This window comes from Bradyrhizobium sp. CSA207 (assembly GCF_029051685.1).
Lineage (GTDB): Bacteria > Pseudomonadota > Alphaproteobacteria > Rhizobiales > Xanthobacteraceae > Bradyrhizobium.
This window is the reverse complement of the sequence record NZ_JAACFT010000006.1, coordinates 1-54815: the sequence shown is the minus strand read 5'-3', so window position 1 is coordinate 54815 and position 54815 is coordinate 1. Positions and strand designations below refer to the sequence as shown.

The window sequence follows — 54815 nt, the reverse complement described above, 5'->3', positions numbered from 1 at the left end:
CCTTGGCGATCAGCGCATCGGCCGCATTCACGAGCGTGCCGCCTGAGTCCACGATATCGTCGACCAGGATGCAGGTGTAGCCGGAGACGTCGCCGATTACATTCATGACCTCGGATTCGCCGGCCCGCTCACGGCGCTTGTCGACGATCGCGAGCGGGGTGTTGATGCGCTTGGCGAGCCCGCGCGCGCGGGCCACGCCGCCGACGTCGGGCGAGATCACCATCACCTTGGAGAGGTCGAACTTATCCTTGATGTCGCGCACCATCAGCGGCGCTGCGTAGAGATTGTCGGTCGGGATATCGAAGAAGCCCTGGATCTGGCCGGCATGCAGGTCGAGCGTCATGACGCGGTCGACGCCGGCCTGGGTGATCAAATTGGCGACCAGCTTGGCCGAGATCGGCGTGCGCGAACCCGATTTGCGGTCCTGCCGCGCATAGCCGAAATAAGGCAGCACCGCGGTGATGCGGCGCGCCGACGACCGGCGCAGCGCGTCGGTGATGATCAGCAATTCCATCAGATGGTCGTTGGCCGGGAACGAGGTCGACTGGATGACGAAGGCATCCGAGCCGCGGACGTTCTCCTGGATCTCGACGAAGATCTCCATGTCGGCGAAGCGCCGCACCACCGCTTTGGTCAGCGGCAGGTCCAGGCCCTGGGCGATGGCTTGTGCGAGCGCCGGATTGGAGTTGCCGGCGACGAGCTTGATAGAGCCGTTTTTGGCCGACATCGACGCTTCCTCCCGCGCTTTGCTGGATACGACGTTCAACATCACAGATACCCACTGGAAGCACGGTTACGACGGGCGAGCAAATATCAGGCCGAGGGCCGCGCTGGCAACCCGGGATGCTACGTTTCCCCTGCGAAAATCCCGAGTCTGACCAACGGTTTGGCAGGAGTCCTGAAAATACCTGAGGCCGTGGTTTAGCGGTGGTTATCGCTCGGCATAGCCGAGCGCCGTGGCCGGCATGTCCGGTGCGGGTGCCGAGGGCATCACGCTCGCCACCGCTGGTCCCCGCAGGCCCGGAACGGGGCCCGGCGCATCCGGCGCTCCATTGATCATGTTGGAAAGTCCGCTGAATCCGGCCTGGGCGATCTTCCGCAGCACCAGATCGTCGGCGGCCGACCAAGGATCTCGAGCAGCGTCGCGGCCGCCCTTGCCGGAGGTCGGTTCCTCGCCGGAGAGCCGCAGCGCCCGCTGCTGGTTGGCGTCGTAGACGTCCCAGACCCAGGCGATCACGGTCTTGCCGCGCACGATTTGGGCGGAGAGGTAGCTGCGCACACGGTAGGCAGCCGCACCTTCGCGGGAGACGACGGACAGGCTGCGCAGCTTGGATTCGCTGTCGAGCACGCCGACCATGCGGTCGAATACCTGCGGCGGCGGCCCGTCGATCGACTCGAAGGCAACCGTCGCCCCGCTGCCGGCGCTCGGCGCCATCGCATAGGAGTTGGTCGCAGTGCCCCCGCCGGCGCAGCCGCCGAGCGCGGTCGCCGCCGCCAGCAGCATGACCGCCAGCCCACGCGAGCCCGCGCGGCGCAAGAATGATGACGCATCCCTCATTATGGAGGGCAGCGATATCGTTAAAACCGATTAACGTCTAGGGCAGGGGCGACACAAACCCCCGTGTCATTCCGGGGCGCGCCGCCCTTTGGCGCGAGCCCGGAATCCATTTCACCGCGGGACCGCTGCACGATGGATTCCGGGCTCGATGCTTCGCATCGCCCCGGAATGACGACGTGTTGCTCTTGTGTTCACCCCTCCAGCGCGATCGTGTGGATGTGGCGGCCGTAATCCGGCTCCTTGCGATGCACCGAGCGGCGGTAGCTGAAGAAGCGCTCGTCGGCGTAGGTGTCGAGGCCGAGATCGTCGATCATCAAAATGCCGGCGGTCTCCAGCCGCATGCGGATGAAGCCTGCGAGATCGAACATTGCGTGGCCTTCGCGCACCGAAGGGATGAAGAACACGGCATTCTCTGCGTCCGCCTCGATGAAGCGCGCCACGAACTCGTTGCCGACCTCGTAGCTGTCCTGGCGGATCAAGGGACCGATCGCCGCGATGATGCCACTGCGCGAGGCGCCGAGCTTCTCCATCGCCGCGATTGTCGCCTCCAGCACGCCGGTGAGCGCGCCCTTCCAGCCGGCATGGGCGCCGCCGATGACCCGCGCCTCGGGGTCGACGAACAGCACCGGACCGCAATCGGCGGTGGAGACGCCGAGCGCGATACCGGGGCTCCTGGTGACCAGCGCATCGCCCTTCGGCCGCGGTCCGCCAGGCCAAGGCGCTTCGGCGATGAGGACGTCGGGCGAATGAATCTGGTGCAGGCTGAGGAAGCGCTCCGGTGCGACGCCGACATGCTCCGCCATGCGGCGGCGGTTCTCCGCGACATGGGCCGGATCGTCGTTGGAGCCGAGCCCGCCGTTCAGCGCTGAATAGACGCCATTGGAGACGCCGCCCTCGCGGGTGAAAAAGGCATGGCGCAAACCGGGCACCGCCGACAGCAGTGACGACGCAAGGGTCATGAGCTCTCTCCAGCCTGTTCGAGATCGCTGAGGCCCGCAATTGCGGTCAGCCGCGGCTCGGAGATGCCGAGCACCTTGAACATCGAGCCCATGCCGCTGCGCCCCGTATCGGTCAGGCGCTTCAGTGCCACAGAGATGTCGGTGGCGATATCCGGCGTCGCCTTCTGCATCAGGGCGGCGGCGCGGGTGTCGATGCCGATGCGCTTGAGGAAATCGCCCTGCGTCACCGGACCGTGCACGCGGGCGCCGACATCCTCGGCCGCGCGCGACAGCGCCTGGAAGTCGACATGGGCGGTGACGTCGGCCTGGCCCGGCGCCTTCAGGGGATCGGTGAAGCTGTGCCGCGCGATCGCTTGGAACGTATCGCCGGCATCGCTGCGCAGATGGCCGTAATCGATGACCAGCGCCGCGCCGTCCTGGTCGCGGACCCTTGTGGCAAGCTTCATGATCTCGGCGTCGGGCCGCCATTCGAACACGGCGCCGATGGGCGCCGCGCGCACCAAAGGCGGCAGTAATATTTCGAAGCGCGGCGTCGGCTCGGCCGCCGCGCCGAACTCAAGCTTGCCGTTGCCGTCGACCTCGATCACGCGCTCGTGCCAGCCGTTCTCGTGCCTGACCATCTGGTGGACCGGGAGAACGTCGAAATATTCGTTGGCGAGGATGATGCTCGGGCCGTCGGGCACGTCGTCGATGCTGCCGTGCCAGGTGATGTTGCGCACGCCCGACAGCGTCGCCATCTGCCGCTCGCGCAGCACCGGGTTGACCTCGATCATGTGGATGTGAAGCGACTGGTACAGCGGCGGCAGCACGCGGAGTGCGCGCAGCGCATCCGCCATCATGGTGCCGCGGCCGGGGCCGAGCTCGATCAGCCGCAGGAACTGCGGCGAGCCCATCTGCTTCCATACCGACGCACTCCACAGGCCGAGGAGTTCGCCGAACATCTGGCTGACTTCGGGCGCGGTGGTGAAGTCGCCTTCGCGCCCGAGCGGATCGCGCGAGACGTAATAGCCATAGCGCGGATGCATCAGGCACAGTTCCATGTACCGCCAGACCGGCATGGGGCCCGAGGATTTGATCAGCGCCTTGATCTCGTTGAGTAGCGGCGAGTCGGTCACGGCCTGCTTTCCCAGAAGGAATTAACGAATAGCCTCGACAGGCTTCGGCGCACCGCGCCGCACTGCCAATACAATAAGTATGCCGCCGACAATAAGCATCGGAATCGACAACAGCATGCCCATGGTTAATCCGCCCCAGAGGTAGCCGAGCTGGACGTCCGGCTCGCGGAAATGTTCGCCGGCAATCCGGGTCAGGCCATAGATCAGGATGAAGGCCCCGAGGATCATGCCCGGCCGCTTCAGGGCGCCGAAGCGGATCATCACTGCGAGGACCGTAAACAGCAGGATGCCTTCCATGCCGGCCTCGTAGAGCTGGCTGGGATGGCGCGGCAGCTGCGTTGGATCGTTGGGGAAGATCATTGCCCAGGGCAGGTCCGGGTCGGTGGCGCGGCCCCACAATTCGCCATTGATGAAATTGGCGATCCGCCCGAGCAGCAGCCCGACCGGGGCGACTGCCGTGGTGATGTCGCCGAGCGACAGGATCGGGATGCTGTTGCGGTAGGCAAACCACATCACCGCGACGACGCATCCGAGGAAGCCGCCATGGAACGACATGCCGCCCTCCCACAATTTGAAGATCGCGGCGGGATGCTCGATGAAGAAGGGTAAATTGTAGAACAGCACGTAGCCGGTGCGGCCGCCCAGAATGATGCCGAGCGTGACCCAGAGGATGAAGTCGTCGATCTGGAGCAGCGAGATCGGTGCAGGTCCGCCCCACAGGCGCTGGTTCTTCAACAGCGAGCGAGCATAGAGCCAGCCGAAGACGATGCCGCTGATATAGGCCAGCGCATACCAGCGGATCGCGAACGGGCCGATCTCGATTGCGATCGGCTTGAAGGCGGGAAAGTCGATGAGCAGAAAGGGCATCGCGCCTTCTATGTCTGGACGAGATTGCGGCGATAGAGCGCGAGCAGGCGCCTTGTGATTCTTGTTATGCAGGGACGTTGAATACGATTGCAAGGAAACCGGGACATGACAAGGATACCGCCGATCGGCCCTTGAACCGCGCTGTTCGGATTGCCATTGTGTTTTGGAGAGTTCGCGCAAAAGTGTTTCGGAGGCCGCCATGACCCAGACCAGCAACCGGTTTTTCGACGAGATCGGCCGCCTGATGAACGACGCCGCCGGCGCTGCCCAGGGCGTCAAGCGCGAGTTCGACACCGTGTTGCGCACCCAGGCCGAGAAATTCCTGCGCGACATGGACCTGGTCAAGCGCGAGGAGTTCGAGGCGGTCAAGGATATGGCGCGCCTCGCCCGTGAGGAGAACGAGGCACTGAAGGCGCGCATCGCGGCGCTGGAGGCCAAGCTCGGCGGGACGCCAACCACCTGACACGGCCGTAGCCCGGATGGAGCGCACAGCGCAATCCGGGACCAGTCTCGCCCGTTGCACGAGTTCCCCGGATTACGCTTTCGCTCCATCCGGGCTACTCTTGGGGCCGCCCTGCGGCCAATCTTCTTGTCATTTCCGCCTCTTCCGGTTAAAAGCCCGCCACGTCCGCGGCCCCCGCACCCCTGGAGGCTTGCTGTGGACGGCACCATGGGCCGCCTTGCGGCCCATTAACTTTTGCAAAAACAAGGACTTAACGTTATGGCGACCGTCAAGGAATTGAAGGCGACCGCACGTCCGAAGAGCGGCAAGGGGGCCGCCCGGGCTGAGCGTCGCGCCGGCAGAGTGCCCGGAGTGATCTATGGCAACAACCAGCCCCCGCTCACGATCTCGATTGCAGATCGTGAACTGCGCCAGCGCATCCTCGCCGGCCGGTTCCTGACCACGCTGGTCGACATCGACCTCGAGGGCAAGAAGCATCGCGTGATTCCGCGCGACTTCCACCTCGATCCCGTCAAGGATTTTCCGATCCATGTCGACTTCATGCGGCTCGGCGAAGGCGCCACCATCCGCATCAGCGTGCCCTTGCACGTGGTGAAGGCGGAAGGCTCGCCCGGCGTGAAGCGCGGCGGCACTGTCAACATCGTCGCCCACGCGATCGAGCTCGAATGCGGCGTGGAGAACATTCCGCAGTTCATCGAAGTCGACGTCGGCTCGCTCGAAATCGGTCACTCGCTGCATCTGTCGGACGTCAAGCTGCCGACCGGCGTGAAGACGCTGGCGCGCGAGGACGCCACGCTCGTTACCATCGTGCCGCCGTCCGGCTATGCCGAAGAGCAGAAGGCGGCGGCTGCGGCTGCGGCCGGTGGTGCGGCTCCGGGTGCTGCGGCTGCTCCGGCGGCTGGCGCGGCTGCGCCGGCTGCGGGTGCTGCGGCTCCGGCCGCGGCTGCCAAGGCTCCCGCCGGCGGCGACAAGAAGAAGTAATCTCTCAAAGCTGGCGCGCGGTCTCTGATCGCGCGCCGAGCGAGGGGCGCGCCGCGTCATGCGACTGTTTGTTGGGCTCGGCAATCCCGGCGCGAAATACGCACGAAACCGGCACAATATCGGCTTCATGGCCGTCGACGAGATTGCGCGGCGTCATGGTTTCTCGCCATGGCGCCGCCGCTTTCAGGGCGAGACCTCGGAAGGCACGCTCGGACCTGAGCGCGTGATCCTGCTCAAGCCCACGACCTACATGAACGAGTCGGGCCGCAGCGTTCAGGAGGCGGCCAGCTTCTTCAAGATCGCACCGGGCGACGTCACCGTGTTCCATGACGAGATCGAGCTGCCGCCAGGCAAGGTGCGGGTGAAAATCGGCGGAGGCATCGCCGGCCACAACGGCCTGCGCTCGATCTCTGCGCATATCGGCAACGAGTACCGCCGGGTGCGGCTCGGCATCGGTCATCCCGGCGTCAAGGAATTGGTGCACGGCCACGTGCTGTCGGACTTCGCCAAGGCCGACAACGAATGGGTGGCGACGCTCTGCGACGCGGTTGCCGAGCACGCCGCGCTGGTCGCCAAGGGCACCGACGCGACCTTCGCCAACAGGGTGCATCTTGCCATGCAGGCGAAGGGCTTTTTGACCAAGGACGACAACGGCAAGGAATAACGCTCGTCATCGCGGCCTGCGCGAGATGAGCGGTGATGTGTAGGGTGGGTTAGCCCCGCGGCTGCGCGAAGCGCAGTCCGCTTGGCGTAACCCACCGTGTCGCGGCAAAGGGATTGGTGGGTTACGCTTCGCTAACCCACCCTACGGACCGTCTTAGAGGATACGATGGGATTCAAATGCGGGATTGTCGGGTTGCCCAATGTCGGCAAGTCGACCTTGTTCAATGCGCTGACCGAGACGGCGGCGGCGCAGGCCGCGAACTATCCGTTCTGCACCATCGAGCCGAATGTCGGTGAGGTCGCCGTGCCCGATCCGCGGCTCGACAAGCTCGCGGCCGCCGCCAAATCGGCGCAGATCATCCCGACCCGGCTGACCTTCGTCGACATCGCCGGCCTCGTCCGCGGCGCCTCCAAGGGCGAAGGCCTCGGCAACCAGTTCCTCGCCAACATCCGCGAGGTCGACGCCATCGCGCATGTCGTGCGCTGCTTTGAAGACTCCGACATCACCCATGTCGAGGGCAAGATCGCGCCGCTCGCCGACATCGAGACCATCGAGACCGAGCTGATGCTTGCCGATCTCGACAGCCTCGAGAAGCGCGTCGACAACCTCTCCAAGAAGGCCAAGGGCAACGACAAGGAGGCCAAAGAGCAGCTCGACCTCGTCAACCGCACCCTGGTGCTGCTCCGCGAAGGCAAGCCCGCGCGCCTGGTCGAGCGCAAGGCCGAGGAGGAGCGCGCCTTCTCGATGCTCGGCCTGCTGTCGTCAAAGCCCGTGCTCTATGTCTGCAACGTCGAGGAAGGATCGGCTGCGACCGGCAATGCTTTCTCCAAGGCGGTCGAGGAGCAGGCGGCAAAGGAAGGCGCAATTGCCGTCGTCATCTCCGCCAAGATCGAATCCGAGATCGCGACGATCTCGCGCGAAGAGCGCGCCGATTTCCTGGAGACGCTGGGCCTGGAGGAGGCCGGCCTCGATCGCCTGATCCGCGCAGGCTACCAGCTGCTCGAGCTCATCACCTATTTCACGGTGGGACCGAAGGAGACGCGCGCCTGGACCATCCATCGCGGCACCAAGGCGCCGGGGGCGGCTGGCGTGATCCACACCGATTTCGAAAAAGGCTTCATCCGCGCCGAGACCATCGCCTACGACGATTACGTCGCGCTGGGCGGCGAAGCCGGCGCCCGCGATGCCGGCAAGCTGCGGCTCGAAGGCAAGGAATATGTCGTCGCCGATGGCGACGTGATGCATTTCCGATTCAATACGTAAGCTGAGACTGTCGTTCCGGAGCGCCTAAGAGGCGAGCCCGGAATCCATCGGGCCCCGGAACGAATGGATGAATGGATTCCGGGCTCGCGCGGAGCCTGTCATCGCTTTGCGCGGACCCGGTGGCGCGCCCCGGAATGACGAGCTACCGCACTCCGCTGCCCTGGTCCCTGATGGCGCCGAGGTGCTCGTTGATGCGGAAGATGATCAGGATCAGTTCCGCCGCAATACGCGAGAATATGATGCCGACGACCACGCCCGCGATCGATTCCAGCACCATCAGGAAGCCGGCGAACGGGCTGATCGCCATCGCCGTCAACCCTGCAAAGATGCCGGACAGTCCGAACAGGCAGATCACCGCGATCACCAGCCAGTAGAAGGTCTTGATGATCGTCGGCGTGATGAAGCGGTCCCATTGAAACAGATCGCTGAATGAAAACATCTCTTTCCCCCGGGCAAATCGCGCCTCCGGCTGCGTCAACCGATTCGAGGCAGGTCTGGCCCGACTCGTCGAATGTAGCACGAGCCATGCGGGCCAGCGGGTTGAGATTGCCGGAAAGTGCGGCCACAATCTGACCCTCCCGCAAAGCTTTCCCAAGATGACCCTGACCTTCGAAGATTTCCCACCCGGCCGGTTTGGAACGTTCGGCCCGCGGCATGTCAGCCGCGACGAGATCCTGGCCTTTGCCGCCGAGTTCGATCCGCAGCCGATGCACCTGGACGAGGAGGCGGCGGCCAAGAGCATGCTGCGCGGCCTGTCGGGCTCGGGCTGGCACCTCTGCGCGCTGATGATGCGGATGATGGCCGACGGCTTCATCACCCGCGCCGCTTCGCTCGGCTCGCCCGGCGTTGACGAGGTGCGCTGGCTTGCTCCCTTGCGGCCCGGCGACGACCTCACGCTCGACGTCGACATCGTGGAGGCGCGCTCCTCGAAGAGCCGGCCCGAGCTCGGCATCGTCAAGTTCAAATGCACCGCGCGCAACGCCCAAGGCGAGGCGCTGTGCGAGATGACCTCGCCGATCCTGATCGCGCGGCGCGAGGGAGCGGTCTGATGGGGTTCTTCGAGGATATCGAGATCGGCCATCGCCGCGAGATCGGGGCCTACACGTTCACCGCGAATTCCATCAAGACATTCGCCGCAAAATTCGATCCGCAGCGCTTCCACCTCGACGAGGCGGAAGGCAAGGACTCGCTGTTCGGCGGGCTCGCCGCGTCGGGCTGGCATGTCGGCTCGGCCTGCATGAGCCTTCTGGTCGCGGACGGCCAGCGCCAGGCGAAGGAGGCTGCCGCGCGCGGTGAGGAGGTGGCGGTGTGGGGCCCGTCGCCGGGCTTTCGCGATTTGCGCTGGCTGAGGCCGGTGCTTGCCGGCGACACCGTCAGCTTCGTCAACGAGGTCGTCGACAAGCGCGGCTCCGGTTCGCGTCCCGGCTGGGGCATTTTGACGGCCCGCACCTCCGGCACCAACCAGCGCGGCGAACAAGTCTATTCCATCACCGCCACCGCCTTCGTGCCGATGCGTGGCAAGGGCAGTTAGACCCGTTCCAAGATGAACAGCCGAAATGAGCGCGCGAGTGTTGCCCGCGCGCTATGGACGCGATTCCGGGTGGCTGCCATAAGCCAGCGCGAGATGGTTACCTGCGTAGCAGTTCGCGGAACCATCGAGTTGCTAACCAATTATGAACCTGTCGCTGTCTATTTGAATGAACTGGGCAGAGGACAGGGGGACGAGGACCATGGCAGACCGCGGCGCACTCAAGCTGGTCGGATTTATCTTCGCGACCGCCACGCTCGCCGTGATGCTGGTCGCCGGCATGGTGGTGAAGGGCTATGCCGATGGCGGCTACACCCTGGAAGCCTCGACGGTCGACGCGAGCCGTTAAGAGTTCGTTAACTCCTTGAGGCCGGCGTCCGGTCTCCACTCAGCGGCTGTAGACGAACGCCAGCACTGCGATCGCAATCGCCAACAATCCGACAAAGCGCAGCATGATCGTGCCGAACTGGTTCGGCGCTGGCTGCAACGGAATGGGGTCCGTGTTGTCGGGCCGAATGCTTTGCATCTGAAATGTCCCCTCGGGCCGGTCGCAACATAGACCGGCGCTGGGCATTGGTCGGCGCGGGGGCGCGGAAAGTTCAAAGCGGGCCACATCCTCCGCCGTCGTGCCCCGGCTTTGACCGGGGCATCCAGTACGCCGCGGCATCTCGGCTCAAGCCTCACCGTCTCTGGAATACTGGATCACCCGCTCCAGTGCGCAATTGCGCACAAGGCGGGTGATGACGCCTGTCTTGGGAAGACGGCGTGCGACACCACGTGCGCACTTGCACTACAATCAAAACCGCCGCGCCCCTTTTGGGAACGCGGCGGCCGGTGATGCCTGTATTTGCGATCAGCTGTTGCGCAGGCCGTCGGCGGCGCGCTTCCACTGGGCGACGTTGTCGGAGATCATGCGGGTCGACTTCATCGCGGCCTGGCTGAGCTGGGCGTAGCCGGAGATCTCACGCTGGACGCGCTGGCCTTCGGCATGGAGCAGGTCGCGCAGGCTCTCGAGCTCGGAGATCAGGTTCTCGATCTCGGCAAGCGAGGTGCCGGCGACGCGCTGGATCAGCGAGTTGACGTTGGTGACGGTGGCTTCCGCGCTCGGGTCGAGCGCCGGCTCGGCGCTGCCCGCCGCCGGGCGGCGCAGATAGGCGATGTCGTTGCGGACGAAATCGCGGATGCCGGCTTCGACCTCGGTCACCGCGGCAAGATTGTTGTCGACGGTTTCGGTCTCAGTTGATTCGATCTTTTCCGGACGAATGGCGTTCATCGTTGTTCCCCTGATCGCGTTGAGCGCAGCGCGAGTGTCCCCCGCACGACGACGTCTGTAAGGCTTCTGCATCAGGACGTCCGATTTTGACGGCAAATAGGCCGAGATGCGGCAAGGGCGGACCATTCGGGGGCTTTGCCGTGGCGTTTGGTTACAAATGTCTGAATGCCGCCGCGCGACGAATCCATCCCCTCACGGTGAGGAGCGCGCCCTTCGCGCGCGTCTCGAACCATGCAGGGCCGGCTCTCGCGGTCAGGCCCCTTGATCCTTCGAGACGCGCGTTCCGCGCTCCTCACAGGATGAGGGGAGAGCGGAGGCGAAGAGGCAAAGAACTCACCAGCTCTTCTTGAAGCCGGCCGTGAGGCTCTTGTTGATCGCGCCCTGTGAGGTCTCGCCGACGGAGCCGGAGACGGTGACGTTGTCGAACAGTTTTTGCTCGGCGCCGAACTTGCGCAGCCATTTGTCGTCGGTGGTCGACAGCGTCTGGCCGGCGATGATGCTGGTGCCGGTGTCGGTGAGGGTGACCTTGGCAGACTGGTCCGTCGCGTAGTTGCGGATGATGTGCCCGCCGACGCCGGGGAGAGCGGTGGTGCCCTGCTGGTTGACGCTGTAGCCGTTCTGGAGCGTCAGCGAGGTGTCGCTCGACAGCGGCACCGATTTAGTCAGCGAGGCGCCGATCTTGCTCTGCTCGGCGCCGGGATCGACGCGGGCTTCCACCGCGGTCTTGTCCCAGATCGAGGCCGCGCCCGGCGCGGTCGCGGCTGCCCAGGCGCTGCCGGAGGATTGCGGCAGGTTGCCGCCATTGGTGGCCTTCTGCGCCAAAAGCTCGGACATCGTCCGCGGCTCGCTGGTCACCGTCATGTCGGCACCGATCCGGGCGTCCCAGAACGACGATACCGACTGTTTCACCGTCACCGCCGAGGAGCCGTTCGCGTTGGCGTTCGACGACCAGTTGAGGCCGTCCTTGGCGGCGGCCTGCGCGCGCTTCTTGGCGGCGGTGATGTCGTTGAGCGTGCCGGCGTCGATCGCGAGCTGGCTCCAATCGAGCTTGTCGACGTCGATGCCTTTGAGCACGTCGGGGTCGTTGACGTCGGGGGCCTCCGCGGCCTCGGCCTCCTCGTCAGGCGCTGCCGCGGCTGGCGGGATGATCTGCGCCCATGCCGTCGGCACGGAGGCGAATATGAACGCGGCCACCAGCATTGGCAGCCTGGTCCAGCCCAAACCTGTCGAGAATTCCATCGTCCTGCCCGCGAGCCCAGTTCGCGCGGAGGATGCGGAACTATCGTTGCGAAATTGTGGCGCTGGCCTCATTTCAAAAAACGACCACTCAAAAAACGAACCAACGGGCCGCGCGAAAGGCGCGCGCCCGATGACGAGCTTCTCCACGACGGCATCCGGCGGGGCTGGAGGCCAGGACGCGTCGCAGGGAGCATCAGCCATCGGTCCCGAAACCGGGGCCCGTTGGTGTCTCCCTCAGCCGACGCTGGTCACCTTCGGCAGATGAATGGCGCGGCCAAGTGCCTGCTCGACCAGATCAAAGGTGTCGATCAGCACCCGCATGTTGATGAGCCTGCCCGCCCTAAACTGGGCGAACTGCGCCACCCGCAGCGAGATCGGCTTGTCGGAATCCAGTGCGGTCAGCGAATAGCGCAGCATCGAGGCGGCCGAATCCATCCCGAGCATGATGCTTTCGCGGTCGAAACGGCGGACCTGGAAATTGTCGGCGAGCTGGCGGATCACGTCGAGCACTGCCGCCTTGCCCTGGCGCGCGCCGAGGAACGGGAACATGTCGATCGGGCCGTAAAGCGCCCAGTCGACGTCCTCGTCGATCAGGGTCTCGATATCCTCGAAATGCCGGTCGTTGATCGCGCGGTGCAACGCGCGCGAGAAACGCCAGAGGCTGTGCTCTGTCATTTTGGGGCGTCCTGAAACTGGCTTTGCAAAAAACGAAAAACAACCCCATGCACCGTAAGGCGCCGCGGGTCGCTCAATTCATTAGTGTACGAACAAAATACCGGATTCTGGTCAAAACGCAATTCACGTTTTCGCAATGCACAATTGAGCGCGCTTTGTGAACTTTACCAATAGATGCCCGTCCGGTTTCTCCTGAAACCGGGGGGCACCCGCCGCAGTGCGCGCCTTGTGCACAAGGCGTGGCGATTGCTGAGAAGACGGCATAACCCCTCAGCCCGGCCTTTGTGATGCCTCTGGTCTGGTTGGTGCCGGGCCTGACCGGCCTGTTGCCGAGACCGCACAGGTCCCGGGTTTCGCTTCCCCGCTCGGTTGCCAACCAACCACCGTTCACCCACACTTCCGCCCTGACTCGACATTTGGGGGGATCGATGCCGGCGTTCCGCTTTGAGAAGTTCTTGGCTGCTGCGATCTTCGGGATTGCGTTTGCCGTCCTACTCCAGCCTCGCGCTGGCTTTGCCTACACGCAGGAGGAGCAGCAGGCCTGCACGCCCGACGCGATGCGGCTGTGCGGCGAGTTCGTTCCGAACGTCGATGCCATTACCGCCTGCATGATCCAGAAGAAGGCGCAGCTCTCGCCGCAGTGCCGGCCGTTCTTTCGGCAGGGACCGGAGCCAGGCGAGGTCCGCGCCGGCAAGCCAACCAACATTGCGCCTAAAACCGCCAGGAAGAGCACCAAACCGCCGAAGGCGACCAAGAAGAAAAAGCCCATCGAGGGCTGAGCGCTTCCTGGCACGTTCCTGTCGCGAAACTGCGTCATGCCCGGGCAAAGCGCGACCTCCCGGGCATTCACGTTTGCGGTGCGTGGTTTCGCAGCCGGTTGAGTCAAAACCACCGAGGCATCAGCCCCGCGACAGCTACCGGGCTCCTTTTGTTCGCCGGCTCGCGCGCATGCTTGTGCCAATTGCGATCGCCGTCGATTGAAAGAAGAGCCGCGATACGACTTGCTCGGCACGGTTGCATTCCGTTTTTCCCGCAGCGCTGCTCAAGAAACGCACGATTGCCGGGTGCGAAAGGCGCTGCGTGACAATTTGTGTCTATCGTCGCGCCAAGCAGTGTGACTCAAAAGCCAACACGTCTTGTTATTTCGTGGCTTGGGCGCAACTCCCGGTAAATTTTTCTTTCGCGAATCAGCGTGGTGATTCATTTTCGCAATCTAGGGTCAATCTGGAGGCCAAGGTATGAACGTTATTGTTTTTGCATCGCGTAAAGGCGGCTCGGGCAAGAGTACCCTGGCCGCACATCTCGCCGCGCAGATCAAGGCGACTAAGCCTATCCTGCTCGTCGATGCAGATCCGCAAGGATCGCTCACGCTGTGGCACAAGCTGCGTGGCACCAACGAGCCGCCGATCAAGTCGGCGGTGAACTCGGTCAGCGGCATCGTCTCCGCCGCCAAGCGCGACGGATATGAATGGGTGTTGATCGACACGCCGCCGAACCTGTCGGCCGTCGTCGACGATGCGATCAGGAACGCCACGATGGTGGTGATCCCGGCGCGTCCCGGCGTGTTCGACGTCAACGCGGTGCAGGAAACCATTCAGATGTGCCGCGCGGCGCGCAAGCCCTATGCGGTCGTGCTCAACGGCGCGCCGGCCCGCCGCGACGAGTCCGAAAGCCCGATCGTCACGATCGCCCGCGAAGCGCTGGCAAAGTTCCGCGCTCCCGTGTGGGGCGGCCAGATCACCAACCGTTCCGATCTTCTGATGGCGCTGAGCCATGGCGAAGGCGCGCGGGAATATCAGGCCGAGAGCCGTGCGGCTCATGAAATCGCGAGGCTGTGGGCGGCGATCGAGCGTTCAGTTAAGGCTATTCGCGGCACGGCGTCGGCATCCGGCGCAATGCACAAGCAGGCGGCATAATTTCATCATTCATTTCCCTGGGACGAAAAACGCGCGGATGTCCGCGCGTTTTGCGTTTTCTGGAACTGAATGTGGAGCACGATCCGGAAAAGTGTGCAGCGGTTTTCCGAAGAGATCGTGCTCAAACCTTAAGCCACCATCAGCATGTAGAAGACGATGACCGGCGACAGCGTCAGGATCACCGACCAGATGCCGACGGCCCAGAGAACGTCTTCGGTGCTGAAGTTCTGCTGTCCGGCGTCGTAATGCGACGCCATATCATTCTGACTATTCATAAACGCCCCCGCGATTTCTTCGCTTATGGGCGTCAACGATAGGCGCGATGTTTTAAAATTCCGGATCGCAGTATCGCGCGTATTCGAACACAGGTGCTACCACGGATTAACCATCCGTGGGCGAGCCGTGTCAGGCCAGCCAGACGCGAAACACCAGTACCGGCATCAGGCCGAGCATCACGGCCCAGAACCCAAACGACGACACCACCAGGATTCCCTGCAAGAGATCGGCAGGCGCGAAATTTTCCGCGGCCGTCGGCCGGATACGATGTCCCATGATTTTCCCCTCTAAAGGACATTGGAGGAAACGATAGGCACCCTCGCGTAAACGAGACGTGGATGCACCATGCGGCGCCTGCGAAGGCCGTTCGCGCACGGTTAACCACGCCGGCTTTCCCTCCCCCCTTGTAGGGGAGGGTGGCTCGCCGCGTAGCGGCGAGACGGGTGAGGGGTCTGCCGCGGGGTGACTCTCTCACTATCGAGTTCGCGGACAGATACCCCTCATCCGGCGCTTCGCGCCACCTTCTCCCACAAGGGGAGAAGGGGACGGCAGCGTGCACGCGGCGAGATTGCGCCTCAGCTAAAACCACCCGCTGTGCCTGCGTTTGATCTCGTCGATCCGGTCCAGCTCCCACCCCATCACGTCTTCGGTCAACCCGATATCGCGGCGCAGCCAGTCGAAGGCCGGATATGTCTCGACCCGTTTGTACCGGTACGTGCGTGACAGGCGCTGCCATGCGGCCCCGAGCGCGCGGGTCCACCAGCGGAGCCCAAGACTGCTGGCCTGAAGGCTGCTGGCCTGAAGACTGCGGGCGCGAACGCCGGCTGCCTCGTTCGAGGAGTCGCAAGCTGGGCGAGATGACGAGGACATTGTCTAGGCCGCAACTCTCATCCGCCGTTCGATCTCGCGATCGAGCGTGGCGGCGAGCTCGCTGCTGATCTCCACCATCGGCAGGCGCACCTCGGGGCTGTCGATGAGGCCGCTTCGCCACAGCCAGTACTTTGCAGGTGCGGGGCTGGGTTCGGCGAACAGCAGGCGCGTCAGCTCCGCGACCTCCTGCCAGCGCGCCAGCGCCGCGTCGTGATTGCCGCGCTTGAGCTCGGCATAGACGGCGGCGAAGGTCGCGGTCTCGACATGTGCTGACAGCACGATGCCGCCGTCGGCGCCATCGCAGAGCGCTTCGTGATAATTTGCGTCCTCGCCGGTGAGCACGCGAAAGCCCTGCGGCCGGTCGCGCAGCAGCGCGATGGATTGCTCGCGGCTCGCGCCGCAATCCTTCAGCCCGACGATGTTTGGATGCTCGGCGAGCCGCAGCAGAGTCTGGTTGGTGATGTTGACTGAGGTGCGATACGGAATGTTGTAGAGCGCAAGCGGCCAGGCGGCGTGATCGGCGAGCGCCTCGAAATGCGCCAGCAGTCCGCGTTGCGACGGTCGCACATAATGGGGACTGGCGATCAAATAGCCGTCGATCGGCCAGTCCGCGGTCTCATCGAGGCGGTCCTTCAGTCGCGACGTGTCGGCGCCGGAGAGTCCGAGGCAGATCGGCACCGAGCGGCGACCGGCCGCCATCTCGTCGCGCACGACGGCGACGAGGCGATCGAGCTCGGCGTCCCGCAGCGTCATGCCTTCACCGGAGGTCGCCCCCAGGATGAAGCCGTCAACGGCTTGTCCGCTGTAATGCCGCGTCAGCCGCCGCAGCGACGTCTCATCGAGACGACCGTCACGAAACGGCGTCACCAGCGGCAGCCAGAGCCCGTGCAAATGACTTGGTAGGTCGGTCATGTTCCATCTCCTTCTCGGACAGGACCTGAGACGGAGGCACATGAAAAAACCCCGTCCAGGCGGCGGGGTTTTCGAAGATTGCGACGATGACGAAGTCAGCCTAGCGCGCGCAAATATCCGAGGTCCCCGAATGGGGGCCTTTTTTCGAGACGACTGCCTCGAACGAGATTGCGCACGACTTCGTGATCATTCGCAAATGATGCGGGGTATACGTGGAACTGTCAATACACGTGGAAAGCGAGAGTAAAAATATTCCAAAAAAAGGCCGGGCTCGAACGAGCCCGGCTTAAGGTATTGGCCACGTGAGGCCGACACAATCACCTTCCAAGAGGGATTACTGAACTCCCGCGCCACTGGAGGAGGGGGACAAATGCGCAACGCGAAGGCTCAGCGTGCACACAGTATGATCTTGCCTAATGCCATGCAGCAACCGTCGAGGTCGCATGTCTGACATGCGGAAATCAGGACGGCCAGCGCTGCGCCTTGCTCACCACGAAGTCGCGGAACACCTGCACGCGCGCGACCGTCTTCAACTCCTCGGGATAGACGAAATACGTGTCGAGCTGGATCGAGTCGGACTCGCCGAACAACTGCACCAGGCGGCTCTGCTCTTCGATCAGGTAGTCCGGCAGCGCGGCAATGCCGAGGCCCTGCTGACAGGCGCGCACGAGGCCGAGGATGTTGTTCACCCTGAAATAGGCCTCGCGCGGACCGCTGCCGTTGCGGCCGGCTTCGACCAGCCAGTTGCGGTTCTGCAGATGCGGCGCGAAATTGCCGTCGGAGAGCGTGATGATGCGGTGGGAGTCGAGCTCCTCCAGCGTCCGCGGCGTGCCGAAGCGCTTGATGTAGTCCGGCGAGCAATAGGCGTGGAAGCCCATCGCGAACAGCTTGCGCTGGATCAGATCCGGCTGCGTCGGCTTGCGGGTTCGGATCGCGACGTCGGCCTCGCGCATCGACAGGTCGAGCTCTTCGTCGGTGACGATCAGCGAGATCCGGATCTCCGGATAGAGCGCGGTGAATTCGCCGAGCCGCGGGATCAGCCAGTTGATGCCGACGCCGGGCGTGGTCGTGATCTTGAGATCGCCGCTCGGCCGCTCGCGGCTGTCGGTCAGTTTCGCGCGCGCCGCCTGAAGCTGCATGAACACGTCATGCGCGGTGCGGAACAGGAGGTCGCCCTGCTCGGTGAGGATCAGGCCGCGGGCGTGGCGGTGGAACAGCGAGACCGAGAGCTCTTGCTCCAGCGCCGAGACCTGGCGTGACACCGCCGATTGCGACAGGCCGAGCTGTTCGCCCGCATGCGTGAAGCTGCCCGCTTCCGCCGCCGCGTGAAACACCTTCAGCTTGTCCCAGTCCATATCCGTAAATCCGTCGCGTGTTCTAGCCATGATCGTTATTCCGCTGCCGCGCGCTCGCTGGCGCGCAGGGCCAAGAATCGTTCGGCTTCGAGCGCTGCCATGCAGCCGAGGCCTGCGGCCGTGACGGCCTGGCGATAAGTCTCGTCGGCGACGTCGCCGGCGGCGAACAGGCCGGGCACCGAGGTGGCGGTCGAGTTCGGGGCGACTTCGACATAGCCCGACGGTTTGAGCTTGACCTGGTCCTTCACGAGTTCGGTCGCCGGCGCATGCCCGATGGCGATGAAGACACCGTCGGCCTTCAGCTCGGTGAGCGCGCCGCTCTTGACGTTCTTGAGGCGGACGTGGGTGACCTTGCCAGGATTGGTCTCGCCGCAGATCTCGTCGATGGCGCTGTCCCAGACCACCTTGATCTTGGGGTGCTTGAACAGGCGGTCCTGAAGGATGCGCTCGGCGCGAAAATGGTCGCGGCGGTGGACCACCGTCACCTGCGAGGCGAAATTGGTCAGGAATAGCGCCTCCTCGACTGCGGTGTTGCCGCCGCCGACCACGATCACGTCCTTGCCGCGATAGAAGAAGCCGTCGCAGGTGGCGCAGGCCGAGACGCCAAAACCCTTGAAGGTCTCCTCGGAAGAGATCCCCAGCCAGCGCGCCTGAGCGCCGGTGGCGAGGACGACGGTCTCGGCGAGATAGACGTCGCCGGAATCGCAGATGAGGCGAAACGGCCGCCGGGAAGTGTCCAGCCTGGTCACCAGGTCGGTCTTGATCTGGGTTCCCACATGCAGCGCCTGCTTCTCCATCTGCTCCATCAGCCAGGGGCCCTGGATCACGTCGGCGAAACCCGGATAATTCTCGACGTCGGTGGTGATGGTGAGCTGGCCGCCCGGCTGGATGCCCTGGATCAAGATCGGCTCGAGCATCGCACGCGCGGCATAGATCGCCGCTGTGTACCCGGCAGGACCAGAGCCGATGATGACGACCTTTGCATGGACAGGGGCGGACATGGTGACGGACGCCTTTCACGGGGGATTGCAGCGCGGAGCGGAACGTGCCGGGAGGCCTCGCGGAGACGCTGAAATATCAGAGCTAATCTAAGCCTTCTGGTGAGCCATGCAAGAATTGCATTCCCAATCGGCGGATTTTTCCAACAGGGAACAAAAGTCGATTGCGCTGCACGCGCAATAAAATTGCTCATTCCGCCGAGACTGGGCTATGAGGTTGCGACAAACCCACCCGATACCGCCATAAAGGCCAGGAGTTCCATTCACGTGTCGCGGAACCTAGACGAGATCGACCTCAAAATTCTCGCCGAGATCCAGGCCGACGGACGAATCACCAATGTCGAGCTGGCCAAGCGCGTCGGAATTTCGCCGCCGCCCTGCCTGCGCCGCGTCCGCGCGCTGGAGGAAGAAGGCTACATCCATGGCTACCGTGGCCTGCTGGATGCGCGGAAACTCGGATTCGACGTCACGGTGTTCGCCGCCGTGCATCTCTCCAGCCAGGCCGAGGCGGATTTGCGCGCCTTCGAGGACTTCGTCCGCGCCGAGCCCTTGGTGCGGGAGTGCTGGATGCTGTCCGGCGAGGTCGACTTCATCCTGAAATGCGTCGCGCCCGACATGGCCACTTTCCAGGATTTCGTCACGCACCTGACCGCGGCCCCCCATGTCCGCAACGTGCGGACCTCGCTGGTCCTGCACAATTCGAAATACGAGGCCGCCGTGCCGCTCGACGTGAAGGGACGGAGATAGCGTCTCCTCCGTCATTGCGAGCCAGAGTCTTTCCGCGGGGGGAGTCTGGATTTCGTGGAGAGAGCGCGAATTCATCTCTGGCGTCAAGCAACGCGGAGAAACAAAAAAAGCCGCGCTTAGCGCGGCTTTTTCAAACGTCGGCGCGTGCAACGGCAAATCCTTACCGCCACTCCACCTTGGTGATTTCATACGCCTTGGCGCCGCCGGGTGCGTTGACCTCGACGGTTGAACCTTTCTTCTTGCCGATCAGCGCGCGCGCGAGCGGCGAGGTGATGGAGATGCGGCCCTTCTTGGCGTCGGCCTCGACCTCGCCGACAATCTGCCACACCGCCTTCTTTTCGGTGTCCTCGTCGACCAGCGTCACGGTGGCGCCGAACTTGATGGTGTCGCCGGACAACTTCGAGATGTCGATGATGTCGGCGCGCGCGAGCTTGTCCTCGAGCTCGGCGATGCGGCCTTCATTGTGGGACTGCTCTTCCTTCGCGGCGTGATATTCCGCGTTTTCAGACAGGTCGCCGTGCGAGCGCGCCTCCGCGATATGCTCGATGATGCGCGGACGGTCCTCCGACTGCCGCTTCTTCAATTCTTCCCCGAGCGCGGCAAACCCGCCCGCTGTCATCGGAACCTTTTCCATCTTCTCTCTCGTCCTTCGATCGTGCGCCGCAAAACCCGGATGGGCGCCCGCAACCTTGATTCGTCGGTATTCCGGGGCCCAAGACAGGGCCGTCGGACGTTGACAGATAGGGGCTTGGCGACGGAACAGAACTGCCACATGACCGGACGGTTCCTCCGGCCATTGTGGCTTCAGTGCCAATCATTTAGCGGAGGCTTTGCCCCGCCAGTGATCAGGTTTCCGAAAAATAGCTCTGCAGGGTACGAACCTCAAGGTCCCCACCCAGATAGGCCCGGATGCCCTGCGCGGCCGCCACGGCCCCGGAAAGAGTGGTGTAATACGGCACTTTATGCAAGAGGGCCGCGCGCCGCAGCGAGCGGCTGTCGGCGAGCGCCTGCGGGCCTTCGGTGGTGTTGAAGACGAGCTGGATATCGCCGTTGGTGATGGCGTCGACGATGTGCGGTCGCCCCTCCAGCACCTTGTTCACCTTCTCGGTCGGAATGCCCTGATCGGTGAGGAAGCGCTGCGTGCCCGATGTCGCCAGCACCTTGAAGCCGAGCGAATGCAGTTCGCGAACGGCCTCGGCGATGCGTGTCTTGTCGCTCTCACGCACCGAGACAAACACCGTCCCCTTGCGCGGCACTCGCGTACCGCCGCCGAGCTGGCTCTTGGCAAACGCTACCGCGAAAGAGCTATCGATGCCCATGACCTCGCCGGTCGAGCGCATCTCCGGGCCGAGCACCGTGTCGACGCCCGGGAATCGCGCGAACGGAAACACCGATTCCTTCACGCCGACATGCTTGAAGTCCGCCTTCTTCAGCTTGAAGTCGGCGAGCTTTTCGCCGGCCATGATTCGGGCGGCGATTTTTGCGACCGGCGTGCCGACCACCTTGGCGACGAACGGTACGGTGCGCGAGGCGCGCGGGTTGACTTCGAGCACGTAGATATCGTCGTCCTTGATCGCGTACTGCACGTTCATCAGGCCGACGACGTCAAGACCGAGCGCCAGCTCACGCGTTTGCCGCTCCAACTCCCCGATCATCCTGGCATTGAGGGAGTGCGGCGGCAGCGAGCAGGCGGAATCGCCGGAATGGATGCCCGCTTCCTCGATGTGCTCCATGATGCCGACAATGAAGGTGTCCTTGCCATCGCACAGACAATCGACGTCGATCTCGGTGGCGTCGGACAGATAGCGGTCGAACAGCAGCGGATTCTTGCCAAGCACGGTGTTGATCTGTCCGGTCTTGTCGTTCGGGTAGCGCGCCTTGACGTCGGCGGGCACCAGCTCCGGCAGCGTGCCGAGCAGGTAGTCGCTGAGCTGGTTCTCCTCGCGGATGATCTGCATCGCGCGGCCGCCGAGCACGTAGGAGGGCCGCACCACCAGCGGCAGGCCGAGATCGGCCGCGACTAGGCGGGCCTGCTCGACCGAATAGGCGATGCCGTTCTTCGGCTGCTTGAGACGCAGCTTGTCGAGCACGCGCTTGAAGCGGTCGCGATCTTCGGCAAGGTCGATGGCGTCCGGCGAGGTGCCGAGAATCGGCACTTCGGCGGCTTCCAGCGCGTGCGCGAGCTTCAGCGGAGTCTGGCCGCCGAACTGCACGATGACGCCGTGCAGCGTGCCGTTGCTGCGTTCCTTTGCGATGATCTCCAGCACGTCTTCGGCGGTGAGCGGCTCGAAATAGAGCCGGTCGGCGGTGTCGTAGTCGGTCGACACCGTTTCCGGGTTGCAGTTGACCATGATGGATTCGTAGCCGGCGTCGTGCAGCGCGAAGCAGGCATGGCAGCAGCAATAGTCGAACTCGATGCCCTGGCCGATGCGGTTCGGCCCGCCGCCGAGGATGATGACCTTCTTCTTGTCCGACGGCATGCTCTCGTCCGCCGGCGCGCCCGCGAACGGTGCCTCATAGGTCGAATACATGTAGGCGGTGGGCGAGGCGAACTCGGCTGCGCAGGTGTCGATGCGCTTGTACACGGGACGGACGCCGAGCGCGTGGCGCTTCGCGGTTACCTTGGCCTCGGTGGTCTGCGCGAGCACGGCCAGCCGCGCGTCCGAGAAGCCCATCGTCTTGAGCGAGCGCATGGCGAAGGCATTGCCCGGCAGGCCGTTCTTGCGGACCTTCTCTTCCATCTCGACGATGCCGCGCATCTCGCTGAGGAACCACGGATCGATCTTGCAGGAGTTGAAGATTTCCTCGTTCGACCAGCCGAGTCGCATGGCCTGGGCGACCTGGAGCAGCCGGTTCGGTGTCGGCGTGCCGAGCGCGGCGCGGATCGCGTTCTTGTCGTCGTCGCGGCCAAGACCCTCGATCTCGATCTCGTCGAGGCCGGTGAGGCCGGTCTCGAGCCCGCGCAACGCCTTCTGAAGGCTCTCCTGGAAGGTGCGGCCGATCGCCATCACTTCGCCGACCGACTTCATCGACGTCGTCAGCGTGGTCGACGCGCCGGGGAATTTCTCGAACGCGAAGCGCGGCACCTTGGTGACGACGTAGTCGATGGTCGGCTCGAACGAGGCCGGGGTGGCGCCGCCGGTGATGTCGTTGGCGATTTCGTCCAGGGTGTAACCGACCGCGAGCTTGGCCGCGACCTTTGCGATCGGAAAGCCGGTGGCCTTGGAGGCCAAGGCGGACGAGCGCGACACGCGGGGGTTCATCTCGATGACGACCATGCGGCCGTCGTCCGGATTGAGGCCGAACTGCACGTTGGAGCCGCCGGTCTCCACGCCGATCTCGCGCAGCACCGCCAGCGAGGCGTCGCGCATGATCTGGTATTCCTTGTCGGTCAGCGTCAGCGCCGGCGCCACCGTGATGGAATCGCCGGTGTGAACGCCCATCGGATCGAGGTTCTCGATCGAGCAGACGATAATGCAATTGTCCTTCTTGTCGCGCACCACCTCCATCTCGAACTCTTTCCAGCCGAGCACGGATTCTTCGATCAGCACTTCGTTGGTGGGAGATGCATCCAGGCCGCGCTCGATGATGTCGAGGAATTCTTCCTTGTTATAGGCAATGCCCCCGCCGGTGCCGCCCATCGTGAAGGAGGGGCGGATGATCGCCGGCAGGCCGATCTCGGACAGCGCCATCAGCGCCTGGCCGAGCGCATATTCCTGGTAGCGCTTGCGGCGGTCGCTTTCGCCGAGGATCCATTGTCGCTCGAGTTCTTCGAGAGCTGCGCCGGACAGCTTCTCGCGCTCGGCGTGGTATTTGTCGCGATAGGATTTCTTCAGGGCGGAGGCGTTGGCGAGCCGCGACTTCGGCGTCTCAAGGCCGATCTTGGTCATGGCCTCGCGGAACAGCTGGCGGTCCTCGGCCTTGTCGATCGCATCCGCCGTGGCGCCGATCATCTCGACGTCGAATTTTTCGAGCGTGCCTTGCCGGCGCAGCGACAGCGCGCAGTTCAGCGCGGTCTGTCCGCCCATGGTCGGCAGCAGCGCGAAGCCGCCGGGAATGACGTGACGTTCCTTCTCGATGATCTTGGCGACGATCTCGGGTGTGATCGGCTCGATATAGGTCGCATCGGCCAATTCCGGGTCGGTCATGATGGTGGCCGGGTTGGAATTGACGAGGACGATGCGATAGCCCTCTTCCTTCAGCGTCTTCACCGCCTGCGTGCCCGAATAGTCGAACTCGCAGGCCTGGCCGATCACGATGGGACCGGCGCCGATGATCAGGATGGTGGTGATGTCTGTACGTTTGGGCATCAACTCTCGCCGAAGTCGGATTTGGGCACAAAAAAAGGGCGCGCTTGCTGCGCGTCCCCTGTGGCCGAGAGCGCGTTGGTCTTCCTCGCGCGCGGGTGGGTCTTAGACCAGATTCCGGGGCGGCGAAACCCCGAAAAATGCCCATCAACCGGCAATTTTGACGGGTTTCGGCCGCCCCTGCCAGCCGCGGGCGAGATGCACAATAAGGGCTGCCGAAACGCTCGATCCGCCGACCCAGCCGAGGTCGGCCGGGCTCCACCCCGCGAGCACCGCGCCGCCCAGGGCCCCGCCGATGGCGAAGCCGAGATACATGGCGGAGGCGTTGAGCGAGAGCGCGATCATCGAGGCCTGCGGCTCGATCCGGATGATGCTGGCAATCTGGGCTGGATAGAACGCCCAGCCGGAAATGCCCCAGAGGAAGATCACACCCAGCACGGCATAATGCGCCTGCCCCGGCATCAGCTTCAGGACCAGCGAATGCAGGATCAGCGCGCTCGCCATGCCGGTGAGCCCGAGCGCCGCGGTCATGAGCGTGCCGAGCCGGTCAGCCAAAATGCCGCCGAGCATGTTGCCGATTGCGGCCGCGCCGCCGAACACGAGCAGCGCAAGGCTGATCTGCGATGCATCGAATCCCAGGCCGCGCAGTGGGACCGCGAAATAGGTGAACACGGTGAAGCCGCCGAGCGCCCACAGAATCGTAATGACGAGAGCGGCCAGCACGTTACTGTGACGCGCCACGGCCAGCCGTTCAGCCAGAGTGGCCGTGTTTCGCGGCAGGCCGCGGGGCAGGCCGAGCAAGAGGCCGGCCAGCGCGACAGCACCGAGGACCGCAACCATGGCAAAGGTTGCGCGCCAGCCGAGCAGGCTGCCAACCAGATTGCCGAGGGGGACGCCGACGACGGTCGCGACCGTAAGGCCCGACGTGACCAGTGCGACGGCGCGGCCGCGCCGCTCGGGCGAGGCGACGGCCACCGACACGGCGAGCGCCGTCGGCATGCACAGCCCCGCCCCCAGCGCCATCAGCATCCGCGAGGCGAGCAACAGCGCGTAGCCGGAGGCTACGACTGCGAACAGGTTTCCGGCAATGAAGGTCGATAGCGCCAGCGCCAGCACGGTGCGGCGGTCGATGTTGTTCATGGTCACCGCGAGGATGGGCGAGCCGACGGCATAGGTGAGGGCGTAAGCGGTGACCAATTGGCCGGCGGCCGGGACCGAAATTCCCAAGTCAGTGGCGATCGTCGGCAAAAGTCCTGCAATGACAAAGCTTTCCGTGCCGATCGCGAACGCCGCCAAGGCCAGCCAGAATACGCTCATTTGAAAAGCCCTTATGTTCAACGTTTATTGAACTATTGATCGTCAGCGTTTCGGTGTCAATTGGTTCAAGAACTATTGAACAATGCGGTCACTTCGCTATGATTCCGGCCATGAGCCGCACGCCCCTTCATCCCGCCCGCGAGCAGATCGAGTTGCCGATGGTTCTGGATTGCCTGAGCGATCCGATCCGATTGGCGATCGTCTACCAGCTCGCCCGGCAGGAACATGTCAGCAGCGAACTCTGCTGCGGCGACTTCTACGCGCTCAGCGGCAAGTCGAACCTCGCTTACCACTTCGCCAAGCTGCGCGAATGCGGACTGATGCAGACGCGTGTGGCGGGGACCAACCGGTTCATGCGGCTGCGCCGCGAGGATCTGGAAGCGCGCTTCCCGGGCCTGCTCGATGCCGTGATTAACTCCGCCGCCAAGGACGCCGACCGGCTTCAGTTGTTGTCCGGGTGCGATGCGGTCGACGCGGACTGAAGCATGAGGCGCGTGCGTGGGCTGGCTTGCCGAACCCGGCTTCGCCCTCCGGGCTTGGCCGCGGCAGGCCTTCGCTGCGACAGCCTTCGCTACGACAGGGCTTGCCGAGCCGAAGCTGGCGAAGCCAGCGAAGGCTGGAGGCCCGGCCTGGATTTGAACCAGGATAAAGAGCAATGCACTGCTCTCGCGTCGACGCTTCCGCCACCGGGCCGCGCGGATCATTGCCGATCGGGAGGCGACAAGCCACCTCAGCCAATTGTTATGCTTAACGAACCATGGGCGGCCGCGCGATGAAGGTCATGCGCCAGCGGTTATGGCCGATATTGGTATGGGCACGCTGGACCGCGAACCCGGCCGCAGACAGCTTAGCGGTGATCACGTCCTCGCTGTAGCGCTGCAGTCCGATGCGCGTTCGCAGGTGACGGTAGTCCGACAGCGCCGTGCTGATCAGCCCGACCAGCGCATCCTTCAAGAAGCCGTGGCGCAAGGCGAAGCTGAGCAGCGCCATCACGTCCTGGGCCATGCCGACATTGGGCTGCAGGATGTCGCCGAGCACCAGCTTGCCGGACGGTGTCAACAACCGCCGGATGTTGCGCAGCGCCGCATCGAGTTCCTCCGGCGTCATGTATTGCGCGACCGAGTTCATCACGACGAGATCGATCGACTGGTCCTGCATCTTGCGGACGTCATCGAGCGAGCGGACGCGGATTTTTGTGTTCGGGGCAAACCGGGCGATCAGGCGGCCGCGCACGCCAGGGGCGGGCTCGGCCAGGATCAGCTTGCCGCAGGCGGATGCCACCTGGCCCGCGGAGAGCGCCTCGCCGCAGGCATAGTCGAGCACGGTCGCCTCGGGCGAGGAGATGTAGCCGATGATGTCCCGCGCGATGATCTGGAAGTGCAAATCGCGATGCAACTTGCTGACATAGATCGTATGCGTGGAGTCGTAATAATCGATCCAATCTTCCATGGTATTTCAGGGCCCCGGCAAACGGTTCCGTCTCCGGAACTGGCGCTGCCCGCCTGCGTTAGGGGTGCGACGGCGCGCCGTCAATGTCCGCGTCCTAACAGGAAGGTTTCCCGTGAGCAAAGCCCCCAACAAGGTCTCGCCTGACCTCGATACTCCCACGGATCTGTCGCCCCAGGCAGTCGGCAAGATTTCAGAGGCGCTCAACGTGCTTCTGGCCGACGCGTTCGCGCTTTATCTCAAGACCAAGAATTTCCACTGGCACATCAGCGGCCGGCATTTCCGCGATTATCATTTGCTGCTCGACGAGCAGTCCGATCAGATCTTCGCCACCACTGACCAGCTCGCCGAGCGCGTCCGCAAGATCGGCGGCACGACGCTGAAATCGATCGGCCAAGTCGCCAAGCTGCAGACCATCAAGGACAACAACGAGGAGTACGTCCCGCCGCGTGAGATGCTGCGCGAACTGATGCAGGACAACAAGCATGTCGCGAGCGCAATGCGCAAGGTGCACGAGGTTTGCGACGAGGCCGGCGACGTCGCCAGCGCCAGCATCCTCGAAATCTTCATCGACGAGACCGAGCGCCGCACTTGGTTCCTGTTCGAAGCCACCCGCCAGGAAGGCAGCAACGCGGCGTAGTTTTTTCGGCTGTTTCCCCTATGCCGTCCCGACGAAGGCCGGGCCTTCGCCGGAACGACCACGTCGTGTTTGGACAGACTTAGCAACTCAGTCCCGCCACAGCCGCGTCAACGGCCCGTCCTTGCCGCGTATCGGATCGGATGGCGGCAGCGCGACCTTCGGAATCGTCTTCAGCGCCTTGGCGTGGTTCTCCGGCGTTGGCCGCGTGATCTCCATCTTCGATCCCGGCGGATAGGCGCCGATCACGCAGAAATCGTCGCTCGCCTTGATGCATTGATGTCCGGTGCCGGCGGGAAGGATCGCGACATCGCCGGGTTTGATCTCCAGCTCCTGGCCATGATCGCCGCCGAAGCGCACCCGGGCGCTGCCGCGCGCGACGCCGAGCACTTCGTGCACCGTCGTGTGATAGTGCAGATAGTCGAAGACGCCGTTGCGCCACGTCCCGCCCCAGCCATTGGCGCCGAACAGGTTTTCGATGGTCTCCTCCGGGTGTTTCGGATCGAGCTTCACTGCGCCCTGGTAGACCAGGAAGGGGAGGATGTTGTTGGGCACCAGCCCGTCATCCTCGAACACGATGGCGAGCGGCTCGGCATTGTCGCGGACGTCGGACATGGCGGGCTCCTGCATCAGAAATAGCAGGAATTAACGAGGGCAGTCGGCCAACGTTCCCCGTCATTCCGGGGCGACGCGCAGCGTCGAGCTATGATGCGCAATTGCGCATCATAGTTCGTGCTTCGCACGCCCCGGAATGACGAAAAAGCCCGGGACCATGCCCAGGCTTGATGGCGTGAGTACAGTTGAGTGGGGAGAGCGCGCCTTACGCGCTCTTCTTCTGCCGCATCAGGTCGGCGAACCGCTGGAACAGATAGTGCGAGTCGCGCGGGCCGGGTGAAGCTTCTGGGTGGTACTGCACCGAGAACACCGGCTTGCCGTCGAGCTGGATGCCGCAATTGGAGCCGTCAAACAGCGAGATGTGGGTCTGCGTCGCGCCCTTTGGCAGCGTGCTCTCGTCCACGGCAAAGCCGTGGTTCATCGAGGTGATCTCGACCTTGCCGGTGGTCTCGTCCTTCACCGGGTGATTGGCGCCGTGATGGCCCTGATGCATCTTCCTGGTCTTGGCGCCGACGGCGAGGCCGAGCATCTGGTGGCCGAGGCAAATGCCGAAGGTCGGCGTGCCCGATTTGATCACGTCCTGGATCACCGGCACGGCGTATTTGCCGGTCGCGGCCGGATCGCCCGGACCGTTGGACAAGAACACGCCGTCGGGCCTCATCGCCAGAATGTCTTCGGACGAGGTCGTCGCCGGCACCACCGTCACCTTGCAGCCGACGCCGGCGAGCAGGCGCAGAATGTTGCGCTTGATGCCGTAGTCGATGGCGACGACGTTGAACTCCGGGTTTTCCTGGCGGCCAAAGCCCTTGTCCCACAGCCAGGGCGTCTCGTCCCAGGTGAAGCGCTGGCCGGAGGTGACCATCGGCACGAGGTCCATGCCCTCGAGTCCCGGCCATTCGCGCGCCTCTTCCTTGAGGCCGTGCAGGTCGAACTCGCCGTCCCTGGCGTGCGCGATCACGGCGTTCGGCATGCCCTTGCTGCGGATCAGCGCGGTCAGCGCGCGGGTGTCGATGCCGGACAGGCCGATGATGCCGCGGGCCTTCAGCCATTGGTCGAGGTGCTTGGTGGCGCGGTAGTTCGAGGGATCGGTGATGGCGGTGCGCAGGATCACGCCGCGCGCGCCCGGCGTCGCGGCCATGTTCACCGTCTCGATGTCGTCCTCGTTGGTGCCGACATTGCCGATATGCGGGAAGGTGAAGGTGATGAGCTGGCCGGCATAGGAGGGATCGGTCAAGATCTCCTCATAGCCCGTCATCGCGGTGTTGAAGCAGACTTCACCGACGGCCTGGCCTTCGGCGCCGAGACCAAAGCCTTCGAGCACCGTGCCATCGGCGAGCACGAGGAGCGCGGTCGGTTTGTGGTTCGGCCAGGCGGGGTCGTTGTCATGTTGTGTCATGAGCCCGGTTCATAGTCTCCGCGGACGCCGCCGTCAAAGCGCAGATGCGCCGATTCACATGCGTTTTTGCATATTTGACAGGTCTCCTCGGGCACTTAAGCTGGAACTGGCAATTTTTTCGTAGTTTTAGGCGGCCGGTGGGAAACAATGAACCGGACCACGGCGGGTCCGGTATGGCCTCTTGCCTGCGAACGTCTTAGATCAGGCGCCATGGATTGAGAGGATCACGATCATGTTGCGCGATGACATCAACAATGCGGTCAAGGAGGCCATGAAGGCCAAGGAGGAGCGCAAGCTCTCCACGCTGCGCATGGTCAACTCGACCATCAAGAATGCCGACATCGAGGCGCGCGGCAGCGGCAAGCCGCCGCTGTCCGATGCCGACCTGCTCGGCGTGCTCCAGAAGATGATCAAGCAGCGTCAGGAGTCGGTCGAGCTCTACGACAAGGGCGGCCGCGCCGAGCTCGCCGCGCAGGAGCGCGAAGAGATCGCGGTGATCTCGGCTTACCTGCCGAAGCAGATGTCGGATGACGACGTCAAGAAGGCGATCTCGGGCGCCATCGCCGAGACCGGCGCAGCCGGCATGAAGGACATGGGCAAGGTGATCGCGATCCTGCGGGCGAAGTACGCCGGGCAGATGGATTTCGGCAAGGCCAGTGGCTTGGTGAAGGCTGCATTGACGGGCTAGGTCGTCATCCCGGGGCGATGCGAAGCGTCGAGCTATGATGCGCAATTGCGCATCTGAGAATCCATCGTGCCGCCGAATCCGTTGATCAATGGATTCCGGGTCCGCACTTCGCGCGCCCCGGAATGACGAAGAAACTGGGGAGGCAACCGATGGCCGGCGCCATAAAGCCCTTTCGCATCGACGTCAGCGACGACATTCTTGCCGATCTCAAGTCGCGCCTTGTCCGCACGCGCTGGCCCGAGGCGGAGCTGGTCGATGACTGGAGCCAGGGCGCGCCGCTGAAATGGATCCAGGAGATCTGCGGCCATTGGGCTGACGGCTACGACTGGCGGACGCGCGAGGCCAAGCTCAATCGCTTCGAGCAGTTCACCACCGAGATCGACGGGCTCGACATCCATTTCCTGCATGTCCGGTCGAAAGAACCGTCCGCGCTGCCGCTGATCATCACCCATGGCTGGCCCGGCTCGATCGTCGAATTCCAGAAAGTGATTGCACCGCTGGTCGATCCCGCCGCGCATGGTGGTCACCCGGCTGATGCCTTCCACGTCATCTGTCCTTCATTGCCGGGCTTTGGCTTCTCCGGAAAACCCAGGACGACTGGCTGGGGTGTCGACCGCATCGCCGCGACCTGGGCGAAGCTGATGGACCGGCTCGGCTATATCAGTTACGGCGCGCAGGGCGGGGACTGGGGCTCGGCGGTGACGACCTCGCTCGGCATGCAGGACGGCGAGCATTGCGCCGGTATTCACATCACGCTCGCCTTCAACGCCGCGCCGAAGGTCGAGGGCGAGCCGACGGCGGCTGAGAAACGTGCGCTCGCCGGACTCAAGCATTACGTCGATCTCGACTCCGGCTATTCCAAGCAGCAATCGACCCGTCCACAGACGCTCGGCTACGGCCTGACGGACTCGCCGAGCGGACAAGCGGCCTGGATTCTGGAAAAATTCTGGGCCTGGACCGATTGCGACGGCCATCCCGAGAATATCTTCACCAAGGACGAACTGCTCGACAACGTCATGCTGTATTGGGTGACGGAAACGGCGACCTCCTCCGCGCGGCTCTATTGGGAGAGCTTTGGCAAGCGCCGGACCACGCCGGTCGTGAAGGTGCCGACCGGGGTCGCCGTATTCCCCAAGGAGATCATCACGCCGGTGCGGCGCTGGATGGAGCCGAACTTCCACAACATCACCCACTGGAGCGAGATGGAGAAGGGCGGGCATTTTGCCGCCTTCGAGCAGCCGGAATTGTTCGTGCGGGATGTGAGGAAGTTCTTCGCGTCGGTGCGGTGAGCCTTCACCGTCATTCCGGGGCGCCCACAGGGCGAACCCGGAATCCATCGGTCCGCGGAAACCGTTGCACCATGGATTCTCAGATGCGCAATTGCGCATCCTAGCTCGATGCTCACGCGTCGCCCCGGAATGACTCCGCGGGGATAACTTCTGCGGTCCAGGACTTGTCCCAGGCATCCATGTCCTTAAACTGGCTGCCAAGCAAGAAGAACGTGGATGGCCGGAACAAGTCCCGCCATGACGCCGAGAACACGGAAACGGCCAAGCGATGCTCACCGAAGCCAAGACGTACGACGAACTTTATCGCAACTTTCGCTGGGATATCCCGGTGCGCTTCAACATGACCGAGGCCTGCTGCGATCGCCATGCCGACGGCACGGGACGTCTCGCGCTGGTCTACGTCGACGAGAACGGCGCGACCACGCGGACGTCCTTCGACGAGGTCGCCGAGATGTCGCGGCGCTTTGCCAACGTGCTGCGGGCGGACGGGCTGTCGCGCGGCGACCGCGTCGCGGTGTTCCTGTCGCAGTCGTTGGAATTGCCGATCGTGCACATGGCGGCGTTCCGCTCCGGGTTGATCTCGATCCCGCTATTTGCGCTGTTCGGTGAGGACGCGCTGGAATTCCGCCTGTCGAACTCGCAGGCCAAGGCAATCGTCACCGACGAAGCCGGCTGGGAGAAGCTTACAAAGATCCGCGATCGGCTGCCCTATCTGCAAGACATCTACGTCACGAGCGGCGCCGTTCACGCGGGCGCAAAACCGTTCTGGTCGGCGATCGAAACCGCCTCAGAGGACTTTGAGACGGTCGATACGTCGGCGGACGATCCCGCGCTGATCATCTACACCTCAGGCACGACCGGCAATCCAAAAGGCGCGCTGCACGCGCACCGCGTCGTGCTTGGCCATCTGCCCAACGTCGAGATGTGCCACAACTTCCTGCCGCGGCCCGGCGATCTCATGTGGACGCCGGCGGACTGGGCGTGGATCGGCGGCCTCGTCAACGGCCTGCTCGCATTCTGGTATCACGGCATCCCCTTGGTCGGCCACCGCGCGCGAAAATTCGAGCCGCAGGCGGCGATGCAGATGATGGCTGATCTCGGCGTCCGCAACGTCTTCCTGCCGCCGACTGCGCTGAAGCTAATGCGCCAGGCCGGCGTGAAGCATTCCGGCGTCAAGCTGCGCAGCATTTTTACCGGCGGTGAATCGCTCGGCGGCGAGCTTCTGGGCTGGGTGCGCGAGACCTTCGGCATCGATGCGCACGAGGTGTTCGGCCAGACCGAGTGCAACCTCGTGATCGGCAGCAACTCCAACCTGTTTCCGATCCGCCCCGGTTCGATGGGGAAGGCAACGCCGGGTTTCGACGTTCGCATCGTCAATGACAAGGGCGAGGAACTGCCGCGCGGGCAGCGCGGCATCATAGGCGTGCGTCAGCCCTGTCCGGTCACGATGATCGAATACTGGCGCAATCCGGAGGCGACGGCGAAAAAGTATGCCGGCGAGTTCCTGCTCACTGGCGATCTCGGCGTGCAGGATGAGGACGGCTATTTCTGGTACGTCAGCCGCGAGGACGACGTCATCACCACCGCCGGCTACCGCATCGGCCCGTCCGAGATCGAGCACACGCTGATGAAGCATCCCGCGGTGGCGATGGCCGCAGTGGTCGGCATTCCCGATCCGATCCGCACCGAATCGATCAAGGCGTGGATCGTGCTGCGTCCCGGCTTTGCCGGCAGCGACGCACTCGCGCGCGAGATCCAGGACTTCGTCAGGGTGCAACTCGCCGCCCACGAATATCCGCGCTTCGTCGAGTTCGCGGAGACACTGCCGATGACCGCAACCGGCAAGGTGCTGCGGAGGGAGTTACGCGCGAAGGGGTAGGGTGCTTCAACAAACGCCGTCATTGCGAGGAGCTCTTGCGACGAAGCAATCCAGAGTCTTTCCGCGGATAGATTACTGGATTGCCTCGCTTCGCTCGCAATGACGGGGCAGCTACGGCGTCTTGATCCCCATCGCTTTCAATGCCGCCAGCATCTGCGCCGGCGGCGCCATCTTGATCTGTGGCGCCTTGCCCGTCTCCAGCAAACTCTTCAGCCCCGACAGGATCGCGGGCCAGCCTTGCCGTCCGCCGGCGAGGATGTCGTCGCTGAGCGGCCGGTCGTGGCTCTCACTCATGGTGAGCCGGACCGCGTCGCCGACCGCCTCGATCTCATAGGTCACCAGCGTCGGACCGAGCTTTTCGATCAGCTCGGGCCAGTTGACGTTGAAAGTGACGGAAAGCCTCAGTGGCGGATCATATTCGAGGACTTCGCCGCTGATGTGCATGGCACCGTCGGGCGTACGCACGATAAACGCGCCGCCGAGCCGTGGCTTGACCTCCACGGCATTGCCGAAGAAATATTGTCGGCTGAACTCCGCCGAGGTCAGCGCCTCCCACACCTTCTCGGGCGTGGATGCGATGTAGATGGTGTAGACGGTGAGCGGCTTGAATTGGTCGAGGTTCATTTTGCGTCGAATCCCTTGTTGAGCGCCGAGCGCGGGATGGCGAGCACTTTGCCTCTTTCCAGGAGGCTCTTGAGCCCGGACAGGATCGCCGGCCAGCCGTTGGAAACGGCTCCGAGATACTTCCCACCTTCGACGAAGCCGTCATGCAGCACGGTCAAACGCACGAGCGAGCCGAACGGTTCGATGGTGAAGACCACACGCGAGATCGGTTCGCCGCGCAGTTCCTCGTACTTTTGGTGCTTGAAGCTGTAGGACAACCGTCGTGGCGGATCGGCTTCGAGGATTTCGCCGGAATCGGTGGTCTCGCCGTCCAGCAGCAGTGCGAAGGGGGAGCCGACCTTCCAGTCGGACCTGACCTCGGCGCCGAACCAGTATTGCTTGGTGAATTCGCTCGATGTCAGCGCCTCCCACAGCTTCTCCGGCGTGGTCTCGATATAGCTGACGTAGACAAATTCCGGTTTACTCATCGCGCTTCTCCAACTGGCGTTTCAACTCGCTGAGCGCGGCGAGCTTGCCGCGCTCGAATTTCCTGATCCAGCGTTCGCCGATCTGATGGATCGGCACCGGATTGAGATAGTGCAGCTTCTCGCGACCATGCTTGATGGCCGTGACCAGATTGGCTTCTTCCAGGATCGCAAGATGTTTTGTGACGGCCTGGCGCGTCATCGCGAGGCCTTCGCAGAGTTCGTTCAACGACTGTCCGTTGCGGGCGTGAAGCCTGTCCAGCAGCGACCGTCGGGATGCGTCGGCCAGCGCTTTGAAGACCTCGTCCATGGCCGGTATAATATGCAACCAAATGGTTGCCTGTCAAGCTGCAGCCTGAGAGATCGCGATGCCGCGCTAGTCGCAGCTTCCGTTCCCGGCCTTGCCATGCATTAATAGCCCGCAAACCGCCTTCAGCGAGTCTCCGCCATGATGTCCCTGCAAGCCTATCTTGCCTTTCTCGCCGCCTGCATTGCGCTGGCGCTGCTGCCTGGTCCGATCGTGACTCTCGTCATCGCCAACGGCCTGCGCCATGGCACCCGCGCGGCGCTGACCAATGTCGCGGGCGCGCAGGCGGGCCTTGCCATCGTCATCGGCATCGTCGCGGTCGGCCTGACCTCGTTGATGGCGACCATGGGCTACTGGTTCGACTGGGTGCGCTTTGCCGGCGCCGCCTATCTGGTCTGGCTCGGCATCAAGCTGATCTGGGCGCCGGTCGAAGGCGTCAATGTCGACCAGCCACCTCCGCCGCCGCGCGGCGGCTTCTTCCTGCAAGGTTTTCTGGTGCTGCTGTCGAACCCGAAGGTGCTGGTGTTCTTCGGCGCCTTCATTCCCCAGTTCATGGACATGAACCGCGACCACCTCCCGCAGGTCGCGCTGCTTGGGGCCACCTTCATGGTGACGGCGGCGATGACGGACGCGCTCTACGCCACCGCTGCCGGCCGCGCCCGAAAATTCTTCTCGGCCCGCCGCACACGCATGATGTCGCGCGTCTCCGGCGGCTTCATGATCGGCGGCGGCATCTGGCTGGCGCTGACCCGGGCGAAGTGAGGCCTACACCAGTCTCTCCGCCCGCAACTCCACCTCGATCTCCGCGAAAGTCCGCGCCAGCCGTTCGGCCCATTGCTGCTGGCCGGACTGGTCCGCGATCAAATCCTGGCGAATCTCGATGCCGGTGTTGACCAGGCCGCGGGCCTCGCCATGCACGGGGATTGTGTAGTCGGTGAGGTCGTTCACCGCATAGGGCTCGTTGTCGCCGACGACGAGATCGCCTTGGCTGCGCAGGTGCTTCAGCAGCAGGTGCGGCAGCACCGTGTCACGGTTGTAGAGAGCGCCGACGTGCCAGGGCCGCGCCACGCCGGCATAAACCTCTGTGAAACTGTGCAGCGACACCAGCACGGTCGGCCGCCTGTCGTGCAAACGTCCGTTGATCACGGCGTCGATGCGGTGGTGATAGGGCTCGAAGATCTCGCGCCGCCGCGCGTCGCGCTCGTGCTCCGAAATCCCCTCGTTGCGGGGGATCGCCGTGGCCTCGGAAATCACGGGGATTGAGCTCACGGTGCCCGGCGGGCGGTTGCAGTCGATCACCAGCCGCGAATAGCGCTGCGCGACCAGATGCGCACCCAGCATTTTTGCCAGCCGCTCGGCGACGCCGGCAATGCCGATGTCCCAGGCGATGTGCCGTTGCAGGTCGCCTTCGGCAACGCCGAGGTCGCCGAGCGCGCGCGGTAGCACCCGTCCGTGGTGATCCGAGGTGAGCAGGAAGGGCGACGCCCCTTCCGCATTCACCTCATGCACCGGCGGAATGTCGCCCTTGCCGAGGAGTTGATCCGTCGCGCCGGCTGTGTCTAAAGCCATCCTGATTGCCTATGGAAAAAGCAGCCGCCCCCAAAATTGGGCAGAATCGCTATAGATTGATCTGCCCAAAATCTCCATGATTGGCTGACGATGCCGCTGCTCACGATTCATCACAAGACCGAATATCGCTATAACCGCCCCGTGGCGTTCGGCGAACACAGGATCATGCTGCGTCCGCGCGACGGGCATGATCTGCGCGTGCTCGACTCTCAGCTCGATATCTCGCCCACACCGATGTCGCTGCACTGGATCCACGATGTGTTCGGAAATTCGGTCGCGATCGCCAATTTCGACGAGCGCGCGGACCGGCTGATCTTCGACTGGCACGTCACCGTCGAGCACAATCCGGTGGAGGAGTTCGCGCTGACGCCGGATGATCCGGCCTATTTCTACCCGTTCGCCTACGACGACGATGAATTTCCGGATCTCGTGCAATACACCACGCCGCAATATGCCGATCCGGACGGCGAGATCGCGGAGTGGGCGCGCGGCTTTCTGGACGAGGACGCGCCGACGCCGACCTACAAGATCCTCAGCGGCATGACCCACGGCATCCGCGAGCAGTTCAAGTACCGCAAGCGTCACGAGCTGGGCACCCAGCATCCGCTCGACACCTTGCAGTCGGGCACGGGGACCTGCCGGGACTACGCGCTGTTCATGATCGAGGCGCTGCGCCAGCTCGGCATCGCGGCGCGATTCGTCTCCGGCTACATCTTCGTGCCCGAGGATATCGAGCAGCGTCATGTCGGCGGCGGCTCGACGCATGCCTGGGTGCAGGTCTACCTGCCGAGTGCGGGCTGGATCGAGTTCGATCCGACCAACGGCATCGTCGGCACCCGCGACCTCATCCGCGTTGCGGTCGCCCGCGACCCGCGCCAGGCGATCCCGCTGCACGGCGTCTACATCGGCTCCGCCGGCGCGTTCGACGCCATGGACGTGAACATCAAGGTGGTCTCGGACGACCAGGACAGCGACCTGGATATGGAGGCAGAGGTTTCATAGAGATGCCTGGCCATCTTCCGGCGGGACGACGCCAAATGCGCGGCGCTGTCGTTCTACACAATTGACAGCAATAGATACCCAAATGACCTCCGATCGTCTCTTCGTCTACGGCACTCTGATGCGCGGCTTCGATCATCCGATCGCGCGGCTGCTCGCAGCCCATGCGGATTTCCTCGGGGACGCGACCTGCCGCGGCCGGCTCGTGCTGGTGAAGCACTATCCGGGACTGCTGCTGTCCGACGTGTCGTCCGAGCTCGTCCACGGCGAACTCTTCCGCCTGCGCGCCCCCGATGAGCTGCTGCGCGAGCTCGACATGTACGAGGCCTGCGGCGAGGGCTTTCCCGAGCCGACCGAATATCTGCGCGAACTGGTCGATGTGACGCGGCCGGACGGCGCCACTGAGAAGGCCTGGACCTACATCTACAACTGGCCCGTCGCCGATCTGCCGCTCATCGCGTCCGGCCGCTTTCTCGATCACTAGGCCGACAGCACTTCCTTCACCACCCGGACGTCGACCTCGCGCTCGACATAGGTCCATTCCTCGGTCTGCCGCAACATGGCCACCAATTCCTCGAACAGCGAGGCATGCGCGGGTGCGAATTCGAACCAGGTCAGGAAGTCGAAGGGCTCGCCGAGATCGCGGCAGTGATAGAGCTGGCGCGCGATGGCGGGCAGGAAGCGCAGGCTGCTGGCGATGTGGTGCGACTTGTCCTCGAAAATCCTGCGCCGCTCCTCCTGGGTCAGCTCCCACCAGGCTTGCGACTTGCGGATCGGGATCAGCGCCGCGCAGGTTGCCTCCAACCGGCCGAGCCCGGCCTGCACGGCGACGAGCTGCTGCTTCTCAGGCCGTTCGGTGTAGCGCAGCGTGCTCGGCACGCCCACCAGCCGCCAGGCATTGCGCGAGGGCACCAGCGGCAACGCGATCGCGTCGCTGTCGGTGACCGACAGCGCCGGCATGAAGGGCAGGGGCTCGCCCGTCACGGGCGAAATCGAGGTCACCCGCCAGCCCCCGCTCTGGCCGCCTCGAAACGTCCTGAACATGGCGACATGGAAGCGTGGAACCGGGCCGGGTTCAAGTGCTCTCTCCGCCCCGTCATTCCCGGGCGCCTCGGAGAGGCGAGCTATGATGCGCAATTGCGCATCTGAGAATCCATTTCTCCCGGCATTCCCGCGGCACGATGGATTCCGAGCTCGCGGCTTCGCCGCGCCTCGGAATGACGCGGCTGTGCACAGGTCGAATAACTCGGACAAGGCTGACATTCCTGACTTTTCAGGGCGCGCTTCCTATATGCCTAGCCGTTCGCCCCGACTCAGCCGGTCCGCTAGACTCACCCTATGCGCTTCACGCCCCAATTCCTCGACGAGCTGCGTGCCCGGCTTTCGGTCTCCGAAGTCGTGGGCAAGCGCGTCAAGCTGAAGAAGGCGGGGCGCGAGTGGAAGGGGCTGTCGCCGTTCCAGCAGGAGAAGACGCCGTCCTTCTACGTCAACGACCAGAAGGGATTTTATCACGACTTCTCCTCCGGCAAGCACGGCGACATCATCACCTTCGTGATGGAGACCGATGGCCTGCCGTTCGCCGAGGCCGTGGAGCGGCTCGCGAGCATGGCGGGACTGCCGCTGCCTGCGGTGACGCCGGATGCGGCGCGGCATGAGCAGCGGCGCAAGTCGCTGCACGACGTCATGGATCTCGCCGCGAAGTTCTTCGCCGAGACGCTGGCCTCGCGTCTCGGCGCCAAGGCGCGCGGCTATCTTGCTGACCGCGCGATCTCGCCGGCGACGCAATTGCAGTTCCGCATCGGTTACGCGCCGCCGCCACCCGAGCGCTTCGCGCTGAAGGAGCATCTCGGCAAGCTCGGTGTCTCCGTCGACGACATGGTCGAGACCGGGCTGCTGGTGGCCGGCGACGGCATTCCCGTGCCCTACGACCGCTTCCGCGACCGCGTGATGTTTCCGATCACGGATCTGCGCGGCCGCGTCATCGCCTTCGGCGGCCGCGCGCTGGAAAAGGAAGTTGCGGCAAAATATCTGAACTCGCCCGAGACGCCGCTCTTCCATAAGGGCGACAATCTCTACAATCACCAGACCGCACGCGCCGCCGCCCACAATGGCGCGCCGCTCGTTGTCGTCGAAGGCTATGTCGACGTCATCGCCATGGTGACGGCCGGCTTCTCCGGCACGGTCGCGCCGCTCGGCACGGCGCTGACCGAAAGTCAGCTCGCGTTGCTCTGGAAGATGGCGGATGAGCCGATCCTCTGCTTCGATGGCGACAAGGCCGGGCAGAAGGCGGCGTATCGCGCTGCGGACTTAGCCTTGCCGTTCCTGAGCCCGGGCAAGAGCCTGCGCTTTGCGCTGTTGCCGGAAGGGCAGGACCCCGACGATCTCGTCCGCTCCGGCGGCCGTGGCGCGATCGAGGAGGTGATCGCGGCTGCGCGGCCGCTCGCCGACATGATCTGGTCGCGCGAGCTCGAAGGCGGCAACTTCGCCACCCCCGAGCGCCGCGCCGCGCTGGAGGCGCGCATCAAGGAGCTCTCCAACGGCATCCGCGACGAGGTGGTGCGGCGGTATTACCGTCAGGATCTCGCCGAGCGGCTGCAGCGCACCTTTGCGCCGGAGGGCGGGCGCGGCGGCTTTGCCGGCCGGGGCAATTTCCGCTCAGGCAGCCAGGGCCGGCCGTTCCAGCCACGCGGCGGCGGGCAGACGAATCGATTCGGCGGCCAGGGGCGCCGCGGCGGGCCGGTCCCGCTCTCGATTCCATCGGGGCCTTATCAGGCGGCGAGCCCACAACTGGCCGCGAGCCCGATCATGAAGGGCCAACGCAGCGCCATTTCCCGCCGCGAAGCGCTGATCCTGCAAATCCTGATCAATCACCCATGGCTCCTGCACGAGCATCTGGAGGAGGTGGCCGCCCTCGAGCTGGCCCACCCCGAGGCCCACAAGCTGCGAGCCGCTATCATCGCCGCTTTCGCCAACGACCATCACCACAGCCCCGATCCGTCCGAGCAGGCCGAGAAGATGCGCTCCGACATCGAAAAGGGCGGGTTTTCTCAGCTTCTTCAAAGGGTTGAGAATGGCATCACGACCCAGGCGGTGTGGGGCGCCCGCGAAGGCGCGGCGCGGGACGACGTTCTCTCCACCTGGCACCAGCTCGTTGCCTTGCATCGGCAGTGGCATTCACTACTTAGAGAGCTGAAAGACGCCGAGCTGGCCTTGGGGGAGGATCCCAGCGAGGCCAACATGGCGTGGTTGCGTGACGTCAAGGCTCGGATAGGCGAAGTCGACGGCACCGAGGCCCTGATTGAGGGTTTTGGCGAGCTGTCGGGCCGGCTCCAGAAGAGCGTGTGATGAAAGAATCATGCGGACGGCTTCGGCCGGAACCGCTAAAAGACTCGCCAAATCCAAGGTTTGGCGGCAAAAACAGGGTTAATCGAGGCTTAACGGTCTTGTAGCACTTTGGGCCCCAGGCGGCCGCAGGCAGAACAGACGCGTCAGGAATAATCCGCGCAATCGCTGTTGGCACTTCACCTGCATCCGCTGCGACAAAGAGGCTCACGAAGCGTTAGGCAAATCCGGCGAGAGAACGGTCGGGGTGGCGGGAGTTATGCGCGCCGCCTTTTCCGTGTCGCGATCTGACGAAGCGAGAGCGTCGAGCAACAGGTTCAAGTGATTTCGGGCGGACGCGGCGAACGTCTGTTTGAAACGCGTTTAGGAGCAATGGATGGCCACCAAGGCAAAGACGCTGCAGGCGAAGGACAAGGAAAAAGACGACAAGGCAGCGGATGCTCCGGAGAAGGATTCCCAGGACGCGCCGTCGCCGTTGCTCGATCTGTCCGACGCGGCAGTGAAGAAGATGATCAAGCAGGCTAAGAAGCGCGGCTTCGTGACCTTCGATCAGCTCAACGAAGTTTTGCCGTCCGACCAGACCTCGCCCGAGCAGATCGAGGACATCATGTCCATGCTCTCGGACATGGGCATCAACGTCACCGAAGCCGACGATAGCGAAGGCGAGGAGGACAAGGACGAGGGCGGCGAGGACGAGACCGACAACGAGCTCGTCGAGGTCACCCAGAAGGCCGTCACCGAGGTCAAGAAGAGCGAGCCGGGCGAGCGCACCGACGATCCCGTGCGCATGTATCTGCGCGAGATGGGCACGGTCGAGCTGCTGTCGCGCGAAGGCGAAATCGCGATTGCCAAGCGCATCGAGGCCGGCCGCGAGGCGATGATCGCGGGGCTGTGCGAAAGTCCGCTGACCTTCCAGGCCATCATCATCTGGCGCGACGAGCTCAACGAAGGCAAGATCTTCCTCCGCGACATCATCGATCTCGAAGCGACCTATGCCGGGCCCGACGCCAAGGCCGGCATGAACACCGCGATGATCGGCGCTCCTACCGGCGAGAACGGCGAAGCGCCGGCCGAAGGCGGCCAGCCCGCCGCGGCCGCAGTCGGCGCGCCGGCGCATGTAGCGCCGCCTGCCGCGCCCCCGGCGCCGACCCCGTTCCGCCCCGCGCAGCCTGCCGCAGGCGGCGTCCCGGGCGGCGAGGAAAAGGATCCGGCCGAGTCTGCCGCCGAGTCCGACATGGACGACGACGAGTTCGAGAACCAGATGTCGCTGGCGGCCATCGAGGCCGAGCTCAAGCCGAAGGTGGTCGAGATCTTCGACAAGATTGCCGACAGCTACAAGAAGCTGCGCAAGCTTCAGGAGCAGGACATCCAGAACCAGCTCCAGAACGAGTCGCTCTCGCCGCACCAGGAGCGCAAGTACAAGAAGCTGAAGGACGAGATCATCGTCGAGGTGAAGTCGCTGCGCCTGAACCAGGCTCGTATCGACAGCCTGGTCGAGCAGCTCTACGACATCAACAAGCGCCTCGTCTCGCACGAGGGCCGCCTGATGCGCCTTGCCGACAGCCATGGCGTCGCGCGCGAGGACTTCCTGCGCAACTACACCGGCTCGGAGCTCGATCCGCGCTGGCTCAACCGTGTCTCGAAGCTTTCGGCCAAGGGCTGGAAGAATTTCGTCCACCACGAGAAGGACCGCATCAAGGACCTTCGCCACGAGGTGCATCAGTTGGCTGCGCTCACCGGCCTCGAGATCGTCGAGTTCCGCAAGATCGTGCACTCCGTGCAGAAGGGCGAGCGCGAAGCCCGCCAGGCCAAGAAGGAGATGGTGGAAGCCAACCTCCGCCTCGTGATCTCGATTGCCAAGAAGTACACCAACCGCGGCCTGCAGTTCCTCGACCTGATCCAGGAAGGCAACATCGGCCTGATGAAGGCGGTCGACAAGTTCGAGTACCGCCGCGGCTACAAGTTCTCGACCTACGCCACGTGGTGGATCCGGCAGGCGATCACCCGCTCGATCGCCGACCAGGCGCGCACCATCCGCATCCCCGTGCACATGATCGAGACGATCAACAAGATCGTGCGCACCTCGCGCCAGATGCTCAACGAGATCGGCCGCGAGCCGACCCCGGAAGAGCTCGCCGAGAAGCTCGGCATGCCGCTCGAGAAGGTCCGCAAGGTCCTCAAGATCGCCAAGGAGCCGTTGTCGCTGGAGACGCCCGTCGGTGACGAAGAGGATTCGCATCTCGGCGATTTCATCGAGGACAAGAACGCGATCCTCCCGATCGACGCCGCGATCCAGTCCAACCTGCGCGAGACCACCACGCGCGTGCTCGCCTCGCTCACCCCGCGCGAAGAGCGCGTGCTGCGCATGCGCTTCGGCATCGGCATGAACACCGACCACACGCTGGAAGAAGTCGGCCAGCAGTTCTCGGTCACCCGCGAGCGCATCCGTCAGATCGAAGCGAAGGCGCTGCGCAAGCTGAAGCATCCGTCGAGGTCAAGGAAGCTGCGAAGCTTCCTGGACAACTGATTCGGATCGTCATGCCCGGGCCCGACCCGGGCATCCATCTAAACGAAAGCGGCGGGCCAAAGCCCGCCGTTTTTGTTGGTGCTGACGCTTCGCGTGTCTCGCGCGGAGCCTATTTCTTCTTCACTCCGACCCGCTCAATCTCCTTGATCGCGAGCGGCGGACGGCCGGATTTTTCCGCGATTTCGCGGTCCTGCTCCATGATGAAGCCGCGGGCGGGCTCATCACCCTCGAGGCCCCCCAGCAATTCCGCAGGCACGCGCCGGTTCGAGCGTTGGGAGCCGTCTTCATAGACGACGTTGAAAAAGGCGAATTCGCCCTTGGGATTGGTTCCAGGTTTCTTGGCCATGGCCGGCTTGTCGTCGATATGAGTGCCACAGTCAAATGGCTTCGGCGGTGGCAGGCGTCAACGCCGGGCCTGAGGCCACGAACCCCCGCACAATCCACCGCCGAAAGCCGTTCGCCGGATGAAAGCGTCAGACGGCTCGCATCGGACGGCTCGTATGGCCCAATCCGCCCCTTCCGCAATAAACGGCGGGCCGAGAAAGCCCGCCGTTTATTTTGGTCTTCAGCACCGCCCGGGGCTGGCAGGGCGACAACCTAAAATAGAATGATATCGCTTGCGCTCTGCGGCGGCAAGGCAAATCTTCGCGGTGTCGCGGCGAGCGCATCAGATATACGTCGTGGGTTCCATACGGATTGTCATTCCGGAGCGCGACAACGTCGCGAGTTATGATGCGCGATTGCGCATCTGAGAATCCATTGCGCCACCAACGCTGCGGCTCGATGGATTCCGGGCTCGCGTTGCGCCCCGGAATGACCAGAGAGGAGTGCGCGGCTGCTTATCTCGTGTTGCACGCGCCGCGATGTCGACGGCAGCAAGCTCGCGCTGTCCTTGCCTTCACGCCGCCACCAGCTCCACGCGCCGGTTGAGCTCGCCGGCGGGCATCAGTCGTGTTGTGAGGTCTTGCCGCTTTGACGTGAATCCTGTTCCCGGGCATGATCCCGCGCTGCCTTTCGCGCATAGCTCCCAGAGGATTTCCCCGCATGTTGAGATTTGCCCTCGCCGCCGCCTTCGTCGTTTGTCTGGCCGGCGGCTCGGCCGAGGCCGCGCGTTGCGGCGGCGACTTCAACAGCTTTGTCGCCAGCATGACCGCGGAGGCGCAGGCTGCCGGCGTTTCGGCGAGCGTGACCAGCGCGGCGTTCAGCGGCATTGCTCAGGACGGCGCCGTGCTGGCCTTCGACCGGCGCCAACGCTACACCTTCAACAAGAGCTTTGAGCAGTATGTCTCCACCCGCGTCGGTGCGGGCCGCATCAACGGCGGCCGTGCGCTCTTGCACCGCCACGCCGCGCTGCTCTCGCGCATCGAGCAGCAGTTCGGCGTGCCGCGGCAGATCCTGGTCGCGATCTGGGGACTGGAGAGCGATTTCGGCAAGGGCGACATCGGCAAGCTGCCGGTGATCCGCACGCTGGCGACGCTCGCGCATGACTGCCGCCGCACCGAGCTGTTCCAGGGCGAGCTGCTGGCCGCGCTCAAGATCGCGCAGCGCGGCGACCTGCCGCTGCGCGACCTCATCGGCGCCTATGCCGGCGAGATCGGCCAGACCCAGTTCCTGCCGTCGTCCTACGTCAAGTACGGTGTTGATTTCGACGGCGACGGCCGCGTCGACCTCCGCCACAGCGTGCCGGACGTGCTGGCCTCGACCGCGAACTTGCTGCACACCAGCGGCTTCAAGATGGGCCAGCCCTACGGCGAAGGCACCGCCAATTTCGAGGCCATGCGCGAATGGAACAGAGCGCTGATCTACCGCAAGACCATCGGCTATTTTGCCGATCGGCTGATGGGGCAGTGACGGCAGATCCGTGAGACGCCGGGTTCGCGCCACACGCGCGGCGTCATCACCCGCGCAAGCGGGTGATCCAGTATTCCAGAGGCAGTGACGCGATACTGAGGAGCCGCGGCGTACTGGATGCCCCGGTCGTGCCGGGGCATGACAGCGGTGGGATTGGCGAACATTCTCCTTCGCCAGGACGACGGCTGAGGGCATCGACGTGACGCCGTGTGCTGAATCCATCAATCGGCAGACGGAACTTCCATCTCCATATTTTCAGATTGGAACCGAACCATATCGCGACTTGCGCCCTTAACTTGCGTGACGTGGGGCCAAGAAAGCATCAAGAAGGCATTTTGGGAGGGGCCAATGGGACAAGCACAACCATATCAGGCCACCGCGTTGATCGTTGAAGACGATGTCATGCAGCGCGAGATGCTGTGTCTCTTGCTTGAAGAGAGCGGCTACCAGGTCATCCAGTGCGACAGTGCCGAGGCGGCCGAACTCGTGCTTGAGAAGAGTGCCGGCGCGCTCTGCCTGATGCTGACCGACGTCCAGCTTGCCGGCCGCATGAACGGGGTCGAGCTCGCATACGTCGCCAAGGGCCGCAATCCGAGGCTCGACGTCGTCGTCACCTCCGGCCGCCCGCTGATGCAGCCCTTGCCGAACGGTGTCAAGTTCTGGGCCAAACCCTGGGCACCGCTCGACGTCCTGCGCGAGGCCGAGATCGCGCAGTTGGCGTGACGCCGCAGGGATGATAGGGACAGACATGTCCTGGTCGTTCCTGCTCACGTCGCTCATCGTGGTCGCCTCGCCCGGCACCGGCGTGCTCTACACGCTGGCCGCCGCACTGACGCGCGGCTCGCGGGCCAGCGTCGCTGCCGCCTTCGGCTGCACGCTCGGGATCGTGCCGCACATGATGGCGGCGATGCTCGGGCTTGCCGCCGTGCTCCATACCAGCGCGCTCGCGTTTGCCGCGCTGAAATGGTGCGGCGTCGCCTACCTGCTCTACATGTCCTGGCAGGCGCTGCGCGAGACCGGAGCGCTGGCGGTCGACGGCGAGATCAGGGAGCGCTCGAACGGCCGCGTCGTCGTGACCGGCTTCCTGATCAACATCCTCAATCCAAAACTTTCGATCTTCTTCTTGGCCTTCCTGCCGCAGTTCATCGCGGTAGACGAGGCGCACGCGCTGGCGCGGATGCTGGAGTTGAGCGGCGTCTTCATGGCGATGACGTTTGCGGTGTTCGTCGTCTACGGCCTCTGCGCGGCCTCGGTGCGCGAGCGCGTCATCTCCCGCCCCGGCGTGATGGCCTGGCTGCGCCGGAGCTTCGCTGCGGGCTTTGCGGCGCTCGGTGCCAAGCTGGCGTTTGCGGAAAGGTAGAAGAGCTAGGCGATCTCCTCTTCACCTCGCCCCGCTTGTGGCAGGACTATCGCATATGCCTTTGGGCGGCCTGAGCGCGCGCCTCGTCCTTCGAGACGACCGCTCCGCGGTCTCCTCAGGATGAGGCTGAGCGGCATCGGCACCCGTTGAAACGGCTACCGCGGACTCCATCCTCATCCTGAGGGCCCGCCCCAAGGCGGGCGTCTCGGAGGATCGGCCACAACAACATCAGCCCATATGCGATCCCCTGCCGCTTGCGGGGAGAGGTCGGATCGCTCTTGCGATCCGGGTGAGGGGTACAGGTCTATCGTTGATCTCATGTGCGGAGGGAAGCCCCTCACCCCAACCCTCTCAGCGCGAGCGAAGCTCGTCGCGGCCCTGTAAGAACGGGGAGAGGGAGAAGCAGCAGCCGAGCGCGCCCAACAAAAAAGCGGGCCTCGCGCCCGCCACCTTCAATCTCAAGCTTACCCGACGCCCGGGCGGAGCGAGGCTCCACCCGGGCAAAGAAAAAGAAGCTGCGTTACTTCTTCTTCGCCTTCTTGGCCTTTTTCGCCTTCGCCTTCTTCGCCTTCTTCGCTTTCTTAGCCATAGTATCCTCTCAAGGGTTAATGGTGGAACGCGACACGAGGGATGCTCGGCGGAGGGCCAGCCTCGCAACATCCTCAACGACAAACTCAGCAGATTCGCGCCCGCCTGCCCCGCGCTGTCACATCCCCGTCATTACGTTATCCACAGCTCAGATGTGCTTTCGGACGATTTTCACCTGCGAATCCGCCTCGCGTCGTGCGCGACGCTATCGCACTCGATGCCGACGGCATGCCTAACGATCCGACAATCGCCCCGCGTCGTTCACGAAATCAAAACCAAAGCCGAGCTTTCACGGGTCGCAGTGAGACTCCGTTAAGCGCAACCCGCGCATTGTTCCCCGCAAGAAAACGGGGATGGGTGATGGACGAACAGCTGCCAAACGACGGGGGCGGGACGCTGCGCGCGCTGTGGCCGCGATGCTGAACGTCCCGACACTCTGGACGGTGTTCGTCGTCAACTTCCTGGCGCTCGGCCTGATCTGGGCCTATGTGACGCGCTCCTATCCGAAATTCGCAGCTGCGCGGTTCTGGATGGCATCGGCCTTCGTTGGCGCGGCGGGGGCGCTGACGGCCCTGATCCGCCTGTTCGTCATATCTCCTCTGCCGCTTCTGATCGGAGCCGTGGGCGTCATCGCAGCAGTCTCCTTCGCCGCAATGGGGATCCAGCGCTTCTACGATCGGCCGGTGTCCTGGCGCATCATGATTGCGACGGCGGCCTTGAGCATCGGCGGCATCGTGTTCTTCAAGTTCGTGTTCGATCACATGCCGCTGCGCATGCTCTGCTACACGATCGGACAGGCCCTGCCGCTGTTGCTGGCGCTGCATCTGCTGCTGTCGCCGCCGGAAGGCCGTGTCAGTCCGGGCGCCCGGCTGTCCGGCATCGTCATCATCACCATGATCGCGATCTTCATGGCGCGTACGGTCGGCAATCTGCTGGGGGGCGACTTCTCATCCATCGCCGGCAGCCAGTCCCACGCCGTCATGGTGCTGGGGCTCATGTTCCTGTCGATGACGCTCAATTTCGGCTTCCTGCTGATGGCGATCGATCGGCTGCGCAACGAGGTCGCCGATCTCGCGCTGCTCGACGACCTCACCGGCGTCGCCAACCGGCGCCATCTGCTGCAGCGCCTCACCGAGGAATGCGCCCGCTCGGCGCGCAGCGGCGAGGCGTTCTCGCTGCTGGTGATCGATCTCGACGGCTTCAAGACCATCAACGACACCCATGGGCATGCCGCGGGCGACGCCTGCCTGCGGCACTTCACCCTGATGGCGCAGACGCGGCTGCGGCCCGGCGACATGCTCGCCCGCACCGGTGGCGACGAATTCTGCGTCGTGTTGCCGTCGTCTAGCCTGCGTGAGGCGGCGTCGATCGCCCGCCGTGTGCTCGAGGTCTGCCGCCAGGATGCCGTCGGCTGCACCGGCAACGACATCCCGATCGCGATCTCGATTGGCGTGGCCGAATGGGACCGCAGCATCGGCCAGGTGCCTGACCGCCTGATCGCTCACGCCGATCACGCGCTCTATGCCGCCAAGAAGAGCGGCAAGAACGACCTTGCCGTCTACGATCCGGCACCGCCGCTCTCGCCCGAGCTGGCCGAGACCGCGCGCAAATTCGCCTGAGCTTGTTGTTCGATAACCGCTGCGCGCTTGTCCGGATCATGCTGTAGGCTCGGATGCGCATTGGATCCGCATGATGATGTCTCGCCTGTTCGCGGCGGTTCTCGCCGCCCTCGGTTTGATAGCTCCTGCCGCCGCCGCAACGGATGCCGAGCTCGCGAAACTCGCGCAGGCCTCCGGCACGCCTGACATTCCCGGCCTGAAAATCGTCTGGCTGGCGCCATGGGGCGACGTCCGCAACGCAAAGCCCTGGCGCAACATCATCGTGCATCAGACCGAAGGGCCGAGGGGCTCGGCGCGCGGCGGCGCGCTGGAGCAATCGAAGAACCCGACACGGCGCGGCGTCACTGTGTGGGTCGAGACCGACGGCACGGTCTATTGGGCGGTTGCGGAAAACCTGGTGCCGACCCATGGCGACGGCGCCAACCGCAACGACAACAAGTACATCGACAACAAGGCGACCTATCGCCAGGTGGTGCGCGACAATTCGATCGGCGTCGAGTTCGCGGGCAACTATCCCGATGTCGCGACCGGTCCGACCGCGGCGCAGGTTGTGGCGTGGAAAATCCTCGTCCAGATCCTGCGCGCGCGCTACGGCATCCCGCTCGACCACGTCTATGCGCACAACTGGATCGACTACAAGGACGCGCGCTACTGCGAAGGCTGCTGGCTCGCGACACTGGCAAGGGTTTGGGGGGAGTGAGGCGGCTCTGTTCCTTCTCCCCTTGTGGGAGAAGGTGGCATAGGCGGCCTTCGGCCGCCGTTCTTAGAACGCCGAAGCGAAGCTTCGGCTATGGCGCCGGATGAGGGGTTCGCTCCGCAGATGACAATGTGAGAGACGTCTTCGCGGATACGACCCCTCACCCGTCTCGCCGCTACGCCATAGCCGATGCGAAGCATCGGCGTTCTAAGAACGGCGGCCGAAGGCCGCCTATGCCACCCTCTCCCACAAGGGGAGAGGGGGAAAAAGCAATCACACCGGCTGCGCCATCCAGCCGAACAGGCGCCGGATCAAGCCCGGCCGCCGCGGCAATTCCGGCGGCTCATCCACCGCGAGCACGCGTTTGAAGAAGTAATCCAAAAACACCATGTCGTTCGGCTCGGTGACGGTGAACTGATCGTCGCCGAAGAACACGCTGTAATCGTAGAAGAACGGCCCGACGAACGGCACAGTCGCGGTCGATGCGTTGTCCTTGGAGATGACGAACTGCGACGGCTCGAGCCCGTGGTCGCGCATCGCCTGCTCGACCAGCGGCAGCCTGCGCATGAACTGGGCGGAGAACCCGCCGACGGTGGATTGCAGGATGATCGACACGGCGCGTGCCCGTCCGCTTTCGTGATGTCGGTCCGATGTTATTTGGTCGGTTGACCGGTCGCCGTGGTTCAAGGATGCGCCAGGACGCGGCGCGTCGAAACGCCGGCGGCTGTCACAGCTGTCATCGCCAGGCTTGACCGGGCGATCCAGTATTCCAGAGGCTTGCGTTGGAGAGTTCGCTCTTGCGACGAGCGCCGCGGAGTACTGGATGCCCCGCTTTCGCGGGGCATGACACCGAGTGTGATGTGACCATAGTCACCCAACAAACATAGTCACCCAACAAACATAGTCACCCAACAAAAAAGCCGGCGTTGCCGCCGGCTTCTTGTCTCTTCGATCCGCCAACTTCTGGCGCTTGCGAAACCGCGCTTAGTGCGCAGCTTCCAGCGCGGCTTGTTCCGCTCTTGCGATCGTGCCCTTGACCGCGGACTGCACCTTCTCGAAGGCGCGGACCTCGATCTGGCGGACGCGCTCGCGCGACACGCCGAACTCGGCGGCAAGGTCTTCCAGCGTCATCGGCTCATCGGCGAGGCGGCGCGCCTCGAAGATGCGGCGTTCGCGCGGGTTGAGCACGCCCATGGCGCCATTGAGGGCGTCACGGCGGTGATCATACTCCTCGTGCTCGGCCAGCATGGCTTCCTGGTTGGGCGAATTGTCGACCAGCCAGTCCTGCCATTCGCCGGCTTCGCCGTCGTCCCGGATTGGCGCGTTGAGTGACGCGTCGCCGCCGAGGCGGCGGTTCATGTCGATCACGTCCTGATCGGTGACGCCGAGACGCTTGGCAATGATCTTCACCTGGTCGGGGCGAAGATCGCCTTCGTCCAGCGCGGAAATCTTGCTCTTCGCCTTGCGCAGGTTGAAGAACAGCTTCTTCTGGTTCGCGGTGGTGCCCATCTTCACGAGCGACCACGAACGCAGGATGTACTCTTGAATCGACGCCTTGATCCACCACATGGCGTAGGTGGCGAGGCGGAAGCCCTTTTCGGGCTCGAAGCGCTTCACCGCCTGCATCAGGCCGACATTGCCTTCCGAGACGACCTCGGAGATCGGCAAGCCGTAGCCGCGATAGCCCATGGCGATTTTGGCCACGAGCCGGAGATGGCTGGTGACGAGTTGGTGCGCGGCGTCGCGATCATCATGCTCGCGCCAACGCTTGGCGAGCATGTATTCCTGCTGGGGTTCCAGCATCGGGAATTTGCGGATTTCGCCGAGATAACGGGAAAGGCCGGATTCTCCATTGAGGACCGGCAGTGCAGCGGTACGGGCCATAGTGCGCCCTCCAAACAGGTTCAGGCCCCCGATAGCGGCGGGCCAGGCAGACGACCGCTTTGTTAAAGCCAGTCGTAGCTGCGATGTTCCGCGTTGGTCATTTCAACGCAGCCGCAATATACCCCATGGGGGGTCATTTAGGGAAGGATTACTGACGTCACGTCCCCGTGTGGCTGCCATAACTTTTTGTAATGTAAAGCTTTTCTGAATCGGCCTGCGTCATAGCGCCGCTTTCAGAGTACCCTGGAGGAGAAGCAAATCCTCCGGTAAGGGCGCCTCCCAGTGCAGAAGTTCTCCGGTCCTCGGGTGCTCCAATACCAGCAGATAAGCGTGGAGGGCTTGCCGCCCAAGCGCGGTCAGGGCCGCCTGCGACGCAGGCGCCAGCTGGTTCGCCTTGGTCTTGAAATGCGGGCCGTAGACGGCATCGCCCATCAGGGGGTGCCCGATATGGGCGAGGTGGACGCGGATCTGGTGGGTGCGGCCGGTCTCGAGCTCGCAGGCGAGCAGGGTGGCGATCGGCTTGCCGTCGCGCCCGGCGTAACTCTCCAGGATTTCCCAATGCGTCACCGCCTCGCGGCCGCTCTTGCGCACCGCCATTTTCTCCCGCGCGTGAGGGTGACGGTCGATGGGCGCGTCCACGGTGCCGCGATGGCGGCCAGGGGTGCCCCAGGCGAAAGCCATGTAGCCGCGTCGCATCGGCCCGGTGCGGCCGTGATCGGCAAATTGCGCGGTCAGCGACGCATGCGCGAGGTCGTTCTTGGCGACCACCATCAGCCCGGTGGTGTCCTTGTCGAGCCGGTGCACGATGCCGGGCCGGCGCACCCCGCCGATGCCGGAGAGCGACGACCCGCAATGGGCGATCAGCGCGTTCACCATCGTGCCGGTCTCGTGCCCGGCCGCGGGATGCACCACCAGCCCCTTGGGCTTGTTGAGGACGATGATGTCGTCGTCCTCGAACACGATATCGAGCGCGATATCCTCGCCCTTGGGCTCTGCAGGCACCGCCCCGGGCACGTCGATTGTGATCGTATCGCCCGAAGCGACATGATAAGCGGGGTCGCGGACCGCGGAGGCCTTAAGGCTCACCGCGCCCGCCAGAATCAGGGCCTTCAGCCTTGATCGCGACAGATCAGCGAGGTGCGCCGCCAGCACGCGGTCGAGCCGGACCGAGCCCTCGTCGTCGCCGACCACGACCTCCAACCTCTGCGCTGAACCCGAGCTTTCCATGACGACGACCGAAACCGCTGTTCCCGAACCGAGCCCCGAGCAGGCCGCGCTGTTTGCGCGGGTACGGCGGATGATGCTGATCGCGGGGTTGACTACGGCGCTGGCAATCTGCGCCGTGCTGATCGCGGTGGGCTACCGCCTTTTCAAGTCGGAGGGAAGGGCGCCGGAGGCCGTCTTCGACGCCATCGCGACCCTGCCGAAGGGTGCCAAAATCGTCTCGAGTGGCGTGGCCGGGGACCGCCTGGTGATCACGATCGAGATCGGCGGGGTGACCGAGATCCGCACTTTCAACCCCCAGACCCTGAAGCCCGCCGGAAAGCTGAAATTTGCCAATGAGCCGTAAAACGTCGGTTCGGGTCCTTGCGGCGGACAAATTTCGAGGTTATTGGCTAGCCCTCACGCTCCCTTCGTCTAGCGGTTAGGACGCGGCCCTCTCAAGGCTGAAACAGGGGTTCGATTCCCCTAGGGAGCGCCATTCTCACGCCAGCCGGAACAAAACTGCGAACCGTCACTTCTCCAGACGCCGCCGCAAGGCGGGCATCTCCACTTGGCTCGCGTTTGTTGCAGTTTGATCCATCGCGGTCGCCAGCGATTCCGCCTGATTTTTGCCATGGGCCTCTCGCTCGCCGCGACCTTCGAGGTGAGGTCTCCGATGTCATGCGCTCCTACGCCGGCAAAGGCGTGGCGCTTTACCAGTGGTGAGAGCGGCGCGGGCAAGGTTGCCGTGTGGCTTCGCCAGCGCTTAGCTGTCGCGGTCGATGTCAGTGTTTTGAAAGATTGTGCAGGATATCGTCTGGCGCTGGCGGAGCGCCGCCGTCGCGCTGCCAGGCTTGCGACTTCTCCCGGATCTCGCCCGGTGTCAGGCCGAACTTCCGGCGAAAGGCCCGGACGAAGGTCGAGTCGCTGCTGAATTGCAGATCGACGGCCAGATCAATCAGCCGGCCGGTTTGCTCCGCCGGCGAAACCAATCGTCGCATCGCGATATTCAGCCTTTGCTCCGTTACATAATGTGCAAGGCCGCCTTCGGGGACGAACATCCGGTACAGGCTGGCCCGCGACACGCCGAAGCGGCGGCACAACTGTTCGGCGCCGAGCATCTCTGTATCGAGCTGCGCATCGATGAAGCGCTTGATCATCGCCAGAAACAGCGGGCGATCGGCCCGATCGACCGTCTTCTCAATTTGCGCCGCGCTGCCGACTATAGTTGCGATGATGTCCATCATCGTGCTGAGCGCGGCCGCTGCATCGCTGTCGCCGTTCACACCCGCTTGCCACAACGCTGTGAACTGCTTTCTCAAAACCTGCGACGGCTGATCGGCACGGGACAGCAGCGTTGCCGTCGCGGCATCGGGAAAGGCCAGTTGCGGCCCGAGAAGCGCGCGCGGCAGGATCAGCGTCCGCACCTGGCACCGGCGGGCGGCGCCTTCGGTCAGCTTGGTCCGGTTCGGTTGTGCCATATCGATCAGGCAGAGGTCGCCTGGTCGAAGGGCGAGCTTGCGGCGGCCGGAGCTGAATTCCATCTCGCCCTCGGCGCAGAGCGTGACCTGGTAGTGATCGAGCCCGCCACGGGCAATATGCGAGGGCGTCCGATCGTATCGTAGTCCGGTCGCATCCGAATGGACAAGCAATGCGCTGCCCGCGCCAAGCGCGATCGGGAAGACCTGCGATGAGACTTCAAAGTCGTCGTCCGGAGTGAGCGGAGTGACATCGCAGATATCCGCAGTCGCCAAACGAAACTGCTTCAGCGCCTCAACTCCGCGCCGCGCCTCATTCGTCGACATTCGCTATCGCCCGGAAAATCTCTCCGGCATGCCACGCGAAGCGCACGATGTCGTCGAGGGATTGCATTCTTGCTCACCCTCATGCGGTGAAGCTCGAGTGCGAAGTGTAGCCATTCGGGGACGACCGGGCAAGCGACGGCCTGATGATGACAAATTGACGAAAATGCGCGGTCCATCGTTCGCCGCGCGGGCGCCCTGTGCTTTCTATGTACCAACTTGCTTCAGAACCGGCGCGTGAGACGCTGGGCACATTGGCGCACCAATCGACCTGCTAGGACTTGGCCCTCTTTTACAGGAGCACGCTGCGGTCGCCGGTTTGGCAATCGTGCGCGGCTCATAGCGGCCGGTCATCAACGGTCAGGCGCAGGGCGGCAGCGGCATCGAGGGCGGCGGCCCGGCGGTGCGGTGTTGGCGACCAACCGAGGATGTCCGGATGCGCGTTGGAGCTTCGTCGCGATCGAGTTTGCCCCGCTCTCCCGGTTGGAAGCGACGTCTTCTCCTGGTTTTCGCCGGGCTGGCCTATTCGTCGTCGGCTTTGGCGCAGACTGCCGGCGGGACCGGCGGAATCGACCCCTACGGTGATTCCGGCGGCTCCGGAGGCGTCGGTTACAGCGGGGCCGAACTCACGCAAGCGGTCAGCAACGAATGCTGCGGTGCGGTGGACGTCGTACAGGAGCTCAGGGTGCTGGTGGATGTCCCGCCGCCAGGCCTGGATATCGGGTTGAAGGTCGGCGACGCGGTTC

The 54815-nt window shown here is 64.0% G+C and carries 57 protein-coding genes, 2 tRNA genes and 1 pseudogene (1 of these 60 running past the window's edge); 27 read left to right on the top strand and 33 right to left on the bottom strand.

What is annotated here, in order from left to right; genetic code table 11:
* The 5 genes from GWG65_RS08085 to lgt form a co-directional block, all read right to left on the bottom strand.
* Nucleotides 1–727, bottom strand: partial view of a ribose-phosphate pyrophosphokinase gene (locus GWG65_RS08085; RefSeq protein WP_187435840.1) — the 5' portion only. The gene continues 227 nt to the left of window position 1, outside the view; only the first 727 of its 954 coding nucleotides appear in the window; the start codon lies at nucleotides 725–727; its stop codon lies beyond the left edge, outside the window.
* A gap of 204 nt (nucleotides 728–931) precedes the next feature.
* On the bottom strand, nucleotides 932–1558 hold the full coding sequence (locus GWG65_RS08080) for a hypothetical protein (RefSeq protein ID WP_275194833.1): 627 nt from the start codon (nucleotides 1556–1558) through the stop codon (nucleotides 932–934).
* A gap of 191 nt (nucleotides 1559–1749) precedes the next feature.
* Complete coding sequence (gene pgeF, locus GWG65_RS08075; RefSeq protein WP_275194832.1) at nucleotides 1750–2517, bottom strand: peptidoglycan editing factor PgeF; 768 nt, start codon at nucleotides 2515–2517, stop codon at nucleotides 1750–1752.
* Nucleotides 2514–3632 (bottom strand): SAM-dependent methyltransferase, encoded by a 1119-nt coding sequence (locus GWG65_RS08070; RefSeq protein ID WP_275194830.1) that lies wholly within the window; start codon nucleotides 3630–3632, stop codon nucleotides 2514–2516. The genes pgeF and GWG65_RS08070 overlap by 4 nt, the downstream gene beginning before the upstream one ends.
* Before the next feature lie 21 nt (nucleotides 3633–3653).
* Nucleotides 3654–4499, bottom strand: a complete 846-nt coding sequence (gene lgt / locus GWG65_RS08065; RefSeq protein ID WP_275194829.1) for a prolipoprotein diacylglyceryl transferase — start codon at nucleotides 4497–4499, stop codon at nucleotides 3654–3656.
* Between the two features lie 199 nt (nucleotides 4500–4698).
* Between lgt and GWG65_RS08060 the strand changes: the two genes are divergently transcribed.
* The 4 genes from GWG65_RS08060 (at nucleotide 4699) to ychF (ending at nucleotide 7870) form a co-directional block, all read left to right on the top strand.
* Complete coding sequence (locus GWG65_RS08060; RefSeq protein WP_247382442.1) at nucleotides 4699–4962, top strand: accessory factor UbiK family protein; 264 nt, start codon at nucleotides 4699–4701, stop codon at nucleotides 4960–4962.
* Nucleotides 4963–5220: 258 nt separating this feature from the next.
* Nucleotides 5221–5943 (top strand): 50S ribosomal protein L25/general stress protein Ctc, encoded by a 723-nt coding sequence (locus GWG65_RS08055; protein ID WP_275194828.1) that lies wholly within the window; start codon nucleotides 5221–5223, stop codon nucleotides 5941–5943.
* Between the two features lie 58 nt (nucleotides 5944–6001).
* Entirely contained in the window at nucleotides 6002–6607 is a 606-nt protein-coding gene (pth, locus tag GWG65_RS08050; RefSeq protein WP_247382444.1) for an aminoacyl-tRNA hydrolase, read from the top strand.
* Nucleotides 6608–6772: 165 nt separating this feature from the next.
* Nucleotides 6773–7870, top strand: a complete 1098-nt coding sequence (gene ychF / locus GWG65_RS08045; RefSeq protein ID WP_275194825.1) for a redox-regulated ATPase YchF — start codon at nucleotides 6773–6775, stop codon at nucleotides 7868–7870.
* 142 nt (nucleotides 7871–8012) lie between these two features.
* Here the strand turns inward: ychF and GWG65_RS08040 are convergent, their stop codons facing one another.
* Nucleotides 8013–8309, bottom strand: coding sequence for a DUF4282 domain-containing protein (locus GWG65_RS08040; RefSeq protein ID WP_275194824.1), 297 nt, complete (start codon nucleotides 8307–8309; stop codon nucleotides 8013–8015).
* A gap of 157 nt (nucleotides 8310–8466) precedes the next feature.
* Between GWG65_RS08040 and GWG65_RS08035 the strand changes: the two genes are divergently transcribed.
* From GWG65_RS08035 to GWG65_RS08025, 3 genes are all read left to right on the top strand, one after another.
* A complete protein-coding gene (locus GWG65_RS08035; protein ID WP_275194823.1) occupies nucleotides 8467–8919 on the top strand; it encodes a MaoC family dehydratase in 453 nt (150 codons plus the stop codon).
* A complete protein-coding gene (locus GWG65_RS08030) occupies nucleotides 8919–9401 on the top strand; it encodes a MaoC family dehydratase (RefSeq protein WP_275194822.1) in 483 nt (160 codons plus the stop codon). The genes GWG65_RS08035 and GWG65_RS08030 overlap by 1 nt, the downstream gene beginning before the upstream one ends.
* A 199-nt stretch (nucleotides 9402–9600) precedes the next feature.
* Nucleotides 9601–9747, top strand: a complete 147-nt coding sequence (locus tag GWG65_RS08025; protein ID WP_166103493.1) for a hypothetical protein — start codon at nucleotides 9601–9603, stop codon at nucleotides 9745–9747.
* Between the two features lie 39 nt (nucleotides 9748–9786).
* Here GWG65_RS08025 and GWG65_RS08020 read toward each other — a convergent pair whose 3' ends face one another.
* The 4 genes from GWG65_RS08020 to GWG65_RS08005 form a co-directional block, all read right to left on the bottom strand.
* Entirely contained in the window at nucleotides 9787–9924 is a 138-nt protein-coding gene (locus tag GWG65_RS08020; protein ID WP_187435841.1) for a hypothetical protein, read from the bottom strand.
* A 327-nt stretch (nucleotides 9925–10251) separates the two neighbouring features.
* Nucleotides 10252–10671: a hypothetical protein gene (locus tag GWG65_RS08015; protein ID WP_148739354.1), complete on the bottom strand. Its 420-nt coding sequence runs from the start codon at nucleotides 10669–10671 to the stop codon at nucleotides 10252–10254.
* Nucleotides 10672–11004: 333 nt separating this feature from the next.
* Nucleotides 11005–11910, bottom strand: coding sequence for a hypothetical protein (locus tag GWG65_RS08010; protein ID WP_275194821.1), 906 nt, complete (start codon nucleotides 11908–11910; stop codon nucleotides 11005–11007).
* Nucleotides 11911–12144: 234 nt separating this feature from the next.
* Complete coding sequence (locus GWG65_RS08005; RefSeq protein ID WP_275194820.1) at nucleotides 12145–12585, bottom strand: nuclear transport factor 2 family protein; 441 nt, start codon at nucleotides 12583–12585, stop codon at nucleotides 12145–12147.
* Nucleotides 12586–13013: 428 nt separating this feature from the next.
* Between GWG65_RS08005 and GWG65_RS08000 the strand changes: the two genes are divergently transcribed.
* Nucleotides 13014–13364, top strand: a complete 351-nt coding sequence (locus tag GWG65_RS08000) for a hypothetical protein (RefSeq protein WP_275194819.1) — start codon at nucleotides 13014–13016, stop codon at nucleotides 13362–13364.
* Nucleotides 13365–13823: 459 nt separating this feature from the next.
* On the top strand, nucleotides 13824–14501 hold the full coding sequence (locus GWG65_RS07995) for a ParA family protein (protein ID WP_148739356.1): 678 nt from the start codon (nucleotides 13824–13826) through the stop codon (nucleotides 14499–14501).
* Between the two features lie 128 nt (nucleotides 14502–14629).
* Here GWG65_RS07995 and GWG65_RS07990 read toward each other — a convergent pair whose 3' ends face one another.
* From GWG65_RS07990 to trxB, 5 genes are all read right to left on the bottom strand, one after another.
* On the bottom strand, nucleotides 14630–14776 hold the full coding sequence (locus tag GWG65_RS07990) for a hypothetical protein (RefSeq protein WP_275194818.1): 147 nt from the start codon (nucleotides 14774–14776) through the stop codon (nucleotides 14630–14632).
* Between the two features lie 130 nt (nucleotides 14777–14906).
* Nucleotides 14907–15053: a hypothetical protein gene (locus GWG65_RS07985; protein WP_275194817.1), complete on the bottom strand. Its 147-nt coding sequence runs from the start codon at nucleotides 15051–15053 to the stop codon at nucleotides 14907–14909.
* 597 nt (nucleotides 15054–15650) lie between these two features.
* Nucleotides 15651–16559, bottom strand: a complete 909-nt coding sequence (locus tag GWG65_RS07980) for a 4-hydroxy-tetrahydrodipicolinate synthase (protein ID WP_275194816.1) — start codon at nucleotides 16557–16559, stop codon at nucleotides 15651–15653.
* Between the two features lie 461 nt (nucleotides 16560–17020).
* Entirely contained in the window at nucleotides 17021–17944 is a 924-nt protein-coding gene (locus GWG65_RS07975) for a LysR family transcriptional regulator (RefSeq protein ID WP_007614700.1), read from the bottom strand.
* A 5-nt stretch (nucleotides 17945–17949) separates the two neighbouring features.
* On the bottom strand, nucleotides 17950–18915 hold the full coding sequence (trxB, locus tag GWG65_RS07970) for a thioredoxin-disulfide reductase (protein WP_275194815.1): 966 nt from the start codon (nucleotides 18913–18915) through the stop codon (nucleotides 17950–17952).
* 264 nt (nucleotides 18916–19179) lie between these two features.
* On the opposite strand from trxB, the gene GWG65_RS07965 reads away from it, so the two are divergent.
* Nucleotides 19180–19659 (top strand): Lrp/AsnC family transcriptional regulator, encoded by a 480-nt coding sequence (locus GWG65_RS07965; protein WP_061028429.1) that lies wholly within the window; start codon nucleotides 19180–19182, stop codon nucleotides 19657–19659.
* 160 nt (nucleotides 19660–19819) lie between these two features.
* Here GWG65_RS07965 and greA read toward each other — a convergent pair whose 3' ends face one another.
* From greA to GWG65_RS07950, 3 genes are all read right to left on the bottom strand, one after another.
* Nucleotides 19820–20293 (bottom strand): transcription elongation factor GreA, encoded by a 474-nt coding sequence (gene greA, locus GWG65_RS07960; RefSeq protein ID WP_027534300.1) that lies wholly within the window; start codon nucleotides 20291–20293, stop codon nucleotides 19820–19822.
* Between the two features lie 211 nt (nucleotides 20294–20504).
* Complete coding sequence (gene carB, locus GWG65_RS07955) at nucleotides 20505–23969, bottom strand: carbamoyl-phosphate synthase large subunit (protein ID WP_275194814.1); 3465 nt, start codon at nucleotides 23967–23969, stop codon at nucleotides 20505–20507.
* Between the two features lie 144 nt (nucleotides 23970–24113).
* Nucleotides 24114–25283 (bottom strand): MFS transporter, encoded by a 1170-nt coding sequence (locus GWG65_RS07950; protein WP_275194813.1) that lies wholly within the window; start codon nucleotides 25281–25283, stop codon nucleotides 24114–24116.
* 110 nt (nucleotides 25284–25393) lie between these two features.
* Here GWG65_RS07950 and GWG65_RS07945 point away from each other — a divergent pair, with 110 nt between their 5' ends.
* Entirely contained in the window at nucleotides 25394–25765 is a 372-nt protein-coding gene (locus tag GWG65_RS07945) for a helix-turn-helix transcriptional regulator (protein ID WP_275194812.1), read from the top strand.
* 135 nt (nucleotides 25766–25900) lie between these two features.
* Here GWG65_RS07945 and GWG65_RS07940 read toward each other — a convergent pair.
* Together GWG65_RS07940 and GWG65_RS07935 are read right to left on the bottom strand one after the other, a co-directional pair.
* Nucleotides 25901–25976 (bottom strand) — tRNA-Ala (locus GWG65_RS07940).
* Between the two features lie 54 nt (nucleotides 25977–26030).
* Nucleotides 26031–26732 carry a class I SAM-dependent methyltransferase gene (locus tag GWG65_RS07935; protein ID WP_275194811.1) on the bottom strand — a complete coding sequence of 234 codons (702 nt, stop codon included), beginning with the start codon at nucleotides 26730–26732 and terminating at the stop codon, nucleotides 26031–26033.
* A 112-nt stretch (nucleotides 26733–26844) separates the two neighbouring features.
* On the opposite strand from GWG65_RS07935, the gene GWG65_RS07930 reads away from it, so the two are divergent.
* Nucleotides 26845–27369 carry a DNA starvation/stationary phase protection protein gene (locus tag GWG65_RS07930; RefSeq protein ID WP_275194810.1) on the top strand — a complete coding sequence of 175 codons (525 nt, stop codon included), beginning with the start codon at nucleotides 26845–26847 and terminating at the stop codon, nucleotides 27367–27369.
* Between the two features lie 87 nt (nucleotides 27370–27456).
* Here GWG65_RS07930 and GWG65_RS07925 read toward each other — a convergent pair whose 3' ends face one another.
* Together GWG65_RS07925 and carA are read right to left on the bottom strand one after the other, a co-directional pair.
* On the bottom strand, nucleotides 27457–27981 hold the full coding sequence (locus tag GWG65_RS07925; RefSeq protein WP_275194809.1) for a cupin domain-containing protein: 525 nt from the start codon (nucleotides 27979–27981) through the stop codon (nucleotides 27457–27459).
* A gap of 205 nt (nucleotides 27982–28186) precedes the next feature.
* A complete protein-coding gene (gene carA / locus GWG65_RS07920; RefSeq protein WP_275194808.1) occupies nucleotides 28187–29377 on the bottom strand; it encodes a glutamine-hydrolyzing carbamoyl-phosphate synthase small subunit in 1191 nt (396 codons plus the stop codon).
* 232 nt (nucleotides 29378–29609) lie between these two features.
* Between carA and GWG65_RS07915 the strand changes: the two genes are divergently transcribed.
* The 3 genes from GWG65_RS07915 to GWG65_RS07905 all read left to right on the top strand — a co-directional run bounded on the left by GWG65_RS07915 (nucleotide 29610) and on the right by GWG65_RS07905 (nucleotide 33233).
* Nucleotides 29610–30065, top strand: a complete 456-nt coding sequence (locus GWG65_RS07915; protein WP_275194807.1) for a GatB/YqeY domain-containing protein — start codon at nucleotides 29610–29612, stop codon at nucleotides 30063–30065.
* Between the two features lie 149 nt (nucleotides 30066–30214).
* Nucleotides 30215–31354, top strand: coding sequence for an epoxide hydrolase family protein (locus tag GWG65_RS07910; protein ID WP_275194806.1), 1140 nt, complete (start codon nucleotides 30215–30217; stop codon nucleotides 31352–31354).
* A gap of 268 nt (nucleotides 31355–31622) precedes the next feature.
* Nucleotides 31623–33233 (top strand): acyl-CoA synthetase, encoded by a 1611-nt coding sequence (locus GWG65_RS07905; protein ID WP_275194805.1) that lies wholly within the window; start codon nucleotides 31623–31625, stop codon nucleotides 33231–33233.
* A gap of 111 nt (nucleotides 33234–33344) precedes the next feature.
* Here GWG65_RS07905 and GWG65_RS07900 read toward each other — a convergent pair whose 3' ends face one another.
* The 3 genes from GWG65_RS07900 to GWG65_RS07890 are packed head-to-tail and all read right to left on the bottom strand — an operon-like array spanning nucleotide 33345 to nucleotide 34631.
* Entirely contained in the window at nucleotides 33345–33857 is a 513-nt protein-coding gene (locus GWG65_RS07900; protein ID WP_275194804.1) for an SRPBCC family protein, read from the bottom strand.
* Complete coding sequence (locus GWG65_RS07895; RefSeq protein WP_275194803.1) at nucleotides 33854–34324, bottom strand: SRPBCC family protein; 471 nt, start codon at nucleotides 34322–34324, stop codon at nucleotides 33854–33856. Before GWG65_RS07895 ends, GWG65_RS07900 begins: the two co-directional genes overlap by 4 nt.
* Nucleotides 34317–34631 carry a metalloregulator ArsR/SmtB family transcription factor gene (locus GWG65_RS07890; RefSeq protein ID WP_275194802.1) on the bottom strand — a complete coding sequence of 105 codons (315 nt, stop codon included), beginning with the start codon at nucleotides 34629–34631 and terminating at the stop codon, nucleotides 34317–34319. Before GWG65_RS07890 ends, GWG65_RS07895 begins: the two co-directional genes overlap by 8 nt.
* Before the next feature lie 138 nt (nucleotides 34632–34769).
* Between GWG65_RS07890 and GWG65_RS07885 the strand changes: the two genes are divergently transcribed.
* Nucleotides 34770–35390, top strand: coding sequence for a LysE family translocator (locus GWG65_RS07885; protein ID WP_275194801.1), 621 nt, complete (start codon nucleotides 34770–34772; stop codon nucleotides 35388–35390).
* Nucleotides 35391–35393: 3 nt separating this feature from the next.
* Here GWG65_RS07885 and GWG65_RS07880 read toward each other — a convergent pair whose 3' ends face one another.
* Nucleotides 35394–36197 carry an N-formylglutamate amidohydrolase gene (locus GWG65_RS07880; protein ID WP_275194800.1) on the bottom strand — a complete coding sequence of 268 codons (804 nt, stop codon included), beginning with the start codon at nucleotides 36195–36197 and terminating at the stop codon, nucleotides 35394–35396.
* A gap of 90 nt (nucleotides 36198–36287) precedes the next feature.
* Here GWG65_RS07880 and GWG65_RS07875 point away from each other — a divergent pair, with 90 nt between their 5' ends.
* Both GWG65_RS07875 and GWG65_RS07870 read left to right on the top strand, forming a co-directional pair.
* Complete coding sequence (locus GWG65_RS07875) at nucleotides 36288–37199, top strand: transglutaminase family protein (RefSeq protein WP_275194799.1); 912 nt, start codon at nucleotides 36288–36290, stop codon at nucleotides 37197–37199.
* 82 nt (nucleotides 37200–37281) lie between these two features.
* Nucleotides 37282–37680, top strand: a complete 399-nt coding sequence (locus GWG65_RS07870) for a gamma-glutamylcyclotransferase family protein (protein WP_275194798.1) — start codon at nucleotides 37282–37284, stop codon at nucleotides 37678–37680.
* Here the strand turns inward: GWG65_RS07870 and GWG65_RS07865 are convergent.
* A complete protein-coding gene (locus GWG65_RS07865; protein WP_275194797.1) occupies nucleotides 37677–38240 on the bottom strand; it encodes a chlorite dismutase family protein in 564 nt (187 codons plus the stop codon). The genes GWG65_RS07870 and GWG65_RS07865 overlap by 4 nt on opposite strands.
* Nucleotides 38241–38534: 294 nt before the next feature.
* On the opposite strand from GWG65_RS07865, the gene dnaG reads away from it, so the two are divergent.
* Both dnaG and rpoD read left to right on the top strand, forming a co-directional pair.
* Nucleotides 38535–40541, top strand: coding sequence for a DNA primase (gene dnaG, locus GWG65_RS07860; protein WP_275194796.1), 2007 nt, complete (start codon nucleotides 38535–38537; stop codon nucleotides 40539–40541).
* A 373-nt stretch (nucleotides 40542–40914) separates the two neighbouring features.
* A complete protein-coding gene (gene rpoD / locus GWG65_RS07855; protein WP_275194795.1) occupies nucleotides 40915–43065 on the top strand; it encodes an RNA polymerase sigma factor RpoD in 2151 nt (716 codons plus the stop codon).
* A 109-nt stretch (nucleotides 43066–43174) separates the two neighbouring features.
* Here the strand turns inward: rpoD and GWG65_RS07850 are convergent, their stop codons facing one another.
* Nucleotides 43175–43411, bottom strand: coding sequence for a hypothetical protein (locus tag GWG65_RS07850; RefSeq protein ID WP_011090083.1), 237 nt, complete (start codon nucleotides 43409–43411; stop codon nucleotides 43175–43177).
* Between the two features lie 698 nt (nucleotides 43412–44109).
* Here GWG65_RS07850 and GWG65_RS07845 point away from each other — a divergent pair.
* The 5 genes from GWG65_RS07845 to GWG65_RS07825 all read left to right on the top strand — a co-directional run bounded on the left by GWG65_RS07845 (nucleotide 44110) and on the right by GWG65_RS07825 (nucleotide 49183).
* The gene (locus GWG65_RS07845; RefSeq protein ID WP_275194794.1) at nucleotides 44110–44916 is read left to right on the top strand and encodes a lytic murein transglycosylase; all 807 of its coding nucleotides are present in this window, start codon (nucleotides 44110–44112) and stop codon (nucleotides 44914–44916) included.
* Between the two features lie 348 nt (nucleotides 44917–45264).
* Nucleotides 45265–45639: a response regulator gene (locus GWG65_RS07840; protein ID WP_275194793.1), complete on the top strand. Its 375-nt coding sequence runs from the start codon at nucleotides 45265–45267 to the stop codon at nucleotides 45637–45639.
* A 25-nt stretch (nucleotides 45640–45664) separates the two neighbouring features.
* Nucleotides 45665–46276 carry a LysE family translocator gene (locus GWG65_RS07835; protein ID WP_275194792.1) on the top strand — a complete coding sequence of 204 codons (612 nt, stop codon included), beginning with the start codon at nucleotides 45665–45667 and terminating at the stop codon, nucleotides 46274–46276.
* A 1004-nt stretch (nucleotides 46277–47280) separates the two neighbouring features.
* Complete coding sequence (locus GWG65_RS07830; protein ID WP_275195126.1) at nucleotides 47281–48483, top strand: GGDEF domain-containing protein; 1203 nt, start codon at nucleotides 47281–47283, stop codon at nucleotides 48481–48483.
* A 70-nt stretch (nucleotides 48484–48553) separates the two neighbouring features.
* The gene (locus GWG65_RS07825; RefSeq protein ID WP_275194791.1) at nucleotides 48554–49183 is read left to right on the top strand and encodes a peptidoglycan recognition family protein; all 630 of its coding nucleotides are present in this window, start codon (nucleotides 48554–48556) and stop codon (nucleotides 49181–49183) included.
* A 270-nt stretch (nucleotides 49184–49453) separates the two neighbouring features.
* Here GWG65_RS07825 and GWG65_RS07820 read toward each other — a convergent pair whose 3' ends face one another.
* The 3 genes from GWG65_RS07820 to GWG65_RS07810 all read right to left on the bottom strand — a co-directional run bounded on the left by GWG65_RS07820 (nucleotide 49454) and on the right by GWG65_RS07810 (nucleotide 52291).
* Nucleotides 49454–49795, bottom strand: coding sequence for a hypothetical protein (locus GWG65_RS07820; RefSeq protein WP_275194790.1), 342 nt, complete (start codon nucleotides 49793–49795; stop codon nucleotides 49454–49456).
* A 369-nt stretch (nucleotides 49796–50164) separates the two neighbouring features.
* Complete coding sequence (gene rpoH / locus GWG65_RS07815) at nucleotides 50165–51064, bottom strand: RNA polymerase sigma factor RpoH (protein WP_148741962.1); 900 nt, start codon at nucleotides 51062–51064, stop codon at nucleotides 50165–50167.
* 219 nt (nucleotides 51065–51283) lie between these two features.
* On the bottom strand, nucleotides 51284–52291 hold the full coding sequence (locus GWG65_RS07810; RefSeq protein WP_275194789.1) for an RluA family pseudouridine synthase: 1008 nt from the start codon (nucleotides 52289–52291) through the stop codon (nucleotides 51284–51286).
* Between GWG65_RS07810 and GWG65_RS07805 the strand changes: the two genes are divergently transcribed.
* The gene (locus GWG65_RS07805) at nucleotides 52290–52634 is read left to right on the top strand and encodes a hypothetical protein (protein ID WP_247387158.1); all 345 of its coding nucleotides are present in this window, start codon (nucleotides 52290–52292) and stop codon (nucleotides 52632–52634) included. The two genes, GWG65_RS07810 and GWG65_RS07805, sit on opposite strands and share 2 nt — an antisense overlap.
* Before the next feature lie 57 nt (nucleotides 52635–52691).
* Nucleotides 52692–52766: transfer RNA gene (locus GWG65_RS07800), tRNA-Glu, on the top strand.
* Nucleotides 52767–53052: 286 nt separating this feature from the next.
* Here the strand turns inward: GWG65_RS07800 and GWG65_RS07795 are convergent.
* Nucleotides 53053–54072, bottom strand: a complete 1020-nt coding sequence (locus GWG65_RS07795) for a helix-turn-helix domain-containing protein (protein ID WP_275194788.1) — start codon at nucleotides 54070–54072, stop codon at nucleotides 53053–53055.
* A gap of 616 nt (nucleotides 54073–54688) precedes the next feature.
* Nucleotides 54689–54815: pseudogene (locus tag GWG65_RS07790) on the bottom strand (amidohydrolase); the annotation flags it as partial.

Coding starts and splice junctions, on each gene's coding strand:
- GWG65_RS08080 (WP_275194833.1), bottom strand. CDS start 1,558: ATGAGGGATGCGTCATCATTCTTGCGCCGCGCGGGCTCGCGTGGGCTG.
- pgeF (WP_275194832.1), bottom strand. CDS start 2,517: ATGACCCTTGCGTCGTCACTGCTGTCGGCGGTGCCCGGTTTGCGCCAT.
- lgt (WP_275194829.1), bottom strand. CDS start 4,499: ATGCCCTTTCTGCTCATCGACTTTCCCGCCTTCAAGCCGATCGCAATC.
- GWG65_RS08060 (WP_247382442.1), top strand. CDS start 4,699: ATGACCCAGACCAGCAACCGGTTTTTCGACGAGATCGGCCGCCTGATG.
- GWG65_RS08055 (WP_275194828.1), top strand. CDS start 5,221: ATGGCGACCGTCAAGGAATTGAAGGCGACCGCACGTCCGAAGAGCGGC.
- pth (WP_247382444.1), top strand. CDS start 6,002: ATGCGACTGTTTGTTGGGCTCGGCAATCCCGGCGCGAAATACGCACGA.
- ychF (WP_275194825.1), top strand. CDS start 6,773: ATGGGATTCAAATGCGGGATTGTCGGGTTGCCCAATGTCGGCAAGTCG.
- GWG65_RS08040 (WP_275194824.1), bottom strand. CDS start 8,309: ATGTTTTCATTCAGCGATCTGTTTCAATGGGACCGCTTCATCACGCCG.
- GWG65_RS08035 (WP_275194823.1), top strand. CDS start 8,467: ATGACCCTGACCTTCGAAGATTTCCCACCCGGCCGGTTTGGAACGTTC.
- GWG65_RS08030 (WP_275194822.1), top strand. CDS start 8,919: ATGGGGTTCTTCGAGGATATCGAGATCGGCCATCGCCGCGAGATCGGG.
- GWG65_RS08025 (WP_166103493.1), top strand. CDS start 9,601: ATGGCAGACCGCGGCGCACTCAAGCTGGTCGGATTTATCTTCGCGACC.
- GWG65_RS08020 (WP_187435841.1), bottom strand. CDS start 9,924: ATGCAAAGCATTCGGCCCGACAACACGGACCCCATTCCGTTGCAGCCA.
- GWG65_RS08015 (WP_148739354.1), bottom strand. CDS start 10,671: ATGAACGCCATTCGTCCGGAAAAGATCGAATCAACTGAGACCGAAACC.
- GWG65_RS08010 (WP_275194821.1), bottom strand. CDS start 11,910: ATGGAATTCTCGACAGGTTTGGGCTGGACCAGGCTGCCAATGCTGGTG.
- GWG65_RS08005 (WP_275194820.1), bottom strand. CDS start 12,585: ATGACAGAGCACAGCCTCTGGCGTTTCTCGCGCGCGTTGCACCGCGCG.
- GWG65_RS08000 (WP_275194819.1), top strand. CDS start 13,014: ATGCCGGCGTTCCGCTTTGAGAAGTTCTTGGCTGCTGCGATCTTCGGG.
- GWG65_RS07995 (WP_148739356.1), top strand. CDS start 13,824: ATGAACGTTATTGTTTTTGCATCGCGTAAAGGCGGCTCGGGCAAGAGT.
- GWG65_RS07990 (WP_275194818.1), bottom strand. CDS start 14,776: ATGAATAGTCAGAATGATATGGCGTCGCATTACGACGCCGGACAGCAG.
- GWG65_RS07985 (WP_275194817.1), bottom strand. CDS start 15,053: ATGGGACATCGTATCCGGCCGACGGCCGCGGAAAATTTCGCGCCTGCC.
- GWG65_RS07980 (WP_275194816.1), bottom strand. CDS start 16,559: ATGACCGACCTACCAAGTCATTTGCACGGGCTCTGGCTGCCGCTGGTG.
- GWG65_RS07975 (WP_007614700.1), bottom strand. CDS start 17,944: ATGGCTAGAACACGCGACGGATTTACGGATATGGACTGGGACAAGCTG.
- trxB (WP_275194815.1), bottom strand. CDS start 18,915: ATGTCCGCCCCTGTCCATGCAAAGGTCGTCATCATCGGCTCTGGTCCT.
- greA (WP_027534300.1), bottom strand. CDS start 20,293: ATGGAAAAGGTTCCGATGACAGCGGGCGGGTTTGCCGCGCTCGGGGAA.
- carB (WP_275194814.1), bottom strand. CDS start 23,969: ATGCCCAAACGTACAGACATCACCACCATCCTGATCATCGGCGCCGGT.
- GWG65_RS07950 (WP_275194813.1), bottom strand. CDS start 25,283: ATGAGCGTATTCTGGCTGGCCTTGGCGGCGTTCGCGATCGGCACGGAA.
- GWG65_RS07945 (WP_275194812.1), top strand. CDS start 25,394: ATGAGCCGCACGCCCCTTCATCCCGCCCGCGAGCAGATCGAGTTGCCG.
- GWG65_RS07935 (WP_275194811.1), bottom strand. CDS start 26,732: ATGGAAGATTGGATCGATTATTACGACTCCACGCATACGATCTATGTC.
- GWG65_RS07925 (WP_275194809.1), bottom strand. CDS start 27,981: ATGTCCGACGTCCGCGACAATGCCGAGCCGCTCGCCATCGTGTTCGAG.
- carA (WP_275194808.1), bottom strand. CDS start 29,377: ATGACACAACATGACAACGACCCCGCCTGGCCGAACCACAAACCGACC.
- GWG65_RS07915 (WP_275194807.1), top strand. CDS start 29,610: ATGTTGCGCGATGACATCAACAATGCGGTCAAGGAGGCCATGAAGGCC.
- GWG65_RS07910 (WP_275194806.1), top strand. CDS start 30,215: ATGGCCGGCGCCATAAAGCCCTTTCGCATCGACGTCAGCGACGACATT.
- GWG65_RS07905 (WP_275194805.1), top strand. CDS start 31,623: ATGCTCACCGAAGCCAAGACGTACGACGAACTTTATCGCAACTTTCGC.
- GWG65_RS07900 (WP_275194804.1), bottom strand. CDS start 33,857: ATGAACCTCGACCAATTCAAGCCGCTCACCGTCTACACCATCTACATC.
- GWG65_RS07895 (WP_275194803.1), bottom strand. CDS start 34,324: ATGAGTAAACCGGAATTTGTCTACGTCAGCTATATCGAGACCACGCCG.
- GWG65_RS07890 (WP_275194802.1), bottom strand. CDS start 34,631: ATGGACGAGGTCTTCAAAGCGCTGGCCGACGCATCCCGACGGTCGCTG.
- GWG65_RS07885 (WP_275194801.1), top strand. CDS start 34,770: ATGATGTCCCTGCAAGCCTATCTTGCCTTTCTCGCCGCCTGCATTGCG.
- GWG65_RS07880 (WP_275194800.1), bottom strand. CDS start 36,197: ATGGCTTTAGACACAGCCGGCGCGACGGATCAACTCCTCGGCAAGGGC.
- GWG65_RS07875 (WP_275194799.1), top strand. CDS start 36,288: ATGCCGCTGCTCACGATTCATCACAAGACCGAATATCGCTATAACCGC.
- GWG65_RS07870 (WP_275194798.1), top strand. CDS start 37,282: ATGACCTCCGATCGTCTCTTCGTCTACGGCACTCTGATGCGCGGCTTC.
- GWG65_RS07865 (WP_275194797.1), bottom strand. CDS start 38,240: ATGTTCAGGACGTTTCGAGGCGGCCAGAGCGGGGGCTGGCGGGTGACC.
- dnaG (WP_275194796.1), top strand. CDS start 38,535: ATGCGCTTCACGCCCCAATTCCTCGACGAGCTGCGTGCCCGGCTTTCG.
- rpoD (WP_275194795.1), top strand. CDS start 40,915: ATGGCCACCAAGGCAAAGACGCTGCAGGCGAAGGACAAGGAAAAAGAC.
- GWG65_RS07850 (WP_011090083.1), bottom strand. CDS start 43,411: ATGGCCAAGAAACCTGGAACCAATCCCAAGGGCGAATTCGCCTTTTTC.
- GWG65_RS07845 (WP_275194794.1), top strand. CDS start 44,110: ATGTTGAGATTTGCCCTCGCCGCCGCCTTCGTCGTTTGTCTGGCCGGC.
- GWG65_RS07840 (WP_275194793.1), top strand. CDS start 45,265: ATGGGACAAGCACAACCATATCAGGCCACCGCGTTGATCGTTGAAGAC.
- GWG65_RS07835 (WP_275194792.1), top strand. CDS start 45,665: ATGTCCTGGTCGTTCCTGCTCACGTCGCTCATCGTGGTCGCCTCGCCC.
- GWG65_RS07830 (WP_275195126.1), top strand. CDS start 47,281: ATGCTGAACGTCCCGACACTCTGGACGGTGTTCGTCGTCAACTTCCTG.
- GWG65_RS07825 (WP_275194791.1), top strand. CDS start 48,554: ATGATGATGTCTCGCCTGTTCGCGGCGGTTCTCGCCGCCCTCGGTTTG.
- rpoH (WP_148741962.1), bottom strand. CDS start 51,064: ATGGCCCGTACCGCTGCACTGCCGGTCCTCAATGGAGAATCCGGCCTT.
- GWG65_RS07805 (WP_247387158.1), top strand. CDS start 52,290: ATGACGACGACCGAAACCGCTGTTCCCGAACCGAGCCCCGAGCAGGCC.
- GWG65_RS07810 (WP_275194789.1), bottom strand. CDS start 52,291: ATGGAAAGCTCGGGTTCAGCGCAGAGGTTGGAGGTCGTGGTCGGCGAC.
- GWG65_RS07795 (WP_275194788.1), bottom strand. CDS start 54,072: ATGTCGACGAATGAGGCGCGGCGCGGAGTTGAGGCGCTGAAGCAGTTT.